This is a genomic window from Glycomyces sp. NPDC048151 (genome assembly GCF_043202775.1).
GTDB lineage: Bacteria > Actinomycetota > Actinomycetes > Mycobacteriales > Micromonosporaceae > Glycomyces.
Genome location: NZ_JBIDBB010000010.1, coordinates 114,509 through 172,179, shown reverse-complemented (window position 1 = coordinate 172,179; position 57,671 = coordinate 114,509). Strand labels below are relative to the sequence as shown.

Sequence of the window (57,671 nt, the reverse complement as noted above, 5' to 3'; positions counted from 1 at the left end):
TTGGCGCCGGGAACCGGCACGCCCTCGTGGACGAGCACGCCGTCCATGTCCGAGAGCCAGCTGTCGAAGGGTCCAGGTGTAGTCATGCTCAACATCTTGCCATCGCATCGGTAAAACGACGAGGACCGGACGTAAATTGACCTCCTCCCCCACCTGCTGGAGGGGGATTTCAACCAGGTTCGGTTGAGGTTCACGGACGCTCGAACGGCGAGTGGCCGCTGTCGTCCCTCCGGCACGGGCTGAACGCCCGGGGCGTGTTCGTGACACGCCCGGTCCTGCCGCGACGTTGATGGCTGCATTGGTATCAGCGTTGCAGGCGAATCCGCATGAGGAGCAGACGAACTCGGCTTGGCTCTTGCGCGAGTTCTTGTCTATCCATCCGCAGGCGCTGCAACGCAGGGAGGTATAGGCGGCAGGGACATCTTCGACTCGGCCGGGCGCCTTGTGCTCGGTTCGTCGCCGCAGGAGTCCCCACCCCTGGGCCAGCATCGCACGGTTAAGCCCGGACTTCTGCCGCACCTGTCGCCCCGGCTCCACGAAGGTGCCCTTAGCTGACCGGGTCATGTTCTTGATGATGAGTTTCTCGAACCGCACCAGGTCGTAGTTTCGGGCCAGCATGGTGCTGGTCTTCTCGCACCAGTCTTTGCGGCGATTCGCGTCACGGGCTTTCAATCTTGCGACCTTGGCGTGTTCGACAGTCTTCCTCTCGCTCCCCTTGGCTGCATTCGAGGCGCGCCGCTGGTGTTTGCGGAGCCGGGCCCGCTCTTTAACAGTGGGATGCGGACAATTCAGAATGTGGCCGTCAGACAGTGCGGCGGTGACCTTGACGCCGCGATCGATGCCGACGACCTTGCCGTTGCCGGGAGCTGCGATCGGCTCAGGAATCGCCGCGAACGCGATATGCCATAGTCCGCCCCGGAAGGACACTCGAAATGTCTTCGCCTGTGGCACTTTCGGTCGAGTGAGGCGAAAACGGACCCAGCCGCAGCCGGGCACTTTAACCTGTGCCCACCGGCGGTTGAGTTTTTCGACCACCACGCTCCGGTTCATGACCCGTTTGCCGGTCTTGGTGTTCCGCTTCGCGGTGCCGTCCGGGTTGAACGCGGGCGCGCGGCCCGTGCCGATGACCCGGAACCCTTCGTGTTTGAACTTCTTACGCCAAGTAGGTTCCCCGAACCCCGACGAGAACCTCATCGCCTTCGCTTTGGCGAAGTCCTTGAGCGCCTGCTGTTGTACATCGGCGTTGCCGGATCCGAGCCATTCGTTCTCACGCCGAGCCTCGGTGAGCTGCCTGCACTGCTCGGCGAAGCCCGGAGCGGCGTGCCGACCCCTTCTCCAGTAACTGTGCTGCTCGACAGCGAGGTTCCATACGTATCTTGCGTGCGAGCAGTGTTCGAGCATCTGCTGCTCCTGCTCCGCTGTGGGATACGCCCGAAACCTAGTCATGGCCCTATTATAGCCCTATAATGGGGCCATGAACAAACTGAATCTTCGTCTTCCCGAGGAACTACGGGCACGGTTGGACACGCAAGCGATAGCCGATCGGCGGTCGCTCAATTCTGAGATCATCTACCTGCTTGAGGCGGGCCTCGCCGCGGTCGGTGCGTGCGTCGAACCGCCTGACGGCGATTCGACGACCCATGCGCCCCTCCGTGGAGGACCGAATTCACCCCGGTCTGAGAGGAGCGGGCACTCTGGGAGAAAATGATCATGATGGAAACGGCATTGACGGCCGTGCTCGTCATCGCCGCAGGCGCCATGGCGGGCGCACTCGGCTACTGGACCATTCGAACCGCGAGGAACAAATGAGCGAGCGCGAAGTACCCGAAGAGTTCGCCTCGACCTTCGAGAAGGTCGAGCCCTACCCGTTCGAGGAGACCGACGACCTGCGCCGCGGGCCCAACCTGCACGACGACCTGCTGCCGCTGCTGCCCCTCGTCGGCCGCTGGCGCGGCCGCGGCCAGGGCGGCTACCCCGGCACCGAGGACTTCCTCTACGCCCAAGAGGTCGCCTTCCTCCACGACGGCCGCCCGTTCCTGCGCTACCAGTCCCGCTCCTGGATCATCGACGCCGACGGCAAGCCCGTCCGCCCCGCCGCCCAGGAGACCGGCTGGTGGCGCGTCGTCAAGGGCGAGGACCCCCGCCGCCCCGAGATCGAAGTGCTCCTGTCGCACCCCACCGGCATCCTCGACCTGTACTACGGGCACGTAGACGGCACCCGCATCGAGATCGCGACCGACGCCGTCGTCCGCTCCCCGCAGGCCAAGGAGGTCACCGCCGGGAAGCGCCTCTACGGCATCGTCGAGGGCGCCCTCATGTACGCCCAGGAGCTCGCCGCCGAAGGCAAGCCGCTCACCCCGCACCTGAGCGCCAGCCTCGCCCGCGTCTCCGGCTAGCCCGCCCTAGAAGTCGCCCGGCCAGAGGTCGTCCTCGGCCGCGGCGGGCTTCGGGGCGTGGACGGTGGCCTTCACCGGGCCCTCGCCCGCCTTGAGGAGCAGGTCGAGGACGGCGACCGAGCCCTTCTTGTGCAGCGGCTCGTTCCCGTTGCCGCACTTGGGGCTCTGGATGCAGCTCGGGCACCCGTAACGGCAGTCGCAGCTGTAGATCGCCTCCCGGGTCGCCCCGAGCCAGTCCGTCCACTTGCGGAACGCCTGCTCAGCGAAGCCCGCCCCGCCGGGGTGCCCGTCGTAGACGAACACCGTCGGGAGCTCCGTGTCCATGTGCGCGGGCGTCGACAGCCCGCCGATGTCCCACCGGTCGCACGTCGCGATGAGCGGCAGCAGCCCGATCGACGCGTGCTCGGCCGCGTGCAGCGACCCCGCCAGGTCCGGGATGCCTTCCAGCGCTTCGGATTCCACCGTCCACCACACCGCCACGGTGCGCAGCGTCTGCGGCGGCAGGTCCAGCGGCTGCGTGTCGATGACCTCGCCAGAGGGGAGCCTGCGCCGCTGGTAGGAGATGACGTTCGACGTCACCTCCACCTCGCCCAGGCACAGCTGCACGTCGCCCATGTCCAGGCGCTCGCGCTCCGACAGGACCTCCAGGTGCGTGATCTCCTGCGCGCTCGTCGTCCACGGCGGCTTCGCCGCGTGCACGAGCGCCAGCCCGTCCTCCAGGTCGAGGTCGTCGACGATGAACGACTCGCCCTGGTGCAGGTACAGCGCCCCCTTGTGCACCAGCCGGTGCGAGGCCGCCGCGTCGACCGTGCCGATCAGCCTGCCCGTCTTCGTCTCCGCGATGTCCACGCCCATCGGCCCCGAACCGCGCAGCGTCACCTCCGGCCGCTCCGAGCCGATCCAGTAGTACCGCCCGCCCGGGCGGCGGCGCAGCAGCTTCTGCTCGCACAGCTGCTCGGCCACGTCGCGGCTGCCGGGGATCTTCTCCAGGTCCGCGTCCTTGAGCGGCAGCTCCTCGGCCGCGAGGCACAGGTGCCCGGCCAGCACGTACGGGTTCGACGGGTCGCACACGCTCGCCTCCACCGGCCGGTCGAAGATCGCCTCCGGATGGTGCACCAGGAACGTGTCCAGCGGATCGTCCTTCGCCAGCATCACCGCCAGCGCCTCGGTGTCGCCCCGGCCCGCCCGCCCGATCTGCTGCCAGAACGACGCGAGCCGCCCCGGGTAGCCGCACAGCAGGACCGCGTCCAGACCCGTCACGTCGATGCCCAGCTCCAGGGCGTTCGTCGTCGCCACCCCCAGGAGCTTGCCGTCCCGCAGGTCCGACTCCAGCTCGCGGCGGTGCTCGCGCAGGTACCCCGCCCGGTAGGCGGCGATCCGGCCCGCCGCCGGGTCCGCGCCCAGCCGCGACTTCGCTTCCGCCGCAACGATCTCCGCGCCCCGGCGCGACGGCACGAACGCGAGCGTGCGCACGCCCCGGCGCGTCAGCTGCGCCAGCATCCGCGCCGTCTCGCTCAACGTCGACGCCTGCTGCGGCTCGCCCTCGATCTCGTACGTGACCGGCTCCCACAGCGCCACGGTCGCGCCCGGATGTGGCGAGCAGTCCCGCGTCACCGCGACGGCCGGGCGGCCCGTGAGGACCGACAGCGACGCCGCCGGGTCGGCGGCGGTCGCGCTGGCCGCGATCACCGTGGGGTTCGCGCCGTAGTGCTCGGCGAGGCGCAGCAGCCGGCGCAGGGTGAGCGCGACGTGTGCGCCGAACACGCCCCGGTAGACGTGGCACTCGTCGACCACGACGTACCTGAGGTTCTTCAGGAGCGAGCGCCACATGCGGTGGCGGGGGAGCAGCGAGTGGTGGAGCAGGTCAGGGTTCGACAGGACCAGGTTCGCGAACCGCTGCGCCCACTGCCGGTGCTCGAACGGCGTGTCGCCGTCGACGATCGCCGGGATGAGGCCCGGGACCTCGAACTCGCTGACGGCGCGGGCCTGGTCGGCGGCGAGCGCCTTCGTGGGCGCGAGGTACAGGGTCCGGCCTTCGCCGGGTCTCGGCGACGCTTGCGAGCCGTCAATCGGCGCTGCGGCCGCTTCGGTGAGCAGCGGCAGCAGATAGGCGAGGCTCTTGCCCGAGGCTGTACCGGTCGAGACGACCACGTCCCGGCCCTCGAACGCGTGCGTCGCGGCCTCCGCCTGGTGCGGCCACGGGCGCGTGATCCCGATGCCGCCCAAAGCATCCCGAACCGTATCGGGCACCCACTCGGGCCATTCGGTGCGCACGGACTCCCGAGGCGGGAGGCGGCGCACGTGGCGCAGTCCTCCCTCCTCGGACTCGAGAGCGGCTATGAGCTGGTCGACTGACACCGTCCAATGATGCCGCAGCCCACCGACACGCTCCGGTGCCGCTGAAGCCGCGCGTCCGCATTTCGGTCATACGCTCCCGGCTCCGCTCCACTGGGAACGCAGTACGCTTATGGGCCAAGACACAGTGTTCGCGAGGCACTGGCGACATGCGAAGCCGAGAGAGGGGAGCTGCGGCGTGAGGGGAACATCAGGCGACGGCGCGGCCGAGCCCGAGCTGGGGCTCAGCCTCTCCGAGGTCGGCGACTACGCGGTCATCAGCGTGACCGGCGAGATCGACATGTACACCGCGCCGCAGCTGCGCGAGGCCGTCCGCCAACTCTCCTCCGAGGGCCGCATGCGGGTCGCGATCGACCTGACGCCCACCGAGTTCTGCGACTCCACCGGCCTCGGCGTCCTCATCGGCGCCCGCCGCCGCCTCTCCGACTCCGGCGGCAGCCTCGTCGTCGTGTGCGCCAACCCGCGCATCCGCAAGCTCCTGGATCTCACCGGCCTCGACAAGGTGCTCGATGTCCGGGAAGCGGTGCCCGGCGAGTGAACGGCTCCAAGCACGACCGCACTGGGGGACGGACTGAGGCGGTCACCGTCCGGTTCGCGTTCACCCCCGCCGCCGCCTACGTCCGCGCGGCCCGGCTCGTGGCCGCCGACGTGGCCGCGCACGCCGGGGTCGCCACCGGCCTGCTCGACGAGGTGCGGCAGGCGGTCGGCGAAGCGTGCACGCGCGCGGTGCTGCGGCACAGGGACCGGGGCATCGACGACCTCGTGCGCGTGGAGTTTTCGATCGGTGATCGTTTTGTTGCGAAAATCACGGATAACGCGCAGGATCTGCGCGCGCGCTCGAACGGCCGGATCGGCGCGGGCGTCGGCGGCGGCGATGCGCGAGCGAACGATCACGACGCCATCGAAGAGGACACCCTCTCCGAGGAGATCACCCTCATCGTCCTGGGCGGACTGGTCGAAGACCTGGTCGTGACCGGTCCCGACCCCGACGGGCGGACGACCGTCAGCATGTCCTGGCCCCTCCCCGGCTCCGGCTCCGCGGCCGACCACTGAGGCATTGACCACGCCCGCAGAGGGGCGTGACCGTCCCCACTCCTAAAGCGCTCACATCGTTACACTCCGCACGTTAAGTCTGCCGGGCCGTGTAGGCCCGGCCCCCGGCCGCAGTCCTACCCGTCCCGCGGCCCTTTACGTGTTTCCGACCCGCGGTGCCCCGCGGGTCGACATCTGGAGGAATACATGCATACGTTGCTCGCCAATGGCGACGAGGGCGTAGGTGAGCTCGCGGGCTCGAACCTCAGCCTCGTCGTGGTCGCCGCAGCGCTCGCGCTGGTCGCCCTGGGCGGCGCCGCCGCGCTCGTCAAGAGCATCCTCGCGGCCGGCACCGGCACCGACAAGATGCGCGAGATCTCCGGGGCCGTCCAGGAAGGCGCCTCGGCATACCTGCGCCGCCAGTTCCGCGCCCTCGGCATCTTCGTCGTCATCGCCGTGGTCCTGCTGTTCCTGCTCCCCGCCGAAGGAGGCACGGACGTCCGCATCGGACGCAGCGTGTTCTTCATCGTCGGCGCGCTGTTCAGCTCCTTCATCGGCTGGGCCGGCATGAACATGGCCACCCGCGCCAACGTGCGCGTGGCCGCCGCGGCCCGCGACGGCGAGCCCACCACCGCGATGCACCTGGCCTTCCGCACCGGCGGCGTGGTCGGGTTCCTCACCGTGGGCCTGGGCCTGCTCGGCGCGGCCGTCGTCGTCTTCATCTACAACGGCGACGCGCCCGTGGTCCTGGAGGGCTTCGGCTTCGGCGCCGCGCTCCTGGCCATGTTCATGCGCGTCGGCGGCGGCATCTTCACCAAGGCCGCCGACGTCGGCGCCGACCTCGTCGGCAAGGTCGAGCAGGGCATCCCCGAGGACGACCCCCGCAACCCGGCGACCATCGCCGACAACGTGGGCGACAACGTCGGCGACTGCGCCGGCATGGCCGCCGACCTCTTCGAGTCCTACGCGGTCGTGCTCGTCGCGAGCCTCATCCTCGGCCGCGCCGCGTTCGGCGAGACCGGCCTGGTCCTGCCGCTGCTCGTCGCCTCCGTCGGCATCGTCTGCGCCATCCTCGGCGTCATCATCACCCGCATGCGGGCCTCCGACGCCTCCGGCCTCACGGCCATCAACAGGGCGTTCTACCTCTCCGCGGTCGTCTCCGCGCTGCTCACCGTCGTCGCCGTCCTGTGGTACGTCCCGTCCGACTGGGCCTCGCTCGGCACCGCCGTCGACACCGCGGACGTGCCCGTGAACCCGCAGGTCTTCGCCATCGTCGCCGTCGTCATCGGCATCGCGCTGGCCGCGGTCATCATGGCCCTCACCGGCTACTACACCGACACCCGCTACAAGCCGACCAAGGCCGTCTCGGCCTCGACGCGCACCGGCGCGGCCACCAACATCCTGTCGGGCTTCTCGCTCGGCCTGGAGTCGGCCGTCTACACTGCGCTGTGCATCGCCGCGGCGGTCCTCGGCGCGTACCTGCTCGGCGGCGGCGAGATCCTCGTCAGCCTCTTCGCGGTCGCGCTCGCGGGCTGCGGCCTGCTCACCACGGTCGGCGTCATCGTCGCCATGGACACCTTCGGGCCCATCAGCGACAACGCGCAGGGCGTCGCCGAGATGTCCGGCGACGTGGAGGGCGACGCCGCCCGCACGCTCACCGACCTCGACGCGGTCGGCAACACCACCAAGGCCATCACCAAGGGCATCGCGATCGCGACCGCGGTCCTGGCCGCTACCGCCCTGTTCGGCTCGTACACCGACGCCGTCGCCGGTGAAGGCCTCATGGGCGAGGCGCTCCTGTCCGCGCTGAACATCGCCGATCCGGCGAACATCGTGGGCTTCATCATCGGCGCGTCCGTGGTGTTCCTGTTCTCCGGCCTCGCCGTGAACGCCGTCGCCCGCTCCGCCGGGGCCGTCGTCAACGAGGTCCGCGACCAGTTCAAGCGGTTCCCGGGGATCATGGAGGGCACCCAGCGGCCCGAGTACGGCCGCGTCGTCGACATCTGCACCCGCGACGCCCAGCGCGAACTCGCCACGCCCGGCCTCCTCGCCATCACCGCGCCCATCGCGGTCGGCTTCGGCCTCGGCGTGGGCCCGCTCGCGGCGTACCTCGCGGGCGCGATCGCGTGCGGCGTGCTCATGGCCGTCATGCTCGCCAACTCCGGCGGCGCGTGGGACAACGCGAAGAAGGACGTCGAGGACGGCAACCACGGCGGCAAGGGCTCCGAGGCCCACGCCGCGGCCGTGATCGGCGACACCGTCGGCGACCCGTTCAAGGACACCGCGGGCCCGGCCATCAACCCGCTCCTCAAGGTCATGAACCTGGTGAGCCTCATCATCGCCCCGGCCGTGGTCGTCTACACGGTCGACGGCGTCGGCGCCGAGGCCGACGGCCCGGTCCGCTGGATCATCGCCGGGCTCGCCGTGGCCGTCCTGGTCACCGCGATCGTCGTCTCCAAGCGCCGTTCCGCGGTGGTGGAGGCGGGGGAAGCCCGCGCCCCGGAACAGCGTGAGTCGGTCGAAGTCGGCTAACTGATTCTGGGATTCGTCAGCGTGTGCCCCGGCCGATCGGACCGGGGCACACCCATACTCAGGGGACGCAATGCGGAAGCGTGAGCTACCGTAACGAATCGAGTGCATTTTCCGAGTGAACGGTGGGAGCAGTGGCGGACATCAAGCGCCTTGTCATCGTGGAGTCCCCGGCGAAGGCCAAGACGATCGCCTCCTATCTCGGCCCCGGCTACATCGTCGACTCCTCGCTCGGGCACATCCGGGACCTTCCGCGCAGCGCGAAGGAGATCCCGGCCAAGTACAAGGACAAGGCCTGGTCGCGGCTCGGCGTGGACGTCGACAACGACTTCGCGCCGCTGTACATCGTCAACCCCGACCGGTCGGCCCACGTCAAGAAGCTCAAGGGCTACCTCGCGGAAGTCGACGAGCTCTTCCTCGCCACCGATGAGGACCGCGAGGGGGAGGCCATCGCCTGGCACCTGCTCGAGACCCTGAAGCCGAAGGTCCCGGTCAAGCGCATGGTCTTCCACGAGATCACGCCGCAGGCCATCGCCGAGGCCGCCGCGAACCCGCGCGAGCTCAACCAGGACCTGGTCGACGCCCAGGAGGGGCGGCGCATCCTCGACCGGCTCTACGGCTACGAGGTCTCCCCGGTCCTGTGGAAGAAGGTCATGCCCCGGCTGTCGGCCGGGCGCGTCCAGTCCGTGGCCACGCGCCTGGTCGTCGAGCGCGAGCGGGCCCGCATGGCGTTCCGCGCCGCCGACTACTGGGACGTCAGCGTCAACCTGGCCACCGACGACGACCAGCGGTTCAAGGCCACCCTCATCGCCGTCGACGGCGACCGCGTCGCCACCGGCAAGGACTTCGACGCCGCCACCGGGCAGGTCAAGGGCAACGTCGTCCACCTCGACGAAGCCGGGGCCCGGGGCCTCGCGCACCGCCTCGAGGGCCGCGACTTCACCGTGCTCAAGGTCGAGAAGAAGCCGTACCGGCGCAAGCCGTACGCGCCCTTCATCACCTCGACGCTGCAGCAGGAGGCCGGGCGCAAGCTCCGCCTCTCCAGCGCGCAGGTCATGCGGGTCGCCCAGCGGCTCTACGAGAACGGCCACATCACCTATATGCGGACCGACTCGACGAACCTGTCGAACACCGCGATCAACGCCGCGCGCGCCCAGGCCGCCGAGCTCTACGGCGCGCAGTACGTGCCCTCGGAGCCGCGCCGGTACGCGCGCAAAGTGAAGAACGCGCAGGAGGCGCACGAGGCCATCCGGCCCTCCGGCGACCGCTTCAAGACCCCGAACCAGCTCAAGGGCCAGCTCTCGGCCGAGGAGTACCGGCTGTACGAGCTGATCTGGCGGCGCACGCTCGCGTCCCAGATGGTCGACGCGACCGGGAACTCGACCTCGGTGCGCACCCGCGCCACGACCGCCGACGGCGAGGAAGCCGACTTCGGCGCGTCCGGCAAGACCATCACGAACCCGGGCTTCCTCCTCGCCTACGTCGAGTCCATCGAGGACGGCGACGCGGACGACGCGGAGAAGCGCCTCCCGGAGCTGGCCGAGCGCCAGCACCTGTCCGAGCAGGGCCTGGAGGCCGCCGGGCACACCACGCAGCCGCCCGCGCGCTACACCGAGGCGAGCCTCGTGAAGGCCCTCGAGGAGCGCGGGATCGGGCGCCCGTCGACGTACGCGTCGATCATGCAGACCATCCAGGACCGCGAGTACGTGTTCAAGAAGGGCCAGGCGCTCGTCCCGGCCTTCCGCGCGTTCGCCGTCATCGGCCTCATGGAGCGCCACTTCCCGCGCCTGGTCGACTACGACTTCACCGCCGGGATGGAGAACGAGCTCGACGAGGTCGCCGCCGGGCAGGAGTCCCGCGAGGAGTTCCTGCGCAAGTTCTACTTCGGCGGGCAGGACAAGGAGGGGACCGTGGCCGCCTCCGGCGGGCTGCGGCACATGATCGAGGAAGAGCTGGCGAAGATCGACGCCCGCGAGGTCAACTCGATCCCGCTGTACACCGACGACAAGGGCCGCAACGTGGTCGCGCGCGTCGGCCGGTACGGCCCGTACCTGGAGCGCACGACGCCGGGGCAGGAGGAGCCCGCCGAGCCGGGCAAGCGTCCGTCCATCCCCGAGTCGATGGCCCCGGACGAGCTGACGCCCGAGAAGGGCCAGGAGCTGTTCGAGCTGGCCGAGAACGAGGGCGAGCTGGGCACGCACCCCGAGACGAACGAGCCGGTGTTCGCCAAGACCGGCCGCTACGGCCCGTACGTGACCAGCGGCGAGAAGTCCTCGTCGCTCTTGACGGGCCAGAAGCTCTCGGAGATCACCCTCGCCGACGCGGTGAAGCTCCTGACGCTGCCGCGCCTGGTCGGCAAGGACGCCGAGGGCGAGGAGATCCGCACGGGCCTGGGCCCGCACGGCCCCTACGTCAAGAAGAACCGCGACTTCCGGTCCCTCGAGAACGAGGAGCAGCTGTTCACGCTCACGCTCGACGAGGCCGAGAAGCTCTTGGCGCAGCCGAAGACGCGGGGACGCCAGCAGCGCGCCCAGACCCTCCTCAAGGAGCTCGGCCCCGACCCGGTGACGGGCAAGGAGGTCACGCTCAAGGACGGGCGCTTCGGCCCGTACGTGACCGACGGCGAGACGAACGCGTCGATCCGCAAGACCGACTCGATCGAGGACCTGACGATCGACCGCGCCGCCGAGCTGCTCGCCGAGCGCCGCGAGAAGGTGTCCTCGGGCGCCGTGCCCGCCAAGAAGGCCGCGAAGAAGACCGCCGCCAAGAAGACGGTGAAGAAGGCCGCCGCGAAGAAGACCGCGGCCAAGAAGACCGCCGCGAAGAAGACGGTGAAGAAGGCCGCCAAGAAAGCCGTGAAGAAGGCCGCTCCAGAGGAGTGAGGGGGCGGCGCGCCGAGACGGGTAGTCTCGGTGCGCCAGCCCCGCAGCTTGTCCCTCCCGGTAGAACAGAGGCCGTATGTCGACCAATATCGTGATCCTGGCGGCGGGCGTGGGTTCGCGCCTCGGGAAGCCCCACCCGAAGCCGCTGACGCCCCTGGCCTCCGGGGAGACCATCCTCGGACGCTCGCTCCGGCTCCTGACCTCTCGCTTCAGCCGCCACTCCATCCACCTCGTGGTCGGTTTCAAGAAGGAGATGATCATGGAGGAGGTGCCCGACGTCGGCTTCATCTACAACCAGGCGTACGGCGACACCAACACTTCAAAGAGCCTGCTCAAGGCCTTCACGATCCTCGGCCCCGGCGGGGTCCTGTGGCTCAACGGCGACGTGGTGTTCGACCCGCGCGTCCTCGACGCGCTGCTGCCGCACATCGCGATGGACCGGTCCTTCATCTCCGTCAACACCGCCTCGGTCGCCGAAGAGGAGATCAAGTACACCCTCGGCCCCGACGGATACATCCGGAAGCTGTCGAAAGAGGTCCGCGACGGCGCCCTGGGCGAGGCCGTGGGCGTCAACTACGTCTCCTCCGCGGACCGCCCGGTCCTCGCCAAGCGCCTCGCCGAGGTCGGCGACCAGGACTACTTCGAGCGCGGCATCGAGCTGGCCATCGAGAAGGACGGCGTCCACTTCGAGGCCATCGACATCTCCGCGCACGACGTGATCGAGGTCGACTTCGCCGAGGACCTCTCCGAGGCCAACCGCCGCTTCCGCTAGGCCGCGGGGCCGTGTCCCGGAACGCGCGCCGCGACCGAATATCATCGACGCAACCGGTCGACCGTTTGCCCGCACTGGAGCGGAGCCCAGAGCGGTCGGCCTGGAACCGTCGGCCGCACGGCCCTGATCTTGACGCGAGGTCAACCTCGATATGACGATCAAAGTATCCGTAATCGTCCCGGTCTACAACACTGGCGCGAACCTTCAGGACAACGTCGACGCGCTGCTGCGGCAGAGTCTGGCGCCGGACGAGTTCGAGGCGCTGTTCGTCGACGACGGCTCCACCGACGGCACCGGTGAGATGCTCGACCGGCTCGCCGCCGAGCACTCCCACTTCCACGTGATCCACCAGGCCAACTCCGGCTGGCCGGGCAAGCCCCGCAACACCGGTATCGAGCGCGCCCGCGGCGAGTACGTCATGTTCGTCGACGATGACGACTACCTGGGGGACGAGGCGCTCGAGCGGATGCACCGGTACGGGACCGACAACGGCGCCGACATCGTCGTCGGCAAGATGGCGGGCCGGGGCCGGGCGGTTCCCAAGGAGCTGTTCCGCCGCAGCCGACCCAAATGCACCGTCCACAATGCTCCTCTGATGGACAGCCTCACGTGCCACAAGATGATCCGGCGCGAGTTCCTCACCGAGACCGGCATCCGCTTCCCCGTCGGCAAGCACCGCCTGGAGGACCACCTCTTCGTCTCCGAGGCGTACCTCCGCGCCCGCAGCGTCGCCGTCCTCGCCGACTACACCTGCTACTACCACGTCCGCCGCGACGACGGCGTCAACATCAGCCAGCAGCGAGTCGACCCCGACGACTACTTCGCCAAGCTCGGCAAGTCCATCGACGTCGTCGAGAAGTACACCGAGCCCGGACCCGCTCGCGACAGGGTCCTGCGCCGCTGGCTGCGCGTCGAGATGGTCGAGCCCCTCCGCGGGCGCCGCTTCCTCGACCAGCCCGCCGACTACCGAGCCCAGATGTTCGCCGCCGTCCGGCGCACCGCCGCCCGCCTCGGCCCCGGCGTCGCCGCCGGCCTCCAGCCCGTCCAGCGGATCGTCGCGGGCCTCACCCTCGCCGACCGCCTCGCCGACCTCGAAGCCCTCGCCGCCTGGGAGCCCAAGCTCAGACCCGCAGCGTCCCTCGAAGGGCTCGCCTGGCACAACGGCGCACTCTGGCTCGACTTCCAGGCCTGGTACGAGGCCCACGGCAAGCCGCTGGTCTTCCGCGGCGGCCCCTCCGGGTACCGTCCGGACCTGCCACTCTCGCCCGGGGCCCGATCGGCCCTCGACGACCTCGGCCTGGTCGGCGCCGGATTCGACACCGCCAAGGTCGACCTCGTCGTCCGCGAACGATCCACCGGCGCCGACTTCTTCCAGAACGTCGAGATCCAGCGCGAAGCCGTCACCGACGGCACCGCGACACGGCTGGTACTGCGCTGCAACGCCCCAGTCGACCCTGAGACGGCCGCGGGCGGCAAACCCCTCGGCCGGGGCGTCTGGGACCTCCTCGTGCGCCTCAGCTTCTCCGGATGGACCAAGGAGGTCCGGCTCGGGTCGCTGCGGGCCACCGCCGTCGAAGGCCGCCGCGCCGCCGGCGTCGTCGCCGGACGACTGGCCGTGCCCTACTGGACCCGGCCGTACGGGAACCTCTCGCTCGACATAGCCGCCGCCACCTCGCAGCCCGCCAGGTACTTCGCGAGACTGCGGCCCGAAGCGGCCCGCATCGAAGGCGGCGCCCTCCGTATCGGCCTCCCCAGCTACGTGTCCGGGTCCGGCGAGGCCGTAGTCGCGTTCACGCACGACACCGACGGGCGCCGCGTCGAATCGCCTGCGCTCGTCGAACCGGTCAAGGGCGTCGGCGAACTGCAGGTGAAGCTCGCTGCGGACGGTCTCGGCCCGGGTCGGTGGAAGGTCGCCGTCGGCTTCACCGGCGGCCCCGAGATCCCCCTGCCGCTCGCCCTCGAGCAGCGGTCCGGCCGGGAGCCGGCCGTCGTCCACCTGAAACCGGACCTCGGCAGGGACGAGACCGCTGAACCCCGGCGTCCCTCGCTCGCGCGCCGGGCCGTTCGCAAGGCCAAGCGGATGCTCAAGCAGCGCTAGCGAACTGACGAAAAAGGAACGGCCGCGGCTGATGCCGCGGCCGTTCCGCATCGTGCGTTATCCGAGGACGCGCCGCTTCAACGCGCCCAGGGTGCGCCGCAGCGAGGGCGGGCCGTAGACACGCACCGCGAGCCGCTTCGCGCCCTCCGTGAAGTACTGCTTCGCGACCGCCGGGGCCCGCAGGCGCCCGTGCTCGCGCAGCGTATGCACCGAGCGTCCCCGAGCTTGCATCGGCTTGCCCAGCGAGGACCCGAACTTGGCGCGGCGCTCGAACTCGTCGATCGCGGCGACGATCTCGAAATCCCACACTGCGGCCTTCGGCTCGCCCAGGTCACGGGCCACGTCGATCGCGGCGGTGAACACCCCGTCCTCGTGTTCCAGCGGGAACTCGCGGACCTCCTTCGTGCCGCGCCGGCGCAACGCCAGCCGCAGTCGCAGCCGGTCGGACGGGACCCGCGAGAGCCGCCCCGTGCCGGACACCCGCAGCACCGTGCCGTCCACGTCCACGCCGTCGAGCCAGTGCTTGAGCGACACTCCGTCCGTGATGTCGACCCACGGGCCGGCGGCGACTCCCGCCGTCGCCTCGCTGCCGGGCAGGACGGCGTACACGCGGTCGCCGCGCCCTACCAGGCTGATGCTGTCCTTCTGCTTGCGCGACTGCAGCACCTCGTCGGTGGTCCCGTGCTGCACGAGGTGGTAGGACAGTCGCAGGTCCGGGCGCAGGCGCCGCGCCGTCTCCGGCGTGTACCAGCGGTCGAGCAGCGCTCGCGTCAACGCGACCTGCTCGTCGCGGACCTCCGCCGTCGGAATGCGCATCACCCGGTTGAGGACGCCTACGCCCTCGACCTCCCAGTGGCGGTGCATGAGATGGTCCTGCTTCGGGCCCGCCGGGACGTTCTTGCCGACCAGGTCCACCATCGTCGTCAGGGTCCGGGTGTCCGAGTGCTCCCAGCGCCGCGGGTCCAGCCCGGACCCGGAGGTGATGTTGCCGCCGTCCTCGCGGCGGATCACATGCACGCAGTCGTAGTCGGCCACCACCGAGATGTTCGACGCGTGGAAGTACGCCCAGAACCCGAACGGCTGGTCCTCGCCGATCCGCACCCCGGTGGGGAAGCGCAGACGGTGCTGCTCGACGAGCGAGCGCCGGTACAGCTTCCACGGAGCCAGCGTCCAGTACACGCGGGACGAGTACAGGTCCGCGCGCGGCTGGTTCGCCTTGAACATGGACATCGGCGGGACGCGCCCGCCTTCGCCCACGCCCTTGCCCAGCACCACGTCGGAGCGGTTCTCGTTCGCGGCCTTCACGAGGCGCTCCAGGGCCTCGGGCCCGAAGTAGTCGTCGGCGTCGAGGAAGAACAGGAACTCGCCGCGGGCCAGGTCCATGCCGCGGTTGCGCGGGGCGCTGGGACCGCCGGAGGCCTCCTGGTGCACGACCCGCACGGTGCCCGGCTCGGCGGCGGCGAACTCGTCGAGGGCCTCGCCGCTCCCGTCGGTCGACCCGTCGTCGACCGCGATGACTTCGAGCCGGTCCTTGCCGATCGTCTGCTCCAGGACGGAGTTGACGGTCTTGAGCAGGTAAGGCATCGCGTTGTGCACGGGAATGACGACGCTGACTGTGGGTGCAGGTGCGGACATCGGCCCTCGAGAAGTTCATGTGTCGGATATACGGAAGGTCCACTATCGTAACCCGCCCGACGGATGCCGCCGTTCCGCTCACCTGTGCATCCGGAGTCCGCCGTAAGGCACTGCCGACTCGGGTGAACGCCGGTTCAGCGGCGCAGCAGCCGCTTGATCCGGCGGAGCCGCTGGCGCGGTTTCAGGCGGGTCCCGATCGCCCGCCGCAGCCGCGAGTGCCCGCCGACCCCCTGCCGCACCCGCCGTCCGCCGACCTGCAGCGCCAGGCGGCCCTTCGCCGCCGTGAAGTACTGCGTCACGGTGATCGGGCGCCGCTCCTGGCGGGGGACCTCGAATCGGTGGACGGGCACCGGCCTGCCGCGCATAGGGGCTCCGAGGGAGCCGCCGAACGGGGCGCGCCGCTCGAAGTCGCCGACGGAGGCGACCAGTTCGACGTCCCACGCGCCCTTGGCCCGGTCGATCGGGCCGAGGGCGTGGTCGAGGTCCAGTTCGGTGGCGAACCGTCCGTTCTCGTGCTGCAGTGGGATCCGCTTGACCTCGCCGTCACGGCGGCGGCGCAGTTCCAGCCGCAGCTCCACCTGGTCGTTGGGGATCTTGCGGAACCAGCAGCTGCCTTTCAGGCGCAGCGCGGTGCCCGCGGCCTCCACGCCGTCGAGCCAGTGCTCGGGCCGCGAGATGTCGGTGACGTCGACCCAGGGGCCCGGGCCCGGGCCCGCCTCGTCCTCGCGGCCCGGCAGGACGGCGTAGAGGCGGCCGCCGCGGCCGACGAGCGGAACGCTGTCGCGGTGCTCGTGGGCGAGCAGGACCTCGTCGAGCGTTCCGGTCCGCGCCAGGTGGTAGAGCAGGTGCATATGGGCCTTGAGGTGCTTGGTGCCGCGCGGGGAGTACCACTCCTCCAGCAGGAGCCGCAGCTGCTCCAGGCGGGCCTCCTGCCGGTCCCGGGAGCGGTCGTTCGCGATGATGCGGAACTCGATCTCGCCCTCCACCTCCCAGTGGCGGAACATGAGGTGGTCGCGGCGGGCGCCCGCGGGGACCGTGGAGCCGACGAGCGGGACCATCATCTCCAGGGGGCTGTCGTTGTTGAAGCTGCGGTCCCTGGGGGTGCCCATCCCGCCGAGGGTGAGGTTGCCGCCGTCGTCGCGCTGCACCATGTAGTAGCAGTCGTACTCGGCGACCACGGAGATGTTGCGGGCGTGGAAGTACGACAGGAATACGAACGGGCGGTCCTCGCCGGTGCGGCGGTCGGTGCGGAAGCGCAGTCCGTGCTGGTCGAGCATCTCCCGGCGGTACATCTTCCACGCGCCCAGGGACCAGTACACCCGGGAGGAGTAGAGGTCGGCGCGCGGCTGGTCGCGGTCGAACATCGACCCCGCGACGCGGCGGCCGCCGACGCTGACGAGCTTGCCCAGGACGACGTCCGATCCGTGCTTCTCGGCCACGGCGACCATCCGTTCCAGGGCCTCCTCGCCGAGGTAGTCGTCGGCGTCGAGGAACTGGATGTAGCGGCCCCGGGCCATGTCCATCGCCAGGTTGCGCGGGGCGCTGGGCGTCCCGGAGGCCTCCTGGTGGACGACCCTGAGGAGGTCGGGGTGGTCGAGGGCGAACTTGTCGAGGGCCTCGCCGCTGCCGTCGGTCGACCCGTCGTCGACCGCGATGATCTCGAGGTTCTCGGCCCCGATGGACTGGTCCACGACGGACTGCAGCCCCTTGAGCAGGTAGGGCATGGCATTGTGGACGGGCATGACGACCGAGACGAGCGGCGTTGACATTCTGAATCCTGATCCTGATCGGGTACACGGCTCGATACCCTCTGGCGGGCAGGCCTACAGAAGGTACGCCGCGGCAATCAGAAAAGTTGCATTCATCCGCCGTTTCACGGGCGTTTTCTCCACCGGGCATTGAGGAGTGACAGCCCTCACGGAGTTCTTGAAGAATGTGTTTCCGTCACGTGTCGATGCGAGTCTCGGCAACGCGTCGCAGCGCGGTCAGTCGCTGTATGCCGCGCGAGTCTCCTTCAGGAACACGTCGACGCTCGCTTCGCCTGAAGCGGTGCCGAGGAAGTATTCTCGAGTCTCTTTACGTTGCGCCGCTTTGGAATCAGTGCTGAGCAGTTCGTCGAACACCGCCTCCAGGTTGGAGCCGTCCTCGTCGATCCGGTACGCGCCCTTGGCGATCCAGGCGGTCTCGGTGAATCGCTCGCCGAGCCCGCCCATGTCGGTGACCGCGAACGGTCGGTCGGTGGCGATCCAGTCGGTGGCGACGCCGCTGACGTCGCACACCGCGATGTCGGCCGCGTTGGCGCAGTCGACGATCGAGACCGACCCGGTCGCCTGCGAACCCCACAGGTGCGCCCGCCCGGTCCGCTCGGCGTCCTCGGCGAGGATCCGCTCGATCTCGTCGAGCCGCTTCGCGGCGGCCAGGTTGAAGCGCGTGTACGGATGCGCCCGCATGATGACCGCGAGGTCGCGCCGCAGCGCCTCCTCCACGATCAGTCGGCCGATCGCCAGCGACGAGTAGTCGAACTCGCTCGTCAGCCCGGTCCAGGTCGGGGCGTACAGGAGCACCGGCCTGGGGCCCGCGACGGTCCGCGGGCCGGGCGCGATCGACGCCAGCTGCGGGCGGCCGACCTTCCGGAAGTCCAGGTCCAGGCCGTGTGCCCGGTAGCGGTCGACGGCGGCCTGCCCGGCCACGAACACGGTGTCGTAGATCGCGGTGACCTTGTTGAAGCTCGATGCCTTGTCGGACTCGCCGTGGAACAGCTGGAGGTGCTTCAGATGCCCGAACCGCACCAGGTGCGTGTTCAGCGCGGACCCGTTGACGTAGAACGCGGCCTTGACGCTGGGGACGAGCAGCCGCTCCAGTTCCGACATCGACGGGGCCACCACGATCGGCGCGCCGGTGGCGTCGCGCAGGTCGTCCAGGTGGACCTTCTCGCGGGCGACGATCGCGTAGGGGTCGCCGAGCCGGTCGAGGTAGGGCAGCCACATCTCCAGCTGGTACGCCGACGCCGGCGGGCCCGAGAAGTGCACGATGAAGGCGGGTTCGAGCGCTTCCAGCGCCTCGATGACGGCCGCGTCTCCGGAGTGGGCCGAACGACGCCGTCGCAGCAGCGCCCCGAGCGCTCCGGCGCCCGCCGCGCCCGCGGTGGCGGCGGCCGCCGCCACCGCGATCCACAGCGGCACGCTCGTTTCGGCGGCCAGGGCGACCGCGCCCGCCGCGGCGAACACGCCGCCGCCGGCGCTGAGGGCCTCACCCATGACCCGAGGCGTGAACCACGCCCGTTCCCGGGCCACCGCGAGGTTCGCGGTGTCCATGTGCCCGGTGGCGACGGCGACCGCGAGCAGCGGCTCGAAGCCGACGAGCGCTATGAGTGCGCCCGCGGCGAGCGCGGCCGGGACCGGTCCCTGCTGGGCTGCGGCGGCACCGACCGCCGCGAGGGCGACGCCGCGGGCGAACCGGTCCCGTTCGGGGCCGAGGTCGCGGTGGGCTCGCCACGCCAGGAACAGTGCCGTGACGGCGAGTGCCCATGCGGCCCAGGCGGACCAGGTCCATGGGAGGATCGCGGCGGCCAGCGCGGTTGCGGCGAGCCCGGTCGTCGCGGTACGGGACAGGAGCTTGCCGAGCAGGTTCAAGGCCATCCTCAGTCGACGCTGTTCGCGGTGGCCCGGGATTCCGGAGCCGAGGTCGCGGCGGTGTCGGCCTCCGGGACGCTCGATTCCGAGGTCTCCACGGTGCCCGGGTCGGGTTCGGCGGCGGCGTCCTCGCTGCTCGCGGCGGTTTCGGCGGCCGCGCGCGGCTGCGCCGCTTCCGGGCCGGGCTGCGCCCGGTTGCGTTCCTCGGCCCGCTTGGCCAGTTCGTTCACGGCCTGGTTGAACTGCTGCTGCGCGGTGGGTTCGTCCGGCCCGAGCAGGTAGGTCTTGAGTGCTTTGCGGTCGGCCTTGAGCGGGTCGTGCTCGGGGTCGCGGACGGCGGCGAGCAGGTCGTCGAGGCCGTGGACCTCGGGGTCGAGGATGACGGCGGCGCGCACGGCGGTGTTGGCGGCCTTGAAGGCCTCCTCGCCGACGCCGGCCGAGTCGACGACCGCGTACGGCTTGCCGCTGGCGATGAAGTCGGAGACGACGCTTGAGATGTCCGAGACCAGGCCGTCGGCCTGGTTGAAGCAGTCGTAGACGTTCGGGAGGGCCCCGGTGACGACCAGGTGCCGGTTCGCGGGCTGCGCCGCCCAGAAGGCCGTGTTCCATTCGGCGGCGGTCCGTCGTTCGGCGGTGACCTCGGCGCGGGTGGTGACGGCGTTGCGGGAGGTGGCGGCGTCGCCCCATTGGAGCTTCGCGGCCTCGTCGTCTACCTGCCCGGGCGGGGGCGGGACGACCGCGGTCGGGGCAGCGCCGGAGCGCTGGTTGGCGTCCTCGATGAGGGCGCGGATGCGGCGGTCGGCGGCTTTGGCCTTGGCGGAGCGGGTCCCGGTGAACGGGTGCGGCTTGTAGACGACGCGCACGGGCGGTTCGGCGGCCAGGAGCGCCTTGACGATGCGCTCGCCCTGGACGGTCACCGACGTGGTGCCCGGGTCGTCGGTCCAGTTCTCCCAGGTGGGCGCGTACAGCACGGTGGGGATCTCGCCGCCGGCCGGCGCGGTGTCGATGACGTCGAGCTGGGGCCTGCCGACCTCGACGATGTCCTCGTCGCGGACGCCGATGTCGGCCCGGGCCCAGCGGTCGCGACCGGCCTTCCCGGCGGTCCACAGCTCGTCGTAGGCCTTGCCGAACGGGTTGATGCTGGCGACCTTGTCGCTGTCGCCGTGGCCGATGAAGGCGTGCTTCATGGTCGGCACGCGCAGCAGGTGCAGGTTCTTGCCGACGTGCGCCGGGTAGAGGGCCACGCGCACGGTGGACAGGTCCATGTTCATGATGTCGACGGCGCTCGGCACGCAAAGGACGGGGATGTCGGTGCGGGCCAGGTCGGGCATCGAGTGCATCTCGCGCAGGATCACCAGCGGCCGTTCGGCTTCCATGCGTTCGAGGGTCTCCAGCCACATGTTCACCTGGTAGGTGGCCTCTTTGGAGCCGGAGAAGGAGAGCACGACCGTGGGCTGGTGGGCGGCGAGCCACCGGTTGAGCCACGCGAGCGCCTTGCCGTTGCTCGGCACCCGGTGCCGCGGCCCGGACCACACGCCGAGGGCCAGCAGGTAGCCGACGGCGAGTGCGAAGGTGACGCTGACGCCGATGTACCCGGGCGTGTTGGTGAGCGTGAAGGAGGAGACCAGCAGCCCGGCGACGAGCGGCACGTCGGTGTGGAGGATCTTCTCGCCCGCGCGGTTCTCCAGCCATGCCGGCGGCGCGTCCGAGACGCCAAGCGGGGAGAGGTCGATGTTGCGGGAGGCGAACGGGAGGGACCGGGATTTGCGGACCATCGCGGTCAGGCCGCCGTGGAGGACCTGCACGGCCACGAGCGCGACGAAGGCGAGCGTCGCGAGCAGGACCGCCCGGTAGCTGAGGCCGTGGCTGCCGACCAGGCGCGTGACGAGCAGGATGACGAGCAGCTCGCGGACGAGGAACCGGTTCGAGATGCCGAAGCGCAGCTGGCGCAGGCGGACGATGAGGTCCTGGTAGCGCCCGTGCAGGATGATGTCGGTCGCGTAGCTGGCGACGAGCGCGACGGTGAAGGCGGCGGGGGAGGGGACGAGGGCGGCGACCAGCATCGCCGGGTAGGTGGCCAGCATGAGGCCCGTCAGCCCGAGCCCCGCGGGTCCGGCCTCCTGGATCGCCGAGCTCCGTAGCAGAGCGCGCATGGACATGACGTCGGTTTCCTATCTCGTCTGGGTTCGGCCGGACCGGTCGCGGATCGGGTCGCGCCTATGCGATGCCGGTGTCGAGGACGCGGGCGATGGCCTGCTCGAAGCCCCCGGTGGTGGGGTCGTCCCGGCGCACGTCGATCACCGCGCCGTTGAGGGCGGACAGCAGCACGTCCAGGGAGGTCCGGGCCACCGCTTCGGAGGCGAGGAGGGTCTCGGGGCTCTCCGACCCGAAGGCCTTGGTGCGCATGGGGGTGGCGGTGCGTTCAGGGTTGACGCAGTTGACCTGCACCCCTTCGTCGCTCCATTCCTCGGCGAGGGCCTGGGTGAGGTTCACCATGGCGGCCTTGGTGGAGGAGTAGAGGCTGTAGTCGCGGCGGCCCCTGGTGTAGCTGGAGGACGTGTAGAGCAGGAGCTGCCCCTGGGTCCGGGCCAGGTACGGGTAGGCGGCGCGGGCGATCTGCACCGGAGCCAGGTAGTTGACCCTGAAGGTGTTGTCGATGTCCTCTTGGGTGGTCTCGTTGAGCCTCCCGATCTGGAGGATGCCGGCGGTGTTGACGACGTAGTCGACGCGCCCGGTCTTGCCGTGGGCCTCCGCGAGCGCGGCGGCGACCTCGTCGGGGTTCTCGACGTGGGTGCCGGTGGTGGAGCGCCCGAAGCGGAAGACGTCGGCGCCGTAGGACTCGGCGAGGTCGGCGAGGTCGGCGCCGATGCCGTAGGAGCCGCCGAAGACCACCAGGGTCTTGCCGGTGAGGCGCGAGCGGTACTGCTCGTCGGTGAGCGTGGGGGCCGCGGTCGAGGCGAGCTGGAACAGCTTGTCGGCGATGTAGAGGTCGACCGGCTGGGTGACCTTCATGTTCCATTCGTCGCCTGCGACGACGTGGATCGGCACGCTCGGGAGGTACTTGAGGACGACCGAGCAGTCGTCGGTGGCCTCGAAGTGGGGGTCCTTGTCGGCTTCGGCGTAGGCGGCGCGGATGGTGCGGAGCTTGAACGCCTGGGGGGTCTGGCCGCGGCGCAGGCGGGCGCGCTCGGGCACGTCGGTGATGAACTCGCCGTCCTCGCCGTGGGTGCGGGTGACGATGACGGTGTCGGCGGAGGGGATCGCGACGTCGACGGCGTCGTAGCGTTCCAGGGCCGCGACGGTCTCGGTGATGACGCGGCGCGAGATGAGGGGGCGGACGGCGTCGTGGAAGATCAGCCGGTGCTCGTCGGAGGAGTGTTCGCGGCCTTCGATGTGGCTGATGGCGGCCTTGGTGCTGTCGGAGCGGGTGGCGCCCCCGGGGATGACATCGGTGACCTTGGTGAGACCGGCCTTGGCGACGACCGCTTTGACGTCGTCGATATAGCCTTCGGCCATGAGGACGAGGATGTCGTCGATCTCGTCGGCGGCCTCGAAGGCTTCGAGGGTGTGCTGGATCACTGGCTTGCCCGCGATCTTGATGAGCTGCTTGGGGATGCTCAGTCCGACTCGCTGGCCGGTACCGCCCGCCAGGACCACCGCGGTGATGCCCGGACGCGGTTCGGCTCCGTGGTTCGACAAGATCCGGTTCTCCTCGTTCTCGTTGCCTGTACAGGTTCAGGGGACGACCCGCCGTGCGGTCGGCGGCGGCGGGTGTGATGCGGCGGCCGGTGCGCCTGCGGCCGACGGCCGCTCGCTGGAGGGATTTTAGCATCGGGCCCGCTCTCGTCCTCCTGGCTGTTGCCGCCCGTTCATCCGTATGATCCCGGTCTCCGTCAGGCGTGCGGACCGTTGCGTCCGGTCTCGGGCCTGCACCCGTGCGTGCGCGCCCGGGCCCCCGACGACCCGCGAACCGGGGCGCCGCAGCGCCCGGGAGTATGCTGTTCACCTTCGTGTCGCACCGCTGAAACCGCGTTGTACTCGGCTCGGCTATGGCGCATTCATTTCCTTCACGTTCCCTCTTGGAGGCTGCAGTGTCCCATGGTCCGTCCGCAGACGACGCTGCGTCGGTGCCCGACGTCAGCGTCATCGTGGCCGTGTACAACACCATGCCTTACCTGGTGAAGTGCCTTGAATCGCTCCTGACGCAGAGCATCGGCGCCGACCGGATCGAGGTCGTGGCGGTCGACGACGGGTCCACCGACGGCAGCGGCGAGGAGCTCGACCGCTACGCCGAGCGGTACCCCGGCACCGTGCGCGTGCTCCACCAGGCCAATTCCGGCGGCCCCGCGGCCCCGAGCAACCTCGGCCTCGAACACGCCCGCGGCAGGTACGTGTTCTTCATCGGCGCCGACGACTGCCTCGGCCCGGAGGCCCTGGAGCGGATGGTCGCCGCCGCCGACGCCAACGAGGCCGACGTGGTCGCCGGGAAGATGGTCGGCGTCAACGGCAAGGGCGTCTCCAAGCAGGCGTTCGCGCAGACCGGCCCCGACATCGACTTCTACGACTCGAAGCTGCCCTGGGCGGTCTCCAACACCAAGCTCTTCCGCCGCGACCTCGTCGAGAAGTACTCGCTGCGCTACCCGGTCGACATGCGCTTCGGCTCCGACCAGCCGTTCACCATCGAGGCGATGATCCGGGCCCGCCGCATCACCGTCCTCGGCGACTACGACTACTACTACGCGATCCGCCGCGACGACGACAGCAACATCACCTACAGCATCGACCACCTCCAGCGGCTCGCCTGCATGGCCCGCATCATGCACTTCACCGCCGGGCTCCTCGAACCCGGACCCAAGCGCGACGCGGTCCTCATGCGCCACTTCCACGTCGAACTGTTCAACCTGCTCCAAGCCGACTTCCTCGACCTCGACGCGACCGTCCAGGCCCAGGTGTGCGAAGGGCTCGCCGAACTCGCCGACGCCTACTTCACCGACGCGATCCGCGACCGCCTCGCACTCGCCAAACGCCTCCGGGTGGTCCTCGCCAGGCCCGAGCGACTGCCGCTGCTGCGCCAGTTCATCGCGGGCCCCGACCGGCCCTCGTTCCACTTCGACGCGGGCCGCGCCTGGTGCGACTACCCCGGCTACCGCGACCGCCTCGCCGGACTCGACGACCGGAACTACGAGATCACCGAGGAGACCGTCACCGGCCGCCTCGCCGCCGCGCTCCGACCCGCCGCCGTCAAGCTCAGCCCCGAGGGGAAGCTGACCCTCTCCTTCCCGATCACCGCCACCGCCCCATTCACCGGCGCCGACTCCTTCGCCGGATTCGCCGCCGCCGCGGTCCGCCTCACCGGCCCGGTGCCGGGGCCCGCCTGCGACCCCGAAGCCCCGGCCGCAGCCCCGCAGCCCGTCGCCGTCGCGTTCGAACCGCTCGACGGCACCCGCTCGACCGCCCGCGTCACCGTCGACTACCGCGCGCTCGCCGCGGCCGCCGACGGCGCCGAGTGGTCGCTCCGTCTTCGCCTCGACCTCCGCGGCCACTTGTACGACCTCCCGCTCACCGTCCCGGCCGGCACCTGGGCCCACGGCGTGCGCAAAGGGCTGCGGGGCTGGAAGCTCCGCGTCCGCGCCGACAAGCGCGGCCGCGCGGTCCTCAGCGTCGGGCGGGTCTCCACCGCCGGACTGGTGCGAGGACGCCTCAAGCGGATGCTCGGACGCTGACCGCCCGGGAGAAGCAAGCGCAGGGCCACGTCCCGCAATTCAAGTCGTGTTCGCCGATCATTCACCGGTTGATTCCCGGCAATGCTCCGGAAAGTCAACAGAACGGGGAACGGATCCCGGGGTCGAAGGCGAACATGTGCGATTGAGACGATTCGGCACCCCCGTCGCAGGCCACCCCAGTTGATCGGCCTATATTCATCGCGTTCATGCCGAGTCGCAGCGCAAATTGGAGCTGAGGAATTGAGCAGCCAGAGTCACGAACCGATCCCCGGCGCCGCGCCGGTCATCGGCGAAGCCGAGATCGAAGCGGCCGTCGCAGTCCTTCGCAGCGGCATGGTCGTCCAAGGCCCTGAAGTGGCCGCCTTCGAGGACGAGTTCACCAAGGTCTCCGGGACCGCCCACGCCGTGGCCGTCAACTCCGGCACCTCCGCGCTCCAGCTGACGCTCCTCGCCATGGGCATCGGCCCCGGAGACGAGGTGGTCGTGCCCTCCTTCTCCTTCGCCGCCACCGCGAACGCCGTGCGCCTCGTCGGCGCCGAACCCGTCTTCGCCGACATCGAGCCCGGCTCGTTCAACCTCGACCCCGCGGCCGCCGCGGCCGCGATCGGCCCCAGGACCGCCGCGATCATGCCCGTCCACCTCTACGGGAACCCCGCCGACATGCGGGCCCTCACCGCGCTGGCCGAACGGCACGACCTCGCCATCGTCGAGGACGCCTGCCAGGCCCACGCCGCGGCCCTGGACGGCACCCCCGTCGGCTCCTTCGGCAAGGCCGGCACCTTCAGCTTCTACCCCACCAAGAACATGCACGCCCTCGAAGGCGGCATGGTCACCACCGACGACCCGCAACTGGCCCGCACGCTGCGCCTGCTGCGCAACCAGGGCATGGAGCAGCGGTACGCGAACGAGATCGTCGGCGCCAACATGCGCATGACGGACGTGTCCGCCGCGATCGGCCGGGTCCAGCTCGGCCGCCTCGACGAGTGGACCGAGGCCCGCCGCGCCAACGCCGCCCGCTTCGACGCCGCCTTCGCGGGCCTGGACGCCGTCACCTCCCCGCCGGTCGACGCCGGAGCCCGTCACGTGTACCACCAGTACACGATCCGCGTCGCGGGCGACCGCGACCGCGCCCAGGCGCTCCTCGCCGAAGCCGGCGTCGGCTCGGCCGTCTACTACCCGACGCCGATCCACCGCCTCCTGCCCTACCAGGACATCGGCGCCGACCTGCCGGAGACCGACCGGGCCGCCGCCGAGGTCCTGTCGATCCCGGTCCACCCCTCGCTCTCGGGCGAGGACCTCGACCGCATCACGGCGGCCGTGACCGGACTGGAGGGACGACTGTGACCACCGAACACCCGCTGCGCGCCGGCCTCATCGGCCTCGGCGCCATGGGCCGCAACCACGCCCGGGTCCTCAACTCCCTCGACGGCGTCGTCCTCGCCGCCGTCGCCGACCCGGTCGCCGACGCCTCCGCGGTCCCCTCCGGGGCCGCGCTCGTCGCCACCGTCGAGGAGCTGATCGCCGTCGGCGTCGACTACGCCGTCGTCGCCTGCCCCACCGCCTACCACGAGCCTGTCGGCCTGGCCCTCGCCGAAGCCGGGATCCACGCGCTCATCGAGAAGCCCCTCGCGCACACCGCCGAGGCCGCGTCCCTTCTCGCCGAGGCCTTCGGCTCCCGCGGCCTCGTCGCCGGGGTGGGCCACATCGAGCGCTACAACCCCGCGATCATGAGCCTCCGCGAGCGCCTCGAAGCGGGCGAGCTCGGCGAGGTGCTCCAGGTCGTCACCCGCCGTCAGGGCCCCTTCCCGCACCGCATCGCCGATGTCGGCGTGGTCAAGGACCTCGCCACCCACGACATCGACCTCACCTCGTGGGTCACCGGCCAGTCCTACCGGTCGATCACCGCGAACACCGTGTCCCGCTCCGGACGCGAGCACGAGGACATGCTCTCCGCCGTCGGCCGCCTCTCCGGCGGCGCGATCGTCAACCACTCCGTGAACTGGCTGAGCCCGCTCAAGGAGCGCACCGCCGTCGTCACCGGCGACCGCGGCTGCTTCATCGCCGACACCCTCACCGGGGACCTCACCTTCTACGCCAACGGCGTGCAGGACAACGAGTGGGAGGCCCTGCGGGCCTTCCGCGGGGTGTCCGAAGGCGACATGATCCGGTACGCCATCCGCAAGCGCGAGCCGCTCCTGGTCGAGCACGAGCAGTTCCGCGACGCCGTCCTCGGCAAGGGCGCGGACATCGTGGACCTGCGCCAGGGCCTCGCGACCGTGGTCGTCTCGGAGCAGATGCTGCGGTCCGCCGCGACCGGCCGCACCGTCGACCTCGACCCCGCCGCAACCGCCGACGTGCCGGCCAACGGCCGCTGAACATCCTCGGGAGAGCACCTGTGAACATCTGCGTCGTCGCCCTGGGCAAGATCGGGCTGCCGTTGGCCGTCCAGTTCGCGTCCAAGGGCCACAAGGTCATCGGGGCGGACGTCAACCGCGCCACGGTCGACCTCGTCAACGCCGGGACCGAGCCGTTCCCGGGCGAGCACCTGCTCGGCGAGAAGCTCGCGGCCGCCGTCGCGGCCGGGACCCTGGAGGCCACCACCGACACCGCCGCGGCGGTCGCGGTCTCGGACGCCGTGGTCATCGTGGTGCCGCTGTTCGTCGACGCCGACGGCACCCCCGACTTCGGGTGGATGGACTCGGCGACGAAGGCGGTCGCGAAGGGCCTCAAGCCCGGCACGCTCGTCTCCTACGAGACGACCCTGCCGGTGGGCACCACCCGCGAGCGGTGGGCGCCGATGCTGGAGGCCGGATCGGGCCTGCGCGCCGGGCACGACTTCCACCTCGTGTTCAGCCCCGAGCGGGTCCTCACCGGACGGGTCTTCGAGGACCTTCGCCGCTATCCCAAGCTCGTCGGCGGCGTCGACGAGGCTTCCGCGAAGGCCGGCGTCGCGTTCTACGAGTCGGTCCTCGACTTCGACGAGCGCGACGACCTGCCGCGCCCGAACGGGGTGTGGGACCTGGGGTCGGCCGAGGCCTCGGAGATGGCGAAACTCGCCGAGACGACCTACCGGGACGTCAACATCGGCCTCGCGAACCAGTTCGCGCGCTTCGCCGACAAGCGCGGCCTGGACGTCATGAAGGTCATCGAGGCCTGCAACTCCCAGCCCTACAGCCACATCCACCGCCCCGGCATCGCCGTCGGCGGCCACTGCATCCCGATCTACCCGCAGATGTACCTGTGGAACGACCCCGAGGCCACCGTGGTCCGCGCGGCCCGCGAGGCCAACGCCGCGATGCCCTCGTACGCGGCCGACCTGCTCGCGGCCGCCGCAGGCGACCTGGCGGGCGTGCCGGTGCTGGTCCTCGGTGCGGCCTACCGGGGCGGCGTCAAGGAGACCGCGTTCTCCGGAGTGTTCCCGCTCGTGGATTCGCTGCGCGAGAAGGGCGCGGTCCCGTACGTGAGCGACCCGATGTACACCGTCGAGGAGCTCGAGCACGAGGGCCTGCCGGCGCACCGGGGCGAGACCGTCACCGCGGCCGTCCTGCAGGCCGACCACGACGAATACCGTGCGCTGTCGACGGCGGACCTGCCGGACGTGACGGTGTTCCTGGACGGGCGTCGCACCACGGACCCGGCGCGCTGGGCGGGCGTGCGCCACATCGTGATCGGCGAATAGGCAGCCGTCCCCGCGGACCCGGCCCCCAGGGGCCGGGTCCGCGGTCGTTCATGAGTCCTGACGGCGTACAGGCAGGCCCAGCGGCACCGCGGCGGTGGCCGGGTGCGGGGCGATCATGCCGTGCTTCTCGCGATCGGTGCACAGGTCGGCGAGCTTCTCGTAGGCCAGCGGGCCGAGCAGCTCGGTCAGCTCGACCGCGTACGACAGGTACACCGGTTCGGCGGCGGTGTGCGCCAAGGGCGACCCGGTGCACCACCAGTCGAAGTCGTGCCCGCCCGGCCCCCACGAGGCCCGGTCGAACTCGGTGATGAGCGTGACCGACACGTCGGTGCCGTCGGCGCGGTGCTCGGTCTTGAAGTCGCGCTTGACCGGCAGCTGCCAGCACACCTCGGGCTTGTACGTCATCGGGTGGACGCCGTCGCGCATCGCCTGCTGGTGCAGCGCGCACCCGGCCCCGGCAGGGAAGCCCTCGCGGTTGTGGAAGACGCACGCGCCGTCGACGACCGCGGTCTTCTTCGCGGGCTCCTCCTCGCCGTCCTCGTTCTCGAGGGTGTCGTCGACGATGGTGTCCTTCCAGCGCCGGTGCAGCTGCCAGGTCTCGGGCGTCAGCTTCTTGACGATCTGCTTCGTGCGCTTGATGTCGTCCTCGTCGGTGTAGAACGCACCGTGCAGGCAGCAGCCGTCGGCGGGCTGGTCGGCCTCGATGCCCGGGCAGCCGCCCTCGCTCGGGTGCTTGCCGAAGATGCAGCCCCAGCGCGACAGCAGCCAGGTGAGATCGGCCCGGACCATCGTCTCGGGGTCGTCGGGATCGAGGAACTCCACCCATTCGCGGTCGAAGCCCGCGGTCACCTCGTCGGTCATCCGTCAACGGTACCCGCCTCCATACGGCTCACCCGTCATCGGCGGTCCGGCGTATCCTGGTGTCCGTGACCCAGTCCGTCCCGGTTCTGCTGTCGACCACCTCCGTGTACCCGGAGCCCACAGCGGTGGGCTTCGAGCTCGCCGCCGAGCTCGGGTACGACGGAGTCGAGCTGATGATCTTCACCGACCGGGTCTCCCAGGACCCGTCGGCGGCTGCCAGCCTCGCGAAGCACTACGGCGTGAAGATCGGCGCGGTCCACGCCCCCTGCCTGCTCGTGACGCAGCGGGTGTGGAGCTCCGACCCGTGGACGCGCCTGCGCCGCTCGGTGCAGGCGGCCGAGTTCCTCGACTCGCCCGTCGTGGTCATCCACCCGCCGTTCTCCTGGCAGAAGGACTACGCCTCGAAGTTCTCCACGGTGCTCGACGGCCTGCGGGCCCGCTACCCGCACGTCGAGATCGCGGTCGAGAACATGTTCCCGCTCAAGCTCGGCAAGCGCAAGCTCGTGCCCTACCGGCCCCACTGGGACCCGACCCGGCACGGGTACGAGTCCTACACGCTCGACCTCTCCCACTGCGCCGCCTCCGGCGCGGACGCGATCGCGATGGCCGAGCGGATGGGCAAGGGCCTGCGGCACATCCACCTCTGCGACGGCACCGAGCCCGGCGCGGACCAGCACCTCGTCCCGGGCCGCGGCACGCAGCCTTGTGCGGAGCTCCTCGGCTCGCTCGGCGCTTCCGACTGGGAGGGCTCGATCACCCTCGAGGTCAACACCCGCAAGAGCGGCAACAGGACTCGCCGCGCCGAGGACCTGTACGAGTCGGTGAAGTTCGCACGCGACGCGCTCAACTCCCGCTCCTCGCCGTGAGACCGCCGCGATCGGGCCGAGCCGCGCGCCGACCCGGACGACAGCGGCGCCCCCGGACACCGTCCAGGGGCGCGCCTTCCGTCTCGTCTAACCCAGGAAGAACCGGTCGTACTCGGGGCTGACCACAGACCAGTCCCAAGTAGACAGAGCGTGCTCGGAGGCGAGCTTGGCGCTGTCGCGCCAGCTCTCCTCCGAAACGTTGATCCGCAGGATCCGCTCGGCCGCCGCCTCCGGCGTGTCCGCGACCCAGCCGTCCGGGTACACCGTCCGGGCGCTGTGGGCCTTACCGGCGAAGAACGGCCAGTCCCGCACGACGGGGACGGCGCCGCTGGCGGCGCCTTCCATGAGTCCCAGGTGCGCGCTTTCGCGAACCGACGAGCTGAGCATGAAGCCGACCTCGGTGAGCTTGCCGGCGACGTCGTCGGTCGGTCCGAGGCGCAGTACCGCGCCCGCCTCGACGAGCGGTTTCAACTCCTTCTCCAGCTTGCTCCGGTACTTCGCGGTGGCGCGGCTGGACTTGGGGTCCATGTCGCCTCCGACCAGCACGAGCCGGTAGCGCTCGTCCTCCTCGCGGAGCAGCCGCAGCACCTCCACAGCCCAGAGCGGGTCCTTCACGACCTGCCCGACGCCCACGAGGCCGAGCGTGAAGCGGGCGGCATCGGTCTTCTCACGGGGGTATGCGCTGAGCTCGACCGCGTTGTAGAGCACCTGCGTCCGCGGCGCCTGCGGGCCGCGCAGCTGCGGCACCAGGGCGGCGGTCAGGTCCATGACGTGGTCGCCGACGAACACGAGGTCGTCGACGCGGGAGAAGTCGACCAGGTACGGCCAGCGGGTGAACGCCTCGTAGCTGTGGAGCCGGACGACGATTCGGGTGTCGCCGGGGTCGACCGTGGTGAGCATGGCGGCAGGGCCCACGCACCAGTCGGCGAAGACGGTGTCGGCCCAGTCGAGGTGCGGGCGAAGCAGGTCTTCGGCCAGTTCGGCGTACTCCTGGTCGCCTCCCATGCGCTCCATGATCATCCGCTTGTCGGCCCACGAGATCCGTTTGAGCGAGGGCTGCGTCGCCACGTCCAGGTAGCGGACCTCGACGCCGTGGTGGTTCCGGTAGCGGTCGATGATGTGGTGCAGGAAGTTGTCGTTCGAGCTGGTCATGACCAGCAGCCGCAGCGGCCGGTCGGTCGGTGCCGGTGCCGCGGGACGGACCCGTCCGCGCGGTGCCATGACCGTCTTCATCGCCTTCGAACCGCGGAAGCGTGCGGTGAAGCCTTCGGGGTCGTCGGTCAGCGGCGAAGCGAGCTGGTCGATGTGGACGACCCGGTGGAAGCCGAGGAAGAGGGCGCGCTGGAGTGCCTGGGCGGCTTCCTCGTATCGCTCGGCGGCCTGGAGTTCGTCCGCGTGCGCGAGGAGCGCCTGCATCGCCGGTGCCATGTGCTTCGGGCTGACACCCCGGTTGATCTCCTGCGTCACGGCCTTGTCGAGCAGTTCGGCCCTGGTCGCCGTGTCCTTGATCTTGGAGGCGGTCAGCGCGAGGGCGTAGGCGCCGCCGCTGTGGCGGCCGGCCCAGTTCATGGCCTCGTTCACCCGGAGCCCGGTCCGGACGCGGATCGAGTCGGGCACGCCCGGAGCGCGCAGCGGCAGCCGCCACAGGCGCGCGCCGACGGAGGAGCGCATGATGGGCCGGGCGGTGAGGGTGCGCGCGATGGACTCGGGCAGCCGCCGCATGGTCTTGGCGAAGTCGCGCGCGATGACGGACGGCGGGGGCGTGAAGGCGCCGCTGGGGCGGACGGGACCGCCTTCGCGCTGGTTGAGGTCGCGCACGGCGTCGATCGCGGGAGCCAGGCCGTAGACGGCCGTGGCGGTGCGGTTGCGCTGGGCGAGCTGCCAGACGGTGTAGACCGCGCCCTCGTCGAGGGCGACGAGCACGTGGGCCCGGCGGGCGTGGTCGCGAAGCCAGGGGTCCTTGCGGCTGCGCCGCCAGACCCGCTCCCCGAAGGGGAGTTCGACGTTGCGGCGCCGGTTGTAGGTGGAGAGCCGGTGCGTGTCGGCGAAGTCGATCTCGACCAGCTGGTCGGCTATCCAGGCGGCCGGAACCGAGGCGGCGTAGGAGACGCGGGCCCCTTCGGCCCCGAGCGTCCGCACCGCGTCGGCGAGGACGCTGATCGGCGCGGTCTTGCCGCTGATGAACAGGACATCGATCACTGGAGGTCGCCTTTCCTGGCGGGCAGCTCGCTGACCAGCTTCTCCACGGCCGCGGACATGATGATCTCACGCGTGAACCGGTCGGCGTGGGCCATCGCCTCCGCATGCTGCTCGGCGGTGGACTCGACGGCCAGGTGGGCGGCCTCGGCGAACGCGTCGGCCAGGGCCTCCCAGTCGATGCCGCGCGGCCCAGTCCAAAGCGGGTGTCCCTTGAGGACGTTTGATGCGTCGTGGTCGATGGCGTGTGCGGAGACGATCGGCAGGCCCGTCGCCATGTACTCGTAGACCTTGCCGGAGGTCACGTAGCGGCCGCCGATGAGGATGAGCGCCAAGGCGTCCCAGCGTGCGTAGGTGGAGGCGACGTCGGCCTTGGCGACCGGGCCGCCGTAGGTGACGCCGTCCGCCTCGGCGTCGCGCAGCAGTTCGACCTGCGGACTGGCGCCGCGGACGGAGCCGTGGCCGATGTGGCCGCGGACCTCGAATCGGGCGTTGGCCAGCAGCGGTTCGCGTTTGCGGGCCGCGCGCCAGCCGTCGAGGACGGCGCCCAGGTGCTCGGTGGAGAAGTTGACGGTGCCGAGGTAGCCGAAGACCAGGCCCGACTCGGGGTCGGGGCTGTGCGCCCGGCCGGGAGCGCTGTCCACGTCGTAGCCGTTGCGGACGACGTGCACGCGGTCGGCCAGCTCGGGATAGCGGGCGCGGTAGTGCTCGGCGATCGGGTCGTTCACGACCCAGAGGCTGACCGCGGAGCCGAGGACGCGCTCCTCCCAGCGGCCGTTCTCGGAGTCGCGGGTGAAGGCTTCGCGCCCGTCGATCACGTCGATCGACCAGCCGTCGCGGAAGTCGACCGCGTACGGCACGCGCGCCTCTCCCCACAGCCGCCAGGCCGCCGCGAGGTTGGTGTAGGGGACGCAGGTGGCGAGCAGCAGGTCGGCCGGCTTGTCCTTGTGGATGCGCAGGGCCGCTTCCTCGAGCGCGCCGCGCCAGTCGCCGAAGTTCATCTCGGGGAAGGTCTCCTGCTGGCGGTCGCGCAGCGACCTGACCCACTTGGCGGGGGTGAGGGCCCGCTCCTCGCTGTAGCGGCGGAGGTCGGTCTCCAGGTCTTCGCGTCGCAGCGGGAGCTTGACGATCGCGATGCTCGGGTCGACCTTCTCGGAGAGGGTGTGGTCGAGGCCCGATTCCAGTTTCCAGGACGCGTCCTCGACGGTGACGACCGTGACGTCCCAGCCCTGGGCCGCGAACTGGTTCGCGGTCTCGCGCATCCGGTAGGCGCAGCTCTTCGCGGCGGGAGGGAACCCGACCGCGAGGTAGATCAGATGGGGGCGATGTTCGCCGCGTCCCGGTCCGGGTGCCTTGTCGTGCCGAGCGGCGCCGGATGTTGCGAAGGCTGACATGGTACTGGACGTTAGCACGGTGCGAAAGGGCTCTGAGCTGGCTAGACGGAGAACGTTAGGTGGACCTCCCGCTTCAGTGAGCCGCTTTTGGACGACCGCGAATGCCGCTCCAATGGAGAAGGGAAGTGAATTGCGAATTTCTCTCTGCTGCATTCGCGGACAACTGCGGGACAACGAAAGGTGAATGGTCCTGTTTCGTACTATGCAACCTCGAACAGCGGCCGTTGCAGGCGGCCGGCCGGGAATCGGGAAGGACCGTCCTCGAAATGAACACAGCCTCCGCCCCCGGGCGCGTGGTCATGGTCGTCGCCAACCGCATCGACGGCGACTCCCGCGTGCAGAAGTCGGCGCAGTCGATGAGCGAGGCCGGCTGGGACGTCCACCTCGTCGGCCTCTCCGTGTCCGGCAGGCAGGAGCACTACCGGCAAGGCGACGTGGAGTACCACAAGATCCCCGTCCCCAAGATGGACCCGCCCAAGAACCTCCGCCGCCGCCTCGCCGCGCTGCGCTACCCGCTCGCTTACGGCGACACCGCCCGCGTCAAGCACGGCGACACGCGGATCAAGGCCGAGCGCATCGAACTCGAGGCGATCGACGACGAGCGCGGGCGGGGCAGCGACGGCCTGTTGCGGCCGCCCCGGCTCCTGCGCCGCCTCGGCCGGAAGGTCCAGCGGTTCTGGATCGGTCGGCGCATCGGTCAGACCCGGGCCCGCGACGACTACGCCGCCCGTGACGACGGCCGGATCGACCGCTTCGAACGCGCCTGGTGGACGCTGCTGCTCGGCGACCGGGTGTGGCGCCGCCTCGACATCGACGCCGTCCGCATCGAACTCGCCCTGCAGCCGGAGATCATCCGGCTCGAACCGGACCTGATCCACGCCCACGACATGCACCCGATCGGGATCTGCGCCCGTGCGGCGGCCCGCATCCGCCGGTCCGGGCGGACCGTCAAACTGCTGTACGACGCCCACGAGTTCGTTCCCGGGTGCGACACCCTCCCGGCCGACCGCTTCGAGTCCCTCGTCCGCTACGAGCGCCGCTACCTGCCGAGCGCTGACGCGATCGTCACGGTCTCCCAGCCGCTCGCGGAGCTGCTGCGCGATCACCACGGCCTCGACCGGACGCCCGCGGTGGTGCTCAACGCGCCGCTGACCCCTGACTACTCGCGCCCGGACCCCGGCGACGTCCGCAGCGCCTGCGGACTCGGCGCCGACACGCCGCTCGGCGTCTACTCGGGTTGGGCCGCACCGGAACGGAAGATCGAGTGGATCATCGAGGCCGCCGCCCGCATCCCCGGCCTCCATGTCGCGTTCCTGGTCAACCGGCCGAGCCATCCGTACGTGAAGTCGCTCGTCAGCCTCGGGGCGACGCTCGGCGTCGCCGACCGCCTCCACTTTCGCGGGTACGTCGACTACGCCGACCTCCCGCGGTTCCTCTCGACCGCCGACGTCGGCATCCACCCGATGCAGTCCGGTCCGATCAACCATGAGATCGCGCTGCCGAACAAGTTCTTCGAGTACAGCCACGCCCGGCTGCCGCTGGTGGTCTCCGACGTGAAGACCCTGTCCGAGGAGGTGCGGCGCATCGGCAACGGCGAGGTGTTCGCCTCGGGCGACATCGGCAGCCTCGTCGTCGCGATCGAGAAGGTCCTCGCGAACCCACAGGTCTACCGCGGCGCCTACCGCGACCCGGAGGTCCTCGCGGGGTACACGTGGGAACGCCAGGTCCACACCTATACGGCGTTGTACGAGGAGCTGATCGGCCCGGCCCGGGGCCCGGTCGCCGAAGGCGCCCTGGGGGTCTGACCCACGCACGCGAGCACGGCGCCCGTCACCGACGGGCGCCGTGCTCGCGTTCCGGTCCGCGCTCAGGTGTGCGGCAGGGCCGGTTCGCCGTCCCTGCCGCGACCCGGAGCGCGGACCGCTCTTCCGCTACCGCCCGGGGAGGTGCTCCTCAAGGGCCGCGACGACCGCCTGGCCGGCCTTGCCGTCGCCGTAGGGCGCGCCGGTGCGCTGCGCCGGGGAGGGCCGGGTCGCCGTGGCGTGCCAGTCCTCGGCCGAGAGCCGGTCGGGGCGCGGCACCAGGACGTTCCAGCCCTCCTCGATGGTCTCGACCCACTCGGTCTCGGTGCGCAGCGTGGTGCAGACGCGGCCGAGCAGGTACGCCTCCTTCTGGAGCCCGCCGGAGTCGGTCACGACCCCGGCGGAGGCCAGTACGGCCGCCACGAGGTCGCGGTAGGGCAGCGGCTTCGCCGCGAACAGCGACCCCTGGGTCAGCTTGAGCCCGTACTGGTCGGCCTTCGCCTGCAGGCGCGGGTGCGCCAGGAGCACCACCGGAACCGGCAGGCCCGCCATGGACTCCACGAGCGCGGTCAGCAGCTCGGGGTCGTCGGTGTTCTCGGCGCGGTGGAGCGTGGCGACCAGGAACGGGGCGGCCGGGTCGACCCCGGCCGGCAGCTGCGGCCGGGTCCCGTCCGCGAGGACGCTGTCGCGGGTCTGGAAGCACACGTCGACCATGACGTCGCCCACGTTGACGGCGCGGGCGCCCAGGCCCTCGCCCGCCAGGTGCCGCAAGGCCTCCTCGGTCGGGGCGAGCAGCAGGTCGGCGCAGTGGTCGGTGAGGACGCGGTTGTGCTCCTCGGGCATCCGCCGGTTGAAGGAGCGGAGACCGGCTTCCAGGTGCGCGACGGGCAGGTGCTGCTTCACGGCAGAGAGCGCGCCGGCGATGGTCGAGTTCGTGTCGCCGTAGACCAGCACCCAGTCGGGCTGCTCGGCGTCGAGGATCGGATCGATCGCGGCGAGCATCGCACCCGTCTGGGCCCCGTGGCTGCCCGAGCCGATGCCGAGGTGGAAGTCGGGCTCGGGGATGCCGAACTCGGTGAAGAACACGTCCGACAGCTCCGGGTCGTAGTGCTGCCCGGTATGGACCACGACGTGCCGGTGGTCGGTGCCCGCGAAGGCCTTCGCCACCGCTCCGAGCTTGACCAGTTGCGGGCGGGCGCCGACGATGCTGACGACCTTCATGCGGACTCCTCGTTACTCGCTGACAGGGTGCTCTCGGACAGTTCGCCGTCCGCTTCCACGTATCGTTCACCGGTCTCGGGGCAGCGCCAGAGGTCGGCCTCGACGTGCTCCAGGCGGGCGCCGGCGCGGCCGACCCATCCGGCCCGCCGGGCCGGCACTCCCATGACGAGCGCGAAATCGGGCACGTCCTTGGTGACCACGGCTCCGGCGGCGACCATTGCCCACCGGCCGATGCGAACCGGCGCGACGCAGACGGCGCGTGCTCCGATCGACGCGCCCTCGGCGACGTCGACGCCCACGGCCTCCCAGTCGGCGGCCTTCTTCTGGCTGCCGTCCGCCGCGACCGCCCGCGGGTTGTGGTCGTTGGTGAACACCGCGGCGGGTCCGACGAACACGCCGTCGGCGAGGGTCGCCGGCTCGTACACCAAGGCGTAGTTCTGGATCTTGACGTTGTCGCCGATGCGCACGCCGGTGCCGATATAGGCGCCGCGGCCGACGACGCACGATTCGCCGAGCACCGCGTGCTCGCGGATCTGCGCCAGTTCCCAGACCGCGCAGCCGTCGCCGACGCTCGCCGTCGGGTCGACCTGAGCGGATTCCTGAATCCTGTAGGGCATGTGCTGCTTTCGATAGAGAGTTGGCGCGGCAGAGGGCCGCTCGGCGAATTATACGGTCCGCGGGTGCGGACTCGAACCAACCGAATTCGAGCGAACGCGAATGGGACGCGGGTTGCCCGGGGGGCCAACTGCGGGCAAACCGAAGGTGACAGGAGAACGCAGTTCGGATGCCAAATACATAGTCGGCCAACTGCGGGGAAACGAAAAGTTAAGGGGGTGACTCCGTATCATCTGCGCTTGAACGACGGGCGGATCGACTCCGGCCGGAACCCTCGGAGGAATCATGGGCAAGCGTCCCGGGCGCATCGTGATGCTGGTGCAGGACGGCGTCACCGGCGATTCGCGCGTGCAGAAGGAGGCCGCTTCGGCCGCCGCCGCGGGCTGGGAGGTGTTCCTGCTAGGCCGATCCGACGGGCGGGCCGAGGAATGGGACCTCGACGGCGCGACGGTGCGGCTCGTGCCGACCCAGCGCACGTTCGACCTGCGCCGCCACGAGGTCCGCCGCCCCTGGCTGCGCGGCCCCCTCGCCTACCCGCCCGGGCCGCTGGAGGCCTACCGCCGCAAGCAGGTCCAGGCCTGGAAGGCCGACCTCGCGTTCGAGCGCGCCCGCGGCGGCGCTGGGTTCTCCTACAGCGTCAAGCGCGCCGCGTTCGGCACCGCGGGCCTGTGGATCAAGGCCCGCACCCGCGCCAGCCGCCTCGCCCGCGAGAGCCGCGCCGCCGCTGCCTCCCCGCTCGACCGCGCCGCGTTCCGCTTCTGGCGCAAGACACTCGGCGACCGCTCGTGGCGGCGGCTCGACCCGGCCCTGTGGGACCTCGAACTCGCCTTCGGCCCCGTCGTCGACGAGCTGCAGCCGGACCTCATCCACGCCAACGACTTCCAGATGCTCGGCGTCGGCGCCCGCGCGAAGGTCCGCGCCAAGGCCGCGGGCCGCGACGTGAAGCTCGTCTGGGACGCCCACGAGTTCCTGCCCGGCATGAAGCCGTGGAAGGACCACCCGTGGTGGCACGCCGCGCAGGTCGCGCACGAGCGGGAGTTCGCGCCGTACGCCGACGCGGTCGTCACCGTCGCCGAACCCCTCGCCGATCTCCTCGTCGCCGAGCACGGACTCACCGAGCCGCCGGCGATCGTCATGAACACCCCCGACTTCAGCGCCGCGCCCGACGCCGCCGAACCGGTCCCCGACCTGCGCGCCCTCTGCGGTGTCGAGAAGGACACGCCGCTCATGGTCTACAGCGGCGTGCCGCTCGTCCAGCGCGGCATCGACATCATGGTCGAAGCCCTGCCCTCGCTCCCCGAAGTCCATGCGGCCCTGGTGCTCTCGAAGCACCACTGGGCGTACGTCAGGCAGATGACGAGCCGCGCCGCCGAGCTCGGGGTCGCCGACCGGGTACACCTCCTCCATCACGTCCCGCACCACCAGGTGGTGCCGTTCGTCGCGGCCGCCGACATCGGCGTCAGCCCCAACCACCACCACCAGAACCACGAGATCTCCTTGAACACCAAGTTCTTCGACTACTCGCACGCCCGCCTGCCGATGGTCGTCTCCGACGTCAAGCACATCGCCGCCACCGTGCGCGCCACCGGCCAGGGCGAGGTCTTCGCGGCCGGGGACACCGAGGACTTCATACGCGCCGTCAAGCTGGTCCTCGCCGACCCCGAGGCCTACCGGCGCGCGTACGACGAACGGGTCCCGCTCGACACGTGGACCTGGAAGGAGCAGGCGCGCGTGCTCACCGCCGTGTACGAGCGCCTCATCGGCAGTCCCGACGGGACACGAGACGAGAGCGAGGCACGGCAGTGACCGGACGACGCGCGGCCGTGGTGACCCCCTGGTACCCCGACGCCCAGCGCCCCTACCGGGGCTCGTTCGTGCAGGCGATGGTCGAGGCCACCGCCCCCGGACTGGACAGTGTGGACATCTACCACCTCGACGGGTGGGCCGTGACCCGCGAGCCGGAGAAACTGGCCCGCGTCCGCGACCTCCAGCACCGGCTCCTGCCCCGCGCCCTCTCGCCCGCGCCCGCAGTGGCAGGGGCGACGCTCTACCGCCTCCCGGTCGTCATCGAACGCAGCCGCGACCACGCCCTCCACGCCCGCCGCCACGCCGAATGGCTGAGCGTCGCATTGGACGGCAGGCTGATCGAGGCCGATGTCGTCCACGCCCACGTCCCCATGTTCGGCGGGCTCGCGGCCCTGGAGAACACCCGGCCCGGCACCCCCGTCTTCCTCACCGAGCACTCCTCGTTCCTCGCGGAAGTGCTCGCCCAGCCCGACGCGCGGGACCTCTACGACGAGATCCTCGACCGCTGCGCCGGGCTCTTCGTCGTCGGCGAGCCCCTGCACAGGCTCGTCGAGGACGTCTTCCCGCACCACACCGGGAAACTCGCGTACATCGCCAACCCGATCGACTTCCGCTTCCGCCGCCCCGAACCGCCGGTCGCCCTGCGGCGCTGGCTGTCCGTCGCCGGGCTCATCGAACGCAAGCGCATCGACCACCTCCTGCGCGCGTTCGCCGAGTGCCGCGCCGAGGATCCGGAACTGACCCTGACGCTCGCGGGGGAGGGCGAACTGCGGAAGCCGCTCCTCGCCCTCGCGGCCGAACTCGGCCTCGGCGACGCCGTCGACTTCGTCGGCGCGGTCGAACCGGGCGACATCCCCGGCCTCATGGCCGACCACGACCTGCTCGTGCACACCAGCCGCCACGAGACGTTCGGCGTGGTCGTGGTGGAGGCCGTCGCCGCCGGAACCCCGGTCCTGGTGACCCGCTCCGGCGGCTCCGACCAGGTGCTCGAGGGCATCGAGGAGGACGCCGGCGCGCTCGTGGAGGTCGTCGACGACCACACGGTCTTCGCCGACGCCTACCGTTCGCTGCGTGACCGGTTCCCCGGAAAGGTCGACCTCGACCGCGCCCGGGACGTGTTGCGCGCCAAGTACTCCTACGAGGCCGTAGGCGACCACCACCACCGGATCTGGTTCGGAGAGGCATCGTGAACCTGCTCTTCATCGCACCGCAGGCGAGCCGGAAGCGCGCCGTCGCGGTCGAGACCCGCCGCGCCCTCGACGACGGGCACACCGTGGTCCTCGTCGCCGAGGCCGGGATCGGCCGGGAAGGCTGGGACCTCGACCCGCGCGTCGACGTCGAATGGCTGCAGGCGAACGAACTCAGCGCTGCCGAGTCGCGCGCGACCGCGCTGTTCGCCCGCAAGCTCCCGCTCGGCCTGCTGCGGCGCGTCGGCCGCGGCCCGCTGCGCGGCCCGGCCGACAAAGCCGCCCGCGGCTGGAGGCGCATCGTGGTCGGCCCGCTCGACGCGGACCGCCGACGCGAGACCGAGGCCATGCGCGAGCGCCACCGCCTCGAACGCGTCCAGGCCCGCATCGAAGCGCAGCATCCCGACTGGCTGGTCCTGTGCGAATCGGCCGCGATCGAACTCGCCGCCGAGTTCGTGCCCGGCCTCCTCGACGCGCGCCCCGGCACCCGCACCACCTTCGCCTACGAACCCCTCCCCGGAGGCGGCCGTGACTGATCCGCGGCCGCGCCTGCTCTACCTGGCGTTCTACTTCCCGCCTTCCCGGGCGAGCGGCGTCTACCGGGCCCGGGCCACCGCGAACTACTTCGCCGAGTCCGGTTGGGACGTCACCGTGGCGCGCGTCCCGCAGTGGTTCCTGGAGGACGTCGTGGGCTCCACCGACGACGGCCTGCTCGACACCGTCGACCCGCGCATCGCCACCGTCAGTCCCGGGCTCGACGACTTCATGTGGGAGACCGACGTGCGCACGTTCGGCTCCTTCCGCGGGAACTTCCCGTTCCTGGCCGCCCGCTGGCACAAGTGGAAGCAGCGCTTCAAGTTCCCCGACCGGTACGCGTCCTGGGGCGAGTCCGCCGTCGAGGAGGGCCTGCGGCTCCACGCCGAGCGGCCCTTCGACCTCGTGATCGCCACCGGGAACCCGTTCTCGGCGTTCGGCGCCGCCTACGAGCTCGGCAGGCGCACCGGTCTGCCATACATCGTGGACTACCGCGACTCCTGGACCCTCGACCTGTTCACGAACGAGGACGCGTTCCCCAAGGGCGACAAGGCCTGGCGCTGGGAGAAGCGCATCCTCGACAACGCCGCCGAGGCGCTGTTCGTGAACGAGGCCCTGCGCGGCTGGCACGCCGAACGCTATCCGCGCGCGGCCGAGCGCATGCACGTGGTCCTCAACGGCTGGGACCCCGACGTCCTCCCCGAGGTCCCCGAGTCCACGGCGGACGAGAGCCGCCCGCTCTCCTTCGCGTACGTCGGCACCCTCACCGCCAACCAGCCGGTCGAGGCGCTCTTCACCGGCTTCCGGGCCATGGCCGAGTCCGGCCGCCACCCCGGCGGCACCCTCGACCTGTACGGGCACCTCGGGTTCTTCGCGAAGTACGAGTCGCGCATGCGGGCCGACATCGGCCTCGACGACGACCAGGAGCGCATCCGCCACCACGGCCCGGTCTCCAAGGCCGAGATCGGCAGGGCGTACGCCGCGAGCGACGTGCTCGTGTTCCTCGTCGGCGGCTCCAAGTATGTGACCTCAGGGAAGGTCTTCGAGTACATGGCCACCGGCAAGCCGATCGTCTCGGTGCACGAGCCCGGTTCGGCCGCTGAGGAACTGCTCCGCGACTACCCGCTGTGGTTCAACCCCGGGGGCCTCGACCCCGACGCGATCGCCGCCGCGATGGCCGAAGCGGGCGACGCGGCCCGCAAGGCCGACCCTGACACGGCCGCCCGGGCCCGCGAGTACGCCGCGGGGTTCACCCGGTACCGGGCACTGGAGGACTTCGAACGGCGCGCCCGCGCCATCGCGGAGAAGGGATCCCCCCGATGACCGACCTTCCCGAACTCCCCGAACGGGTCGTCGTGCTGCTCATCGGCAACGGCGCGGTCAAGCGCACCAACGACTACGCCTGGCAGATGGCCCGGCGCGGCGTCCGCGTCCAGGCCGTCGTCGCCGACGGCCAGGGCTGGCGCCGCGCGCCGACCCTCCATCCGGCCGTCGAGGTCTACTCCCTGGCCCGCCCCGAGAACCGCCAGCCGCTCCTGTGGCTCTACGAGGCCGTGGTCGAGCGCGGGCCCGCCGCGGTGCTGCGCCGCCTCGACGGGAAGGTCCCGGGCGTCGGATTCGCCCGCCGGGCCCACCGCAAGGCCGCGGGCTTCTGCCGCCGCAACGTGTTCTGGAAGGTCTACCGGCCCTTCCGCCACCAGGCGCTCCGCGCGATCGCCCTGCGCCGCCTCGCCCCGCTCGACATCGGCGCCGCCGACCACGTGGTCTGCCCCGACCCGGCGGCCGTGCCGCTCGCCTGGTCCCTCGCGAAGCGCCACCCCCGCCCCGTCGTCACCCGAGCACTCCACTACGGCCCCTACAAGCCCCACCCGGTATTGACCCCGCTCGAGCCTTGGGACCCCGAAGCCCCGGAGGCCGCCGACCGCGCCCCTTATAACCCGCTCTGACACCTCGCAGGAGCAAACCCCGCCGAACCGCACGAAACCACCCGACAACTCTTCGTGAACAGAGGTCATAAGCCCGATCGACCTTGGAATAAGACGATCATTCCTATCCTGAGCCGTGATTTCCAATGTTGCGGCGCACGTGTTACGCCACCGTGACCTGAGCGCGGGCCGCGGGCGGCTACGCTGCAGACATGCTGCGTTCTGTCATTCTCGCCGCCGCCCGGTCATCGAAGATCGAGCGGCTCGTCGGCACCGCGCCGGTGACGCGGTCGCTCGTCCGCCGCTACGTCGCGGGCGAGACCACGGCCCACGCCGTCGCCACCACCCGCACCCTCGCCGCCGACGGCCTGCTCGCCACGCTCGACTACCTCGGCGAGGACACCGTCGTCGTCGAACAGGCCGACGCCACCCGCGACGAGTACCTGGGACTCCTGGCCGCCCTCAAGGCCGAGGGCCTCTCGGCCTCCGCCGAGGTCAGCGTCAAACTCTCCGCCGTCGGGCAGCGCATCGACGCCGAACTCGCCTACGACCGCGCCCGCGAGATCTGCTCGGCCGCAGCCGACGCGGGCACCACGGTCACCATCGACATGGAAGACCACACCGTCACCGACTCGACCCTGGAGATCGTCCAGCGCCTGCGCGACGAGTACCCCTCCACCGGCGCCGTCCTCCAGTCCTACCTGCGCCGCACCGAGGACGACTGCAAGTCCCACGCCGTCCCCGAATCGCGCATCCGGCTCTGCAAGGGCGCCTACAAGGAGCCCGAGTCGGTCGCCTACCAGCGCAGTCTCGACGTCGACCGGTCCTATGTGCGCTGCATCAACGCGCTCATGGCCGGCGAGGGCTACCCGATGCTCGCGACCCACGACCCGCGCCTGATCGAGATCGGCATCGACCGCGCGCGTTGGTACGACCGCGACAAGGACTCGTTCGAGTTCCAGATGCTGTACGGCATCCGCCCGACCGAGCAGCTGCGCCTCGCCGCCGAGGGCTACCGCATGCGCGTCTACGTGCCCTACGGCGACCAGTGGTACGGCTACCTCATGCGCCGCATGGCAGAGCGCCCTGCGAACCTCGCCGTCTTCGCCCGCTCCCTGTGGACGAAGTCCTAGCGAACCAGCCTCCACCCCAACACCACCGACGAGCGGACCCCGGCCGGGGTCCGCTCGTCCGCGTTGCGCGCCTCCCTTGGAGTCCTCTCAGGAACCGTGCCGCATGACAGTGGCCGCCGCCACCCATCGGCCTGGTCACAGCGGTAGACGCCCAGCGCACACCCGCAGTTCGGGGCTCGCACGGGTAGCGAGCAGCGACTACAGTTGCGAACGTGACTCAAGCCCCCGAGGACTTCACCCCGGACTCCCCCGAGCGCGACCACCCCGGCGAACCCCGCCCCGGTCAGGCCGCCTCGGCTCCGCACGTGCCCGGCCAGCGGTCCGGCAGTGCCGCGCTGGGTGACGCGCCGCGCGGCACCTCGCCCGAACCGGTGCTGCCGCAAGCGGACACGGGCGACGCGGCGATCCCGCAGGCCGCCCCCATGCCCCCGATCCCCGAGCCCACGGCCCCGCCTTCGGCGCTCCCGGTCGACATGCTCCCGCCCGGGGCCGTCCCGCCCGGACACGCCCCCGGCCAGATGCACGGCCAGATGCCCGGCGCCTACCCCACCGCCCCCTACCCGGCCCAGCCCGGCATGCACCACCAGGCCCCGCCCGGCCAGATCCCGCCCGGACCGATCCCGGTCAGCGCGATGCCCCCGTGGCCCGGCGGCCCCGTCTACTACCAGCCGCGCCCCGACCGCAGACGCTCCCCGATCGGCACGATCCTCGTCGTGCTCCTCCTCGTCACGGGCTCCGTCTTCGGCGGGGCCCTCGTCAACGGCTGGCGGCCGGACGTCCTCGCCGCCGAGACCGGCACCATCGAGGGCCTCGCGGTCCAGCCCGGCGAAGGCACCGTCCCCAGCCCCGGCCCGAACGCCTCCGAAGCCGAGATCCTCGCCTACCTCAAAGAGCAGGCGCAGCTCGTCCTCGACGCCCAGTCCGAGTCGCTGATCAACAACAGCCTCGAAGGCTGGCTCGCCGCCTACGACCCCACCCTGCACGACCCGATGACCCGCCGCTTCGACTCGCTCACCTCGATGCAGGTGTCCCGCTTCGACTACACGATCGCCTCGGGCCCCATCGAGGACGCGTCCGGCGCGGTCCCGCTCTACGACATCTCCGTCGCGCTCTCCTACTGCTTCGTCGAGCCGGCCGACACGTGCAAGGCCGCCGACATCGTCTTCGACTCGCGCTGGCGCGCGAGCGACGACGGGATGGTCATGGTCGAGGTCGCGAACTCCGAGTACGGGGAGGGCCCGCACCCGTGGGAGGTCACCGACCTCGTCGCCGCGGTGGGCGAGCGCACCGTCACGGCCGTGCCGGTGTCGATGGCCGACCGCCTCGACGAGGCCCTGGAGATCTCCGAGGCCGCCGCGATCAACGCCGACAAGTGGGCGTACTGGGAGAAGCCCGACCGGTACGTCATCTACATCGCCAGCGACGACGAGTTCGAGACCTGGTTCGGGGGCTTCTGGGACTCCGAGGACGTGCTCGGGTTCGCGCTGCCGCTCTCGGGCACCGTGAACGGCGAACGCCAGCCGTCCACGTACGCCACCGTCATGGGCGTCGACCGCACCGGCTGGGGCTACGGCCTGACCTCGGTGATCCGGCACGAGCTCGGCCACGCCGTGACCCTGTGGGCCGCGCCGTCCGAGCGGTACGCCGACGACACGTGGTGGATGGTCGAGGGCGTCGCCGAGTACATCGACCACGGCGACCGCTCGCTCGACGAGTACGACCGCGCGCTCGACGTGCGCGACTACGTGGCCCAGGGCGGCTGCGAGACCGACATCCTCCCGCCCGACGGGGACGACGACACCCTTGCCGGGTCCGGCAAGTACGGGTGCGGGTTCCTCGGCGTGCACTACCTCATCGACGAGTACGGCGTCGACAAGTTCACCGAGCTCTTCGGAGCGACGGCCCGCGAGGGCAGGCCCGCGGTGGACGTGGCGCAGGAGGTGTACGGGAAGAGCTATGCCGACCTGATGCAGGAGATTACGGCCTTCATTGCCCAGACCGTGTGAGATCGGGTGTTGCCGGGTGGCCCGGACTGCCGTAACATGAGCCTCATCTCAATCGAACGACATCAACGTCACACTCTGTGACGGCCGACTTGTTTCGGTTCATATGGGCATTCGCGTCCGCCGCACCTCAAACACATCCCACAAACCCCACGTCCTTGCATTAGTGCTCGCAACAGCCCTCGACAGAACGGTGAGACACATGAGCGAACCCGGGGACCTCCTCGACGAGGTCAAGTTCTTGACGGTGACGGAGGTGGCCGAGCTGATGCGCGTCTCGAAGATGACGGTGTACCGGCTCGTCCACAACGGCGAGATCGCGGCGGTGCGGGTCGGGCGCTCCTTCCGCGTTCCCGAGAGCGCCGTCAAGACCTACCTCTCCGAAGCGCTCCAGACCGACGACTAGCTCCCCTCGGCCCGGCAGGTCCCGCCACGCGCGAGCTGTGACGGGGCCTGCGGTTCCGCTCGCCCGGCGCGGGGGCCGCCGGGAAGGCGCGTTAGGCTGGTCGGGCTCGAAAAATTGTCTAGTGAACATCTGTGAGGAAGCTCTATGGGCTCGGTCATCAAGAAGCGGCGCAAGCGCATGGCGAAGAAGAAGCACCGCAAGCTGCTCCGCAAGACCCGCGTGCAGCGTCGCAAGCTCGGCAAGTAACCGAGTCGACCGGCTCCCGAGTACCTGCGGGTAGGCTGGGCGCATGCCAGAGTTTGCAGCGGTAGCGTTCGCCTTCGAGGTGAGATTTCTCGTCTACCTGGTCATCACGCTCGGAGCTGCCTTGCTGTCGGTGATCGCCCTCACCCATTGCGCGGTGCAGAAGCCAGACGCGTTCCACGCGGTCGGCACGCTCTCCAAGGGCGCATGGATCGGCATCCTGGCGATCAGCCTGCTCTTGTCGCTGCTGTTCAGCCAGCGTCCTGGGTCGGGGCTCATCTTCACCCTGGTCGCGATCGCCGCGTCGCTCGTGTACCTCCTGGATGTGCGCACCGGTTTCAAAGACCTCCGTGGCGGCGGTTCGTCGTACTGAGCGGCTCCGCTCGAACACGTGAGAAAGCCGCGTCGACCTGTGTCGACGCGGCTTTCGCTGTGCCTTCTGCGCTTTACTGCGAGGCGCGGCCTTCCTTGCGTCCCTTAACTGACGACGCCGCGGGCCATCTCCCGCAGCCGCTTCACCCTGTCCGCGGTCGGCGGGTGGGTCGAGAACAGCCGCGAGAGCCCGCCGCCGCGCAGCGGCGACTCGATCATGAGGTGCGACTGCTCCGCGATCTTCGAGTCCGCGCGCGCCGGCATCCGGTCGACCCCGGCCGAGATCTTCTCCAGCGCGCTCGCGAGCGCGAGCGGGTCCCCGGTGAGGCGCGCGCCGTCGGCATCGGCCTCGTACTCGCGCGAACGCGACACGGCCATCTGGATGAGCCCGGCCGCGAGCGGGCCGAGGATCATCGTCAGGAGCAGCACGAGCGGGTTCGGCCGGTCGTCGTCGGAGGAGCCGAGCGGCAGGAAGATCGCGAGGTTCGCGAGCATCGTGATGATGCTGGCGAGCGCGCCCGCGACCGACGAGATGAGGATGTCGCGGTTGTAGACGTGCGACAGCTCGTGCCCGATCACGGCCCGCAGCTCGGCGGGCGTGAGCAGCCGCAGGATGCCCTCGGTGACGGCGACCGCCGCGTTCTCGGGGTTGCGGCCCGTGGCGAACGCGTTCGGCTGCATCGTGGGCGAGACGTAGAGGCGCGGCATCGGCTGGTTCGCGCGGTGCGCGAGCTCGCGCACCATCGCGTACAGCTGCGGGGCCTGCGCCTCGGACACCGGCTGCGCGCGCATGGAGCGCAGGGCGATCTTGTCCGAGTTGAAGTAGGCGTAGGCGTTCATGCCGACGGCGATGACCGCGGCGATGAGGATGCCCGTGGAGCCGCCGAGCACGTAGCCGATGGCGATGACGAGCGCCGACATCGCGCCGAGCAGCACCGCCGTTTTGAGGCCGTTGTGGTGCTTCATGTTGTTGGGTTTCCCTCCTGGTGGGAAATGCAACGTCTTGGTAACGGCCAGTATTTCTCTGTGAGCTGGGAATTTACCGAGAAACCGACGTGAAGTCCAACACGAGCTGCGGCGCGAGCGTCACGGCCAGGAGCGCCAGCCCGATGGCGGCGAGGGCGATCGCGAAGCGGCCCTTCGGCATGGGCCGCCCGCGGCCGAGCAGGACGGTGCGGGCGAGCGGCAGGTAGTAGGCGAGCCCGAGGACCGCGCCTGCGGCGACGATCACTGCGAGCCACAGCGCTGAGGACGCCAGCACTTCCAGGACCACGACCTTCGCGAAGGTCCCGGCCAGCGCGGGCGGCAGCCCGGCCAGTCCGATCACGGAGAAGAGGAAGAGCGAACCGGCCAGGGGAGCGGACCGCCACATCCCGGCGAGTTCCGCGATGGCCCCGCCTTCGCCCGGGCCGTCGCCGCCGGAAACGTGAACCCGTGCATTCCCGGCGCTAGCCTTCAAATCGGACCCCTGGGGACCCCCCGTTTTCAATCCTCCCAGAGGGGTACGACGCTCGCCCGATCCGAACGCCGCTCGCATCCATCGATACTCATCCGATCCGAACGTCGTTCGCGTCGCCGTGAGTGCCGCGAAGACGCCCGCCTCCATCAGCACGAAGAACACCGCGTAGGCGAGGGCCGCCGAAGCGGCGGCCGCCGCGTCCTCGCGTCCCGCCGCCGTCGCGACGACGGCGAGCGGCGCGAGCGTGTACCCGGCATGCGCGATGCCGGACCAGGCCAGCAGCGGCACCGTCCGGCGCTGCACGAGCGCCCCGAGGTTGCCGATCACGATCGAGGCGACGCTCAAGGCCGCCACCACGATCCCGGTGCTCGTCCCGGCTCCCGCCCCGAGCGCGAAATGCACCGCCCAGACGATCGCGACCGCGCCGCCGAGCTTCGAGGCGCTCGCGAGATAGGTCGCGATCGGCAGCGGGGCGCGTTCGAGCACCAGCGGCGCCCAGGCGTGCAGCGGCGCGGCCGCGAGCTTGAACGCGAACCCGCCGAGGAGCAGTGCCGCTCCGGCCGCCGCGAGCGCGGGGTCGGCCCCGGCCAGGCCCGCCGCGAGTCCTTCGAGGTGCACGGTGCCCGCCGCCGCGTAGAGCAGCGCCGCGCCCATGAGCGCGGTCGCCGACGACGCGATCGAGGCGATCAGGAACGTCACGCCCGCCTCCGCGCCGTCGCGGTTCGACCGAGCCGCCGCTGCGCTGACTCGATCCGTCCCGGCGCGGCCCGGCTCCGCCGACATGCCGCCTGGCTTTGTCGCCGCACCAGCGCCGGACCCTTCCGGCCTCGGCCAGGCGACGAGCGCGTACAGCGGCACGGTCAGCGTCTCGAGCGCCACGATCAGCGTGATCAGGTCCCGCGAACCCGCGAGCGTGACGCCGCCCGCCGCCGAGACCGCCAGCAGGAACCAGTACTCGTTCGACTGCCGCCCGCTCACCGCCGCCACCAGGACGCTCAGGCCGGCGAACAGAGCCGCCGCGCCCATGGCCGCGTCGTCGGCCACGAAGGAATGCCACGTGCCGACGGCGAACGTCGAACGGTCCGCGCCCGCCCCCACCCACATCGCCGCGATCGCGGCCGCGCTGAGCCCGGACATCATGCAGGCCTTCGCGAACCGTCCGGTGAACAGCGCGAGCACCGCCGCGCCCGCCGCGAGGTACAGCGGCAGCAGCGCCACGTGGTCGATCGCCTGCACCCGCATCTACAGCAGCCCCTCACCGAACAGGTCGAGCAGCGGGCCCGGGATGAGGCCGAGCAGCAGCGTCCCGGCCACCAGCGGCGACCAGACCACGAGTTCCGCGGTCGTCGTGTCGCCGATTCCGGAGGTCGCGGACACCAAGGGGCCGTGGCTCACCCGCCGCAGCATCCGCAGCAGGTACGCCGCCGCGAGGAACGCGCCGAGCGCCGCCGCGACGGCGAGCGCGAGCCACGCGCCGCCGCGTTCGGTCGCGGCGTAGACCGTGAACGCCTCGCCCCAGAACCCGGCGAGACCCGGCAGGCCGAGCGACGCGAACGCGGCGAAGCCGAACAGCCCCGCGAGCGCGGGCGCGGCGAGCCGGAGCCCGCCGAGCGAGCCGAGCAGGCCGGTGTGCGTGCGGGCCTTGAGGGCCCCGGCGAGGAAGAACAGCAGCGGCGTGATGAGGCCGTGCGCGAGGTTCCCGAACAGTGCGGCGTTGACGCCCGCTTCGGTGCCCGTGGCGAAGGCGAGGACGACGAAGCCCATGTGCCCCACCGAGGAGTACGCGATGAGGCGTTTGAGTTCGGGCAGGCTCAGGCACACCAGGCCCGCGACGAGGATGCCGAGCGCGGCGAGCACCGCGAGGACCGGCGCGGCGTCGGCCGCGCCTTGCGGGGCGATGCCGCCCGCGACGCGGATGAGGCCGTACGTGCCGAGTTTGAGGAGCACGCCCGCGAGGAGGACCGAGCCGACCGTGGGCGCGGCGGTGTGCGCGTCGGGGAGCCACGAGTGCAGCGGCCAGAGCGGGGCTTTGACGGCGAACCCGATGGCCAGCAGCGCGAACACGAGGAGCGAGAGTTCCTGGCTGACGCCGCCGAGGACGATGATCGCCCCGAGGTCGGCGGTCCCGGTGTCGGCGACCGCGACGAACAGGCCGGTCGCCATGATCAGCGACCCGGCGACGGTGAACAGCGCGAACTTCGCCGCCGCGTGGCGGCGGGCCGCCGGGTCGCCGTACCGGTGGATGATCGCCCACATCGGCAGTAGGACGGCCTCGAACGCGACGAAGAACAGGATCAGGTTGTCCGCGAAGAACACGAGCGTCGACGCGAACTGCACCAGAAGCAGGAGAGCGGTCAGCGAAGGCGACGGTCGAGCGCCGTCGAGCGCATTGTGGAGGCAGCACAGCAGACCGAGCAGCGCCGTCAGCAGCGCCAGCGGCCACGAGACGCCGTCGACCGCGATCGAGAAGTCAAGATGGATCGCAGGCGCCCACGCGAACTCGATCTCATGCCACCAACCGCCGCTCAGGCTCGAACCGAACGTCGACCAGTTCCCGTTGCCCCGCCCGATCGGCAGCACCGCGACCGCCGCCAGCGCCAGCGCCGCCGCGCCCACCCCGACCCAGTGCGCGGAGGCGCGCCTCCGCCGCGCCCACACCACCGCCGCCCCGAAGAGCGGCGCCGCGACCGCCACCGCCAGCATCAGTTCCACAGGCTCACCCCGATCGCCACCACCGCGACCAGCAGCGTCCCCGCCGCGCTCAACCGCAGATACCGCACCAGCCCGCCACGGTGCCCGGCCGCCGTGTCCTCGGCCGCCGCGAGCGTCGCCCGCGCCGTGCCCTCCACTGCCGTCCGGTCCACCAGCCGCTCGTCGAGCACGCGGGCCGCCGCGCTGGCCGACCGCGCGAGCGCACGTGTCGCCTTGCCCGCCAGCCGCTCCGCGTACAGGCCGTCAGCGAACGCAGGCCGGGCCCCGCCGAGGACACCCGCCGGGTCGCGCTCCGAGGCCATCGCGGGCACGCCGCGCCGGTGCCCGCGCCACCACGCGTCGGCGACCACGGCGAATCCGCCGACGGTCGCGAGCAGCAGCAGCGCCATCAAATCCAAATGCAGCTCCGGCACCTCGAAGAGCCACGAGTAGTAGACCGCGCCGACCCCCGCGGTCGCGATCGTCAACGCCCACAAGCTGAACGCCTCCGCGCCCGGCACCGCCGCCCGTACCGCGCCTTCAGGTGCGCCGCGCCAGAACAGCAGCAGCCACAGCCGCGCCGAATACGCGGCCGTCAGGATGCTCGCCCCGACCCCGGCCCAGAACACGACCACCCCGGCCGGCGTCCCGGCCTCGGAGGCCGCGCCGAGGACCGCCTCCTTGCTGTAGAAGCCGCCGAGCGGCGGCAGCCCCGCCATCGCGGCGAGCCCGATCGTCATGGCCCAGAACGCCAGCCACGAGTCGCGCGGGCGCAGCCTCGTCGTCGAGAGCGACCCGCTCGTGCCCGCGAGCGCGATCACCACCCCGGCGGTGAGGAACAGCAGGCCCTTGAACGCCGCGTGCGAGACGAGGTGGAACAGCGCCGCGTCCCCGGCCGCGACCGCCACGGCCGCGAACATGAACCCGACCTGGCTCACCGTTGACCACGCGAGCACGCCTTTGAGATCCCTTGCGGCGAACGCGCACAGGCCCGCCCCGATCATGGTCACAGCCGAGACCACAGCCACTACGACGAGCAGGTCGACCGGCCAGCCCGGCAGCAGCCGCGTCTGCACGTACGCCCCGGCCGCGACCATCGTCGCCGCGTGGATGAGCGCGCTCACCGGCGTCGGGCCCGCCATCGCGGGCGGCAGCCAGATCTGGAGCGGGAACTGCGCCGACTTCCCGATGCAGCCGAACAGGATCAGCAGCATCCCCGCAGCCGCGGGCGCGCCGTCCACCTCCACGACCGCGTCGATCCGGAAGCTCCCGGCCGCCGCGCCGAGGACCATCACGCCGAGCACGAACGCCACGTCGCCGAACCGCGTCACCAGGAACGCCTTCGCCGCCGCGCCCGGCGCTTCGGGCAGCTTCGCGTAGTGGGCGATGAGCAGGTACGAGCACGCGCCCATGACCTCCCACCCGATGAGCATGAACACCAGGTCGTCGGCCGCGACCACCAGGAGCATCGCCGCGCAGAACAGGTTGACCTGCGCGGCGAAGGCCGCATAGCGCGGGTCGTCGCGCAGGTACGCGGCCGAGTAGACCTGCACGAGGAACGTCACGAACGCGGTCGCGACCGCCACTGCCGCGGCCTTCCCGGTGATGTCGAGCGCGAGTTCGACTTCGACCGGCCCGAAGTCAGCGAGCGTCAGCGCGAACCGCGGCTTGACCAGTCCGCACATGACCGCCAGGTACAGCGTGAACGCTGGGGCGATGAGCGCCCAGTACCTCGCCAGGCCCCGGTGCCGGAACAGCAGCCCGGCCAGGCCCGCCGCGGCGGGGAAGCCGATGAGGAGCAGCCCGAACGTCATCGGCCGCTCCGGGCGTCGTCGTCTTCGGCGGGCAGGTCGTCGGTGTCGATCGTCGCGCGCAGCCGCCACAGGTGGAGGATGAGCGCGAGCCCGACACCCACCTCCGCGGCGGCGATGACCACGATGAACAGTGCGAAGCTCTGCCCGGTGTAGGCATTGTGGACGACATCGGCGGTCACGAGCATGAGGTGCACGCCGCCGAGCATGAGTTCGGCGGCGGCCAGCTGCAGGACCGCGTTGCGGCGCGTCAGGACCCCGTAGAGGCCGATTGCGAACAGCCCCACGGCGATCAGGAACCCGATCAGCGGGTGCACGGCACCCTCCCCGGAAGGGGGACACGGGTCGATGGGGGCCACATGGCCTCATCTTGGACTACCGGGCACCCTGAAGTCCAGCATCGGGAGCGTGTTGATGCGGGTCGATCGCTATGTGGCGGAAGTGCCGTCCGCCCCTCGACCCGCGATCGCGCGGGCCCGCGCTTCGACGTGAGCCCGCATCGGATCATGCTCCCAAGCCGGATGCCAGTTCTCGGTGTCGGACCCAGGCGCGGTCAGCACGGCGATGAGCCGCCGCCCCGCACTGGTCACGCCGGTACCCGCCGCGCGGCTGGATAGGCTGTTGCGGCATCGGGCGAGGAGAGGTCGAGGGATATGCCAGGCAAGCGGGGCAGCTTCGAGCGGATCGTTCGCTCCTTCCCGAGCCGCCTCAAGGTGTGGCGCGAGGGCGCGGCGATTCAGGACGCCGACACCGGCAAGCGGGCCCGGATGGTCGAGGTGACCGTCGGCGAAGTGCGCGCGAGTGCATCGGTCGCGTCAGCGCTGGGCGTCGCGCCCGGTGATCCGGTCCTGCGGCGTTCCCGGCGCTTCGCGGTCGACCAGCGGCCGGTCCAGCTCGCTGATTCCTTCTACCTGGTCGACATGGTCCGCGCGACCCCTATCGTCTACACCGACACCGGACCTGGCGGCGTCTACGCGCGGCTCTCCGAGATCGGGCATGAGCCGGTGCGGTTCACCGAGAAGCTCCATGCCCGCATGCCGTACCCGGCCGAGCGGACTGCGCTCGAACTTCCGGGCGGCACTCCCGTGATCGCGATCGTGCGCACCGCGTTCGATGCCGATGACCACTGCGTCGAGGTCACGGAGATGACCATCGACGCGAGCGCCTACGAACTCGAGTACCACGCCACCGTCTGATCCGGCTCTGGCTCAACGGACCAGGCCACTCAGACCCAGGCTTCCCGTTTCAGCTCAAGGCCGTCGAGGATGAGGCCGAGGCCGATCTCGAACTCGTCGGCGTAGGTGTAACCGGGCTTCATGGCGTGTTCGACAGCCATCTCGACCAGGTGCGGGTACTCGTCGACCGGGGCCTGCTCCAGGACCGACCCGGCGGCCTCCTGCACATGCTCCGGCGAGTCGAGCGGGAGCGCCAGCTCTTGGATGACGAACCCGTAGACGTAGGCGTCGAGCAGCGAGAACGCATGCGCCGCACCGGCGACCGCGAATCCTTGCGACCGAAGGCAGCCGATCACCGCGTTGTGGTGCTGCAGCGTCGCCGGGCCCGGGTTCGCCCGCGAGTCCATCAGGGCGATCGCCCACGGGTGGCGGATGAGCGCCTCCCGCATCGAGGCGGCACGGCGGTGCATCGCGGACTTCCAGTCGTCACCTTCAGCAGGAAGCTCGACTTCGGCGAAGACGAGGTCGACCATGCCGTCGAGCAGGGCGTCCTTGTTGCGGAAGTGGTGGTAGAGCGCCATGGCCTGCACGCCGAGGCTCTCGGCGAGCTTGCGCGTGCTCGGGACCTTGCCGCCGGACTCGTCGGCCATCGCGACGGCCGCACGCGCGACCTTCTCCCTGGTGAGCGTGTCGCGCCGCATCGGCGGCGGCCAGCTCGCGTCGGTGCCCACGTGTCACTCCCCGTTCATCGGCTGCGTTCCCGCAGGGACTTTACACCGTACAGTTTTACTGTACACTGTAAAGGTGCGGTTGGAAACGAACCGTCATCCCTCGAGTCAGGAGCAGGTCATGGAACCTTCGAACCCGATAATCCCGCAGGTCGGCGTCGGTAAGCGGATGTGCGTCGTCGGCGCCTCCGGCAAGCTCGGCCGCTACATGGTGCAGCACGCCCTCGACCGCGGCTACGAGGTCGTCGGCGTCTGCCGCGAGAAGAGCGTGCCGAAACTCGCCGACTTCGCCGACCGGATCACCGTCATCGGCGGCCGGACCAACGACCGCGACGTCATCGCCCGCGCCGTCGAAGGCTGCGACGCGGTCCTCACGGTGCTCGTGCCGTGGGGCGTGGACGACTACTCCTCGGGCACCGCCCGCGCGGTCATGGACTTCGCGAAACCCGGTGCGCGCCTGGTCTACTCGTGCGGCTGGCACATCACCCGGGACGGCGAGGACACCTACTCCTGGAAGATCAAGGCCGCGCTCGTCGTCGCGAAGCTGTTCCGGTACACCCGCCTCCTCGACATCGCCGACCAGTACCGCGCCACCGACCTCATCTTCAAGAGCGACACCCGCTGGACGGTCGTGCGCGGCAGCGACCTCGAAGAAGGCCCCAGCGAGGGCCTGCCCGTGTGGGCCCGCCACGTCGGCGACCCGCTCCTGGAGAGCAACATGACCCGCCGGACCGACTTCGCACTGTTCATGGTCGAGGCCGTCACTGACGACGACCTGGTGCACGAGGCCCCCGCGATCGTAGGTTGCAAGACCGCTTCGGCGCTGGCCCATCGGTCGTGATCGGCGAACCGTCGGTTCCGGTCGTCCTCGATAGCATCGGGTGCAGGAGGTCACCCCTATGGACCCGTTGTTCACCGCTGCCGCCGCCCGCGGGCGTGCGCTGCTCGGCAAGATCGTCCGTTCCGCCGAGGTCGTCATCGACGGCGCGGTCGAGGCTTACCGGGAGCTGGAGCGCGAACGGGAGCGTGAGCGTAGTCGCGACCGCGGATCGGGGTTCGCGGCGGCCTTCGCGGAGGACACTCCGCACCGCACCGAACCCGAAGCGCCGTACTCGTTCAAATCGCTGTGGAAGGAGCGGCTCGTCTACACCGATCCGGGTGGCACCTACGAGTTTCAGTGCGGATGGGGCAATTTCCAGAAGCCTTTTTACGTGTACATACCGGCTGAAGAGGACTGGGGTGGCGGGCGTTTGCACGCCAGTTACGACGAGCTTCTCGCCCGCCTCCGCGCATGGTCCGCCGCCCACGGCCACATCGTCGTCGTGGACCCGCCTCGGCGCCGACCGCCCGTGGCGGAGTGAGCGCGGCCGGTTGCGACACCGTCAACGCAGCAGCAGGTCCGCCAGCGCGAAGGCGAAGAGCGCCACGGCGACGAAGCCGTTCGCGGTGAAGAACGCCCGGTTGACCTTCGAGAGGTCGTTCGGCTTCACCACGGTGTGCTCGTAGGCGAGCGCGATCGCGACGACCGCGAGGCCGATCCAGTAGATCCAGCCGAAGCCGGTCAGCGCGCCGAACCAGGCGAACGCGGCCCAGGCGATCACGTGGGTCACAGTGGAGGCGTGGAGCGAGGCCGCGACGCCCCATCGGGCCGGGGTCGAGTGGACGCCGATCTCGCGGTCGACCTCGACGTCCTGGCAGGCGTAGATGAGGTCGAAGCCGCCGATCCACAGGCCCACGGCCGCACCGAGGACGATCGAGGGCCCGGAGCCCTCGAAACTGCCGGTGACCGCGAGCCAGGCGCCGACGGGCGCGACCATCTGCGCCAGGCCGAGGATCGCGTGCGGGTAGTTCGTGAAGCGCTTCGCGTACGGGTACACGATGAGCGGCGCGACCGCGAGCGGGCTGAGCATGAGGCACAGCGGGTTGAGCAGCGCGGCGGAGGCGAGGAGCGCGGCGAGGCTCACCGCGCAGCCGATGTACGCGGTCTTCAGTGAGACCTTGCCGGTGACGAGCTCGCGCCCCGCGGTGCGCGGGTTCTGGGCGTCGATCTTGCGGTCGATGATCCGGTTCGCGGCCATGGCGAGCGTGCGGGCGCTGACCATGGCCACGGTGACGAGGACGAGGACCCACCACGAGAACGCGTCCTCGAGGTGCATGACGGTGAGCGTCGAGAGGTACGCGAAGGGCAGCGCGAACACCGAGTGCTCGAACGCGACGAGCTTCAGGAAGTCCTTGACGTGGTTGGGCTTCGGGGCATCGATGACCACAGGGTTCACTCCGGTTCGGGGCGGGCTGTCGGCACAGCCGGTTCGTCGGGCGTCGTCGGCTGGGCGGCGCGGCGGGCGGCTGGGGGCGGCGTGTCAGCCAAGTCCGTACTCTTTCCAGCGTCGGTCGACCATGGCCTTCACGGCCGGGCTCATGGTCATCGCCTCGGGCCAGCCGCGCGTGTACCCCTCGGAGGGCCACTTCGCGGTCGCGTCGATCCCGGCCTTGCCGCCCCAGAACTGGTG

Annotated in this window: 47 protein-coding genes and 1 pseudogene (2 of these 48 running past the window's edge); 27 read left to right on the top strand and 21 right to left on the bottom strand. The window is 70.6% G+C overall.

Annotation, left to right across the window (positions count from 1 at the left end; genetic code table 11):
- Both ACGGCP_RS23545 and ACGGCP_RS23540 read right to left on the bottom strand, forming a co-directional pair.
- A protein-coding gene (locus ACGGCP_RS23545; protein WP_392969949.1) for an HAD-IIA family hydrolase crosses the window boundary here: on the bottom strand, positions 1-86 show its 5' portion. The gene continues 700 nt to the left of window position 1, outside the view; 86 of the gene's 786 nt are visible here — the first part of the coding sequence; it begins with the start codon at positions 84-86; its stop codon lies beyond the left edge, outside the window.
- A 97-nt stretch (positions 87-183) separates the two neighbouring features.
- Positions 184-1,446, bottom strand: a pseudogene (locus ACGGCP_RS23540) (RNA-guided endonuclease InsQ/TnpB family protein); the annotation flags it as partial.
- A 28-nt stretch (positions 1,447-1,474) separates the two neighbouring features.
- Between ACGGCP_RS23540 and ACGGCP_RS23535 the strand changes: the two are divergent.
- Positions 1,475-1,708, top strand: coding sequence for an Arc family DNA-binding protein (locus tag ACGGCP_RS23535; RefSeq protein ID WP_392969948.1), 234 nt, complete (start codon positions 1,475-1,477; stop codon positions 1,706-1,708).
- A 97-nt stretch (positions 1,709-1,805) separates the two neighbouring features.
- A complete protein-coding gene (locus ACGGCP_RS23530; RefSeq protein WP_392969945.1) occupies positions 1,806-2,396 on the top strand; it encodes an FABP family protein in 591 nt (196 codons plus the stop codon).
- A gap of 6 nt (positions 2,397-2,402) precedes the next feature.
- On the opposite strand, the gene ACGGCP_RS23525 is transcribed toward ACGGCP_RS23530, so the two are convergent.
- Positions 2,403-4,754: a DEAD/DEAH box helicase gene (locus ACGGCP_RS23525; RefSeq protein WP_392969942.1), complete on the bottom strand. Its 2,352-nt coding sequence runs from the start codon at positions 4,752-4,754 to the stop codon at positions 2,403-2,405.
- A gap of 175 nt (positions 4,755-4,929) precedes the next feature.
- On the opposite strand from ACGGCP_RS23525, the gene ACGGCP_RS23520 reads away from it, so the two are divergent.
- The 6 genes from ACGGCP_RS23520 (at position 4,930) to ACGGCP_RS23495 (ending at position 14,064) form a co-directional block, all read left to right on the top strand.
- Positions 4,930-5,289, top strand: a complete 360-nt coding sequence (locus ACGGCP_RS23520) for an STAS domain-containing protein (RefSeq protein ID WP_289957367.1) — start codon at positions 4,930-4,932, stop codon at positions 5,287-5,289.
- Positions 5,286-5,804 (top strand): ATP-binding protein, encoded by a 519-nt coding sequence (locus tag ACGGCP_RS23515; protein ID WP_392969939.1) that lies wholly within the window; start codon positions 5,286-5,288, stop codon positions 5,802-5,804. Before ACGGCP_RS23520 ends, ACGGCP_RS23515 begins: the two co-directional genes overlap by 4 nt.
- A gap of 186 nt (positions 5,805-5,990) precedes the next feature.
- Entirely contained in the window at positions 5,991-8,315 is a 2,325-nt protein-coding gene (locus ACGGCP_RS23510; RefSeq protein ID WP_392969936.1) for a sodium-translocating pyrophosphatase, read from the top strand.
- Between the two features lie 122 nt (positions 8,316-8,437).
- On the top strand, positions 8,438-11,194 hold the full coding sequence (topA, locus tag ACGGCP_RS23505) for a type I DNA topoisomerase (RefSeq protein ID WP_392969934.1): 2,757 nt from the start codon (positions 8,438-8,440) through the stop codon (positions 11,192-11,194).
- Positions 11,195-11,270: 76 nt separating this feature from the next.
- Positions 11,271-11,966 (top strand): NTP transferase domain-containing protein, encoded by a 696-nt coding sequence (locus ACGGCP_RS23500; RefSeq protein ID WP_392969931.1) that lies wholly within the window; start codon positions 11,271-11,273, stop codon positions 11,964-11,966.
- 151 nt (positions 11,967-12,117) lie between these two features.
- Positions 12,118-14,064 carry a glycosyltransferase family 2 protein gene (locus ACGGCP_RS23495; protein ID WP_392969928.1) on the top strand — a complete coding sequence of 649 codons (1,947 nt, stop codon included), beginning with the start codon at positions 12,118-12,120 and terminating at the stop codon, positions 14,062-14,064.
- 57 nt (positions 14,065-14,121) lie between these two features.
- Here the strand turns inward: ACGGCP_RS23495 and ACGGCP_RS23490 are convergent, their stop codons facing one another.
- From ACGGCP_RS23490 to ACGGCP_RS23470, 5 genes are all read right to left on the bottom strand, one after another.
- Complete coding sequence (locus tag ACGGCP_RS23490; protein ID WP_392969925.1) at positions 14,122-15,699, bottom strand: glycosyltransferase family 2 protein; 1,578 nt, start codon at positions 15,697-15,699, stop codon at positions 14,122-14,124.
- 134 nt (positions 15,700-15,833) lie between these two features.
- Positions 15,834-17,468 (bottom strand): glycosyltransferase family 2 protein, encoded by a 1,635-nt coding sequence (locus tag ACGGCP_RS23485; RefSeq protein ID WP_392969922.1) that lies wholly within the window; start codon positions 17,466-17,468, stop codon positions 15,834-15,836.
- Between the two features lie 216 nt (positions 17,469-17,684).
- Positions 17,685-19,337 (bottom strand): CDP-glycerol glycerophosphotransferase family protein, encoded by a 1,653-nt coding sequence (locus ACGGCP_RS23480; RefSeq protein ID WP_392969919.1) that lies wholly within the window; start codon positions 19,335-19,337, stop codon positions 17,685-17,687.
- Between the two features lie 2 nt (positions 19,338-19,339).
- Positions 19,340-21,490 carry a hypothetical protein gene (locus tag ACGGCP_RS23475; RefSeq protein WP_392969917.1) on the bottom strand — a complete coding sequence of 717 codons (2,151 nt, stop codon included), beginning with the start codon at positions 21,488-21,490 and terminating at the stop codon, positions 19,340-19,342.
- 58 nt (positions 21,491-21,548) lie between these two features.
- Positions 21,549-23,030 (bottom strand): D-ribitol-5-phosphate cytidylyltransferase, encoded by a 1,482-nt coding sequence (locus ACGGCP_RS23470; RefSeq protein ID WP_392969914.1) that lies wholly within the window; start codon positions 23,028-23,030, stop codon positions 21,549-21,551.
- 428 nt (positions 23,031-23,458) lie between these two features.
- Here ACGGCP_RS23470 and ACGGCP_RS23465 point away from each other — a divergent pair, with 428 nt between their 5' ends.
- The 4 genes from ACGGCP_RS23465 (at position 23,459) to ACGGCP_RS23450 (ending at position 28,733) form a co-directional block, all read left to right on the top strand.
- Positions 23,459-25,054, top strand: coding sequence for a glycosyltransferase family 2 protein (locus tag ACGGCP_RS23465; protein ID WP_392969911.1), 1,596 nt, complete (start codon positions 23,459-23,461; stop codon positions 25,052-25,054).
- Between the two features lie 240 nt (positions 25,055-25,294).
- Positions 25,295-26,398: a DegT/DnrJ/EryC1/StrS family aminotransferase gene (locus tag ACGGCP_RS23460; protein ID WP_392969908.1), complete on the top strand. Its 1,104-nt coding sequence runs from the start codon at positions 25,295-25,297 to the stop codon at positions 26,396-26,398.
- Between the two features lie 44 nt (positions 26,399-26,442).
- A complete protein-coding gene (locus tag ACGGCP_RS23455; RefSeq protein WP_392970154.1) occupies positions 26,443-27,429 on the top strand; it encodes a Gfo/Idh/MocA family protein in 987 nt (328 codons plus the stop codon).
- A 20-nt stretch (positions 27,430-27,449) separates the two neighbouring features.
- On the top strand, positions 27,450-28,733 hold the full coding sequence (locus tag ACGGCP_RS23450) for a nucleotide sugar dehydrogenase (protein ID WP_392969905.1): 1,284 nt from the start codon (positions 27,450-27,452) through the stop codon (positions 28,731-28,733).
- 48 nt (positions 28,734-28,781) lie between these two features.
- Here ACGGCP_RS23450 and ACGGCP_RS23445 read toward each other — a convergent pair whose 3' ends face one another.
- The gene (locus ACGGCP_RS23445) at positions 28,782-29,594 is read right to left on the bottom strand and encodes a hypothetical protein (protein ID WP_392969903.1); all 813 of its coding nucleotides are present in this window, start codon (positions 29,592-29,594) and stop codon (positions 28,782-28,784) included.
- Positions 29,595-29,659: 65 nt separating this feature from the next.
- On the opposite strand from ACGGCP_RS23445, the gene ACGGCP_RS23440 reads away from it, so the two are divergent.
- Positions 29,660-30,460 carry a sugar phosphate isomerase/epimerase family protein gene (locus ACGGCP_RS23440; protein WP_392969900.1) on the top strand — a complete coding sequence of 267 codons (801 nt, stop codon included), beginning with the start codon at positions 29,660-29,662 and terminating at the stop codon, positions 30,458-30,460.
- A gap of 87 nt (positions 30,461-30,547) precedes the next feature.
- Here the strand turns inward: ACGGCP_RS23440 and ACGGCP_RS23435 are convergent, their stop codons facing one another.
- Together ACGGCP_RS23435 and ACGGCP_RS23430 are read right to left on the bottom strand one after the other, a co-directional pair.
- A complete protein-coding gene (locus ACGGCP_RS23435; RefSeq protein WP_392969897.1) occupies positions 30,548-32,659 on the bottom strand; it encodes a glycosyltransferase family 1 protein in 2,112 nt (703 codons plus the stop codon).
- Positions 32,656-33,972, bottom strand: coding sequence for a glycosyltransferase (locus ACGGCP_RS23430; RefSeq protein ID WP_392970151.1), 1,317 nt, complete (start codon positions 33,970-33,972; stop codon positions 32,656-32,658). The genes ACGGCP_RS23435 and ACGGCP_RS23430 overlap by 4 nt, the downstream gene beginning before the upstream one ends.
- 344 nt (positions 33,973-34,316) lie before the next feature.
- Between ACGGCP_RS23430 and ACGGCP_RS23425 the strand changes: the two genes are divergently transcribed.
- Positions 34,317-35,855: a glycosyltransferase family 4 protein gene (locus tag ACGGCP_RS23425; RefSeq protein WP_392969894.1), complete on the top strand. Its 1,539-nt coding sequence runs from the start codon at positions 34,317-34,319 to the stop codon at positions 35,853-35,855.
- Positions 35,856-35,981: 126 nt separating this feature from the next.
- On the opposite strand, the gene wecB is transcribed toward ACGGCP_RS23425, so the two are convergent.
- Positions 35,982-37,073, bottom strand: coding sequence for a non-hydrolyzing UDP-N-acetylglucosamine 2-epimerase (gene wecB, locus ACGGCP_RS23420; RefSeq protein ID WP_392969891.1), 1,092 nt, complete (start codon positions 37,071-37,073; stop codon positions 35,982-35,984).
- Positions 37,070-37,690 carry an acyltransferase gene (locus ACGGCP_RS23415; protein WP_392969889.1) on the bottom strand — a complete coding sequence of 207 codons (621 nt, stop codon included), beginning with the start codon at positions 37,688-37,690 and terminating at the stop codon, positions 37,070-37,072. Before ACGGCP_RS23415 ends, wecB begins: the two co-directional genes overlap by 4 nt.
- A 283-nt stretch (positions 37,691-37,973) precedes the next feature.
- Between ACGGCP_RS23415 and ACGGCP_RS23410 the strand changes: the two genes are divergently transcribed.
- The 10 genes from ACGGCP_RS23410 to ACGGCP_RS23365 all read left to right on the top strand — a co-directional run bounded on the left by ACGGCP_RS23410 (position 37,974) and on the right by ACGGCP_RS23365 (position 47,298).
- The gene (locus ACGGCP_RS23410; protein WP_392969886.1) at positions 37,974-39,494 is read left to right on the top strand and encodes a glycosyltransferase family 4 protein; all 1,521 of its coding nucleotides are present in this window, start codon (positions 37,974-37,976) and stop codon (positions 39,492-39,494) included.
- Positions 39,491-40,684, top strand: coding sequence for a glycosyltransferase (locus tag ACGGCP_RS23405; RefSeq protein WP_392969884.1), 1,194 nt, complete (start codon positions 39,491-39,493; stop codon positions 40,682-40,684). Before ACGGCP_RS23410 ends, ACGGCP_RS23405 begins: the two co-directional genes overlap by 4 nt.
- Complete coding sequence (locus ACGGCP_RS23400; RefSeq protein ID WP_392969882.1) at positions 40,681-41,217, top strand: hypothetical protein; 537 nt, start codon at positions 40,681-40,683, stop codon at positions 41,215-41,217. The genes ACGGCP_RS23405 and ACGGCP_RS23400 overlap by 4 nt, the downstream gene beginning before the upstream one ends.
- A complete protein-coding gene (locus tag ACGGCP_RS23395) occupies positions 41,210-42,538 on the top strand; it encodes a glycosyltransferase (protein WP_392969879.1) in 1,329 nt (442 codons plus the stop codon). Before ACGGCP_RS23400 ends, ACGGCP_RS23395 begins: the two co-directional genes overlap by 8 nt.
- Positions 42,535-43,161, top strand: a complete 627-nt coding sequence (locus ACGGCP_RS23390) for a hypothetical protein (RefSeq protein ID WP_392969876.1) — start codon at positions 42,535-42,537, stop codon at positions 43,159-43,161. The genes ACGGCP_RS23395 and ACGGCP_RS23390 overlap by 4 nt, the downstream gene beginning before the upstream one ends.
- Positions 43,162-43,352: 191 nt before the next feature.
- Entirely contained in the window at positions 43,353-44,273 is a 921-nt protein-coding gene (locus ACGGCP_RS23385; RefSeq protein ID WP_392969874.1) for a proline dehydrogenase family protein, read from the top strand.
- Positions 44,274-44,485: 212 nt separating this feature from the next.
- On the top strand, positions 44,486-46,279 hold the full coding sequence (locus tag ACGGCP_RS23380) for a hypothetical protein (protein WP_392969871.1): 1,794 nt from the start codon (positions 44,486-44,488) through the stop codon (positions 46,277-46,279).
- A 199-nt stretch (positions 46,280-46,478) separates the two neighbouring features.
- Entirely contained in the window at positions 46,479-46,682 is a 204-nt protein-coding gene (locus ACGGCP_RS23375; protein ID WP_030155806.1) for a helix-turn-helix domain-containing protein, read from the top strand.
- 144 nt (positions 46,683-46,826) lie between these two features.
- The gene (locus tag ACGGCP_RS23370; protein ID WP_081687713.1) at positions 46,827-46,928 is read left to right on the top strand and encodes a 30S ribosomal protein bS22; all 102 of its coding nucleotides are present in this window, start codon (positions 46,827-46,829) and stop codon (positions 46,926-46,928) included.
- 43 nt (positions 46,929-46,971) lie between these two features.
- Positions 46,972-47,298 (top strand): DUF2516 family protein, encoded by a 327-nt coding sequence (locus ACGGCP_RS23365; RefSeq protein WP_392969868.1) that lies wholly within the window; start codon positions 46,972-46,974, stop codon positions 47,296-47,298.
- Between the two features lie 104 nt (positions 47,299-47,402).
- Here the strand turns inward: ACGGCP_RS23365 and htpX are convergent, their stop codons facing one another.
- The 5 genes from htpX to nuoK all read right to left on the bottom strand — a co-directional run bounded on the left by htpX (position 47,403) and on the right by nuoK (position 53,575).
- Positions 47,403-48,263: a zinc metalloprotease HtpX gene (gene htpX / locus ACGGCP_RS23360; RefSeq protein ID WP_392969865.1), complete on the bottom strand. Its 861-nt coding sequence runs from the start codon at positions 48,261-48,263 to the stop codon at positions 47,403-47,405.
- A 73-nt stretch (positions 48,264-48,336) separates the two neighbouring features.
- A complete protein-coding gene (locus ACGGCP_RS23355; protein ID WP_392969862.1) occupies positions 48,337-49,998 on the bottom strand; it encodes a proton-conducting transporter membrane subunit in 1,662 nt (553 codons plus the stop codon).
- Positions 49,999-51,459 (bottom strand): NuoM family protein, encoded by a 1,461-nt coding sequence (locus ACGGCP_RS23350; protein WP_392970148.1) that lies wholly within the window; start codon positions 51,457-51,459, stop codon positions 49,999-50,001.
- Positions 51,459-53,261, bottom strand: a complete 1,803-nt coding sequence (locus ACGGCP_RS23345; protein WP_392969859.1) for an NADH-quinone oxidoreductase subunit L — start codon at positions 53,259-53,261, stop codon at positions 51,459-51,461. Before ACGGCP_RS23345 ends, ACGGCP_RS23350 begins: the two co-directional genes overlap by 1 nt.
- Entirely contained in the window at positions 53,258-53,575 is a 318-nt protein-coding gene (nuoK, locus tag ACGGCP_RS23340) for an NADH-quinone oxidoreductase subunit NuoK (RefSeq protein WP_392969856.1), read from the bottom strand. Before nuoK ends, ACGGCP_RS23345 begins: the two co-directional genes overlap by 4 nt.
- A gap of 336 nt (positions 53,576-53,911) precedes the next feature.
- Between nuoK and ACGGCP_RS23335 the strand changes: the two genes are divergently transcribed.
- Complete coding sequence (locus tag ACGGCP_RS23335) at positions 53,912-54,454, top strand: GntR family transcriptional regulator (protein ID WP_392969853.1); 543 nt, start codon at positions 53,912-53,914, stop codon at positions 54,452-54,454.
- 29 nt (positions 54,455-54,483) lie between these two features.
- Here ACGGCP_RS23335 and ACGGCP_RS23330 read toward each other — a convergent pair whose 3' ends face one another.
- Positions 54,484-55,134, bottom strand: a complete 651-nt coding sequence (locus ACGGCP_RS23330; protein WP_392970146.1) for a TetR/AcrR family transcriptional regulator — start codon at positions 55,132-55,134, stop codon at positions 54,484-54,486.
- A 148-nt stretch (positions 55,135-55,282) separates the two neighbouring features.
- Here ACGGCP_RS23330 and ACGGCP_RS23325 point away from each other — a divergent pair, with 148 nt between their 5' ends.
- Positions 55,283-56,002 (top strand): NAD(P)-dependent oxidoreductase, encoded by a 720-nt coding sequence (locus tag ACGGCP_RS23325; RefSeq protein ID WP_392969850.1) that lies wholly within the window; start codon positions 55,283-55,285, stop codon positions 56,000-56,002.
- A 58-nt stretch (positions 56,003-56,060) separates the two neighbouring features.
- Positions 56,061-56,522, top strand: coding sequence for a hypothetical protein (locus ACGGCP_RS23320; protein ID WP_392969847.1), 462 nt, complete (start codon positions 56,061-56,063; stop codon positions 56,520-56,522).
- A gap of 21 nt (positions 56,523-56,543) precedes the next feature.
- Here ACGGCP_RS23320 and mqnP read toward each other — a convergent pair whose 3' ends face one another.
- A complete protein-coding gene (gene mqnP / locus ACGGCP_RS23315) occupies positions 56,544-57,437 on the bottom strand; it encodes a menaquinone biosynthesis prenyltransferase MqnP (protein ID WP_392969844.1) in 894 nt (297 codons plus the stop codon).
- Positions 57,438-57,521: 84 nt separating this feature from the next.
- Positions 57,522-57,671: the end of a menaquinone biosynthesis decarboxylase gene (locus ACGGCP_RS23310; protein WP_392969841.1), read on the bottom strand. It continues 1,311 nt past the right edge of the window; the window shows 150 of its 1,461 coding nt (coding positions 1,312-1,461); its start codon lies beyond the right edge, outside the window — the gene reads right to left on this strand; the stop codon is at positions 57,522-57,524.

Bases quoted from the DNA above. Each gene is read 5' to 3' on its own strand.
- ACGGCP_RS23535 (WP_392969948.1), top strand. From the start codon at position 1,475: ATGAACAAACTGAATCTTCGTCTTCCCGAGGAACTACGGGCACGGTTG.
- ACGGCP_RS23530 (WP_392969945.1), top strand. From the start codon at position 1,806: ATGAGCGAGCGCGAAGTACCCGAAGAGTTCGCCTCGACCTTCGAGAAG.
- ACGGCP_RS23510 (WP_392969936.1), top strand. From the start codon at position 5,991: ATGCATACGTTGCTCGCCAATGGCGACGAGGGCGTAGGTGAGCTCGCG.
- ACGGCP_RS23500 (WP_392969931.1), top strand. From the start codon at position 11,271: ATGTCGACCAATATCGTGATCCTGGCGGCGGGCGTGGGTTCGCGCCTC.
- ACGGCP_RS23495 (WP_392969928.1), top strand. From the start codon at position 12,118: ATGACGATCAAAGTATCCGTAATCGTCCCGGTCTACAACACTGGCGCG.
- ACGGCP_RS23490 (WP_392969925.1), bottom strand. From the start codon at position 15,699: ATGTCCGCACCTGCACCCACAGTCAGCGTCGTCATTCCCGTGCACAAC.
- ACGGCP_RS23485 (WP_392969922.1), bottom strand. From the start codon at position 17,468: ATGTCAACGCCGCTCGTCTCGGTCGTCATGCCCGTCCACAATGCCATG.
- ACGGCP_RS23480 (WP_392969919.1), bottom strand. From the start codon at position 19,337: ATGGCCTTGAACCTGCTCGGCAAGCTCCTGTCCCGTACCGCGACGACC.
- ACGGCP_RS23475 (WP_392969917.1), bottom strand. From the start codon at position 21,490: ATGTCCATGCGCGCTCTGCTACGGAGCTCGGCGATCCAGGAGGCCGGA.
- ACGGCP_RS23455 (WP_392970154.1), top strand. From the start codon at position 26,443: ATGGGCCGCAACCACGCCCGGGTCCTCAACTCCCTCGACGGCGTCGTC.
- ACGGCP_RS23445 (WP_392969903.1), bottom strand. From the start codon at position 29,594: ATGACCGACGAGGTGACCGCGGGCTTCGACCGCGAATGGGTGGAGTTC.
- ACGGCP_RS23425 (WP_392969894.1), top strand. From the start codon at position 34,317: ATGAACACAGCCTCCGCCCCCGGGCGCGTGGTCATGGTCGTCGCCAAC.
- wecB (WP_392969891.1), bottom strand. From the start codon at position 37,073: ATGAAGGTCGTCAGCATCGTCGGCGCCCGCCCGCAACTGGTCAAGCTC.
- ACGGCP_RS23415 (WP_392969889.1), bottom strand. From the start codon at position 37,690: ATGCCCTACAGGATTCAGGAATCCGCTCAGGTCGACCCGACGGCGAGC.
- ACGGCP_RS23410 (WP_392969886.1), top strand. From the start codon at position 37,974: ATGGGCAAGCGTCCCGGGCGCATCGTGATGCTGGTGCAGGACGGCGTC.
- ACGGCP_RS23390 (WP_392969876.1), top strand. From the start codon at position 42,535: ATGACCGACCTTCCCGAACTCCCCGAACGGGTCGTCGTGCTGCTCATC.
- ACGGCP_RS23385 (WP_392969874.1), top strand. From the start codon at position 43,353: ATGCTGCGTTCTGTCATTCTCGCCGCCGCCCGGTCATCGAAGATCGAG.
- ACGGCP_RS23375 (WP_030155806.1), top strand. From the start codon at position 46,479: ATGAGCGAACCCGGGGACCTCCTCGACGAGGTCAAGTTCTTGACGGTG.
- ACGGCP_RS23370 (WP_081687713.1), top strand. From the start codon at position 46,827: ATGGGCTCGGTCATCAAGAAGCGGCGCAAGCGCATGGCGAAGAAGAAG.
- ACGGCP_RS23365 (WP_392969868.1), top strand. From the start codon at position 46,972: ATGCCAGAGTTTGCAGCGGTAGCGTTCGCCTTCGAGGTGAGATTTCTC.
- htpX (WP_392969865.1), bottom strand. From the start codon at position 48,263: ATGAAGCACCACAACGGCCTCAAAACGGCGGTGCTGCTCGGCGCGATG.
- ACGGCP_RS23355 (WP_392969862.1), bottom strand. From the start codon at position 49,998: ATGCGGGTGCAGGCGATCGACCACGTGGCGCTGCTGCCGCTGTACCTC.
- ACGGCP_RS23350 (WP_392970148.1), bottom strand. From the start codon at position 51,459: ATGCTGGCGGTGGCGGTCGCGGCGCCGCTCTTCGGGGCGGCGGTGGTG.
- ACGGCP_RS23345 (WP_392969859.1), bottom strand. From the start codon at position 53,261: ATGACGTTCGGGCTGCTCCTCATCGGCTTCCCCGCCGCGGCGGGCCTG.
- ACGGCP_RS23335 (WP_392969853.1), top strand. From the start codon at position 53,912: ATGCCAGGCAAGCGGGGCAGCTTCGAGCGGATCGTTCGCTCCTTCCCG.
- ACGGCP_RS23330 (WP_392970146.1), bottom strand. From the start codon at position 55,134: ATGCGGCGCGACACGCTCACCAGGGAGAAGGTCGCGCGTGCGGCCGTC.
- ACGGCP_RS23325 (WP_392969850.1), top strand. From the start codon at position 55,283: ATGGAACCTTCGAACCCGATAATCCCGCAGGTCGGCGTCGGTAAGCGG.
- ACGGCP_RS23320 (WP_392969847.1), top strand. From the start codon at position 56,061: ATGGACCCGTTGTTCACCGCTGCCGCCGCCCGCGGGCGTGCGCTGCTC.